The organism is Pseudomonas sp. LjRoot277, from assembly GCF_964253845.1.
In the GTDB taxonomy this organism is placed as follows: domain Bacteria; phylum Pseudomonadota; class Gammaproteobacteria; order Pseudomonadales; family Pseudomonadaceae; genus Aquipseudomonas.
The window spans coordinates 1,115,365-1,171,727 of the sequence record NZ_CAXURI020000001.1 but is presented as its reverse complement, the minus strand read 5'-3'; the positions used below and the strand labels follow the sequence as shown (position 1 = coordinate 1,171,727).

Annotated in this window: 50 protein-coding genes, 3 tRNA genes, 3 rRNA genes and 3 pseudogenes (2 of these 59 only partly in view); 25 read left to right on the top strand and 34 right to left on the bottom strand. The window is 58.2% G+C overall.

What is annotated here, in order from left to right; all coding sequences use genetic code 11:
* The 3 genes from ACSQ87_RS05575 to ACSQ87_RS05565 all read left to right on the top strand — a co-directional run.
* Window positions 1-913 carry the end of a methyl-accepting chemotaxis protein gene (locus ACSQ87_RS05575; RefSeq protein ID WP_223429632.1) on the top strand. The gene continues 1,145 nt to the left of window position 1, outside the view, so only the last 913 of its 2,058 coding nucleotides appear in the window; its start codon lies off the left edge, out of view; its stop codon occupies window positions 911-913.
* A 116-nt stretch (window positions 914-1,029) separates the two neighbouring features.
* Window positions 1,030-1,106 (top strand) — tRNA-Met (locus tag ACSQ87_RS05570).
* 142 nt (window positions 1,107-1,248) lie between these two features.
* A complete protein-coding gene (locus tag ACSQ87_RS05565; protein WP_223429631.1) occupies window positions 1,249-2,157 on the top strand; it encodes a hypothetical protein in 909 nt (302 codons plus the stop codon).
* On the opposite strand, the gene ACSQ87_RS05560 is transcribed toward ACSQ87_RS05565, so the two are convergent.
* Window positions 2,061-3,170, bottom strand: a complete 1,110-nt coding sequence (locus ACSQ87_RS05560; RefSeq protein WP_436273506.1) for a DUF2817 domain-containing protein — start codon at window positions 3,168-3,170, stop codon at window positions 2,061-2,063. The genes ACSQ87_RS05565 and ACSQ87_RS05560 overlap by 97 nt on opposite strands.
* A gap of 165 nt (window positions 3,171-3,335) precedes the next feature.
* Here ACSQ87_RS05560 and ggt point away from each other — a divergent pair, with 165 nt between their 5' ends.
* From ggt to ACSQ87_RS05545, 3 genes are all read left to right on the top strand, one after another.
* Entirely contained in the window at window positions 3,336-5,168 is a 1,833-nt protein-coding gene (gene ggt / locus ACSQ87_RS05555) for a gamma-glutamyltransferase (protein ID WP_436273505.1), read from the top strand.
* Window positions 5,169-5,444: 276 nt separating this feature from the next.
* A complete protein-coding gene (locus tag ACSQ87_RS05550) occupies window positions 5,445-5,747 on the top strand; it encodes a type II toxin-antitoxin system HigB family toxin (protein WP_436273504.1) in 303 nt (100 codons plus the stop codon).
* Window positions 5,748-5,750: 3 nt separating this feature from the next.
* Window positions 5,751-6,122: a helix-turn-helix domain-containing protein gene (locus ACSQ87_RS05545; protein WP_436273503.1), complete on the top strand. Its 372-nt coding sequence runs from the start codon at window positions 5,751-5,753 to the stop codon at window positions 6,120-6,122.
* A gap of 24 nt (window positions 6,123-6,146) precedes the next feature.
* Here ACSQ87_RS05545 and ACSQ87_RS05540 read toward each other — a convergent pair whose 3' ends face one another.
* From ACSQ87_RS05540 to ACSQ87_RS05530, 3 genes are read right to left on the bottom strand one after another with little or no spacing between them, the layout of a single operon-like run.
* On the bottom strand, window positions 6,147-6,575 hold the full coding sequence (locus ACSQ87_RS05540) for a TOBE domain-containing protein (RefSeq protein ID WP_436273502.1): 429 nt from the start codon (window positions 6,573-6,575) through the stop codon (window positions 6,147-6,149).
* A gap of 36 nt (window positions 6,576-6,611) precedes the next feature.
* A complete protein-coding gene (gene ddlA, locus ACSQ87_RS05535) occupies window positions 6,612-7,706 on the bottom strand; it encodes a D-alanine--D-alanine ligase (RefSeq protein WP_436273501.1) in 1,095 nt (364 codons plus the stop codon).
* A gap of 10 nt (window positions 7,707-7,716) precedes the next feature.
* Window positions 7,717-8,358, bottom strand: coding sequence for a LysE family translocator (locus tag ACSQ87_RS05530; RefSeq protein ID WP_436273500.1), 642 nt, complete (start codon window positions 8,356-8,358; stop codon window positions 7,717-7,719).
* Window positions 8,359-8,508: 150 nt separating this feature from the next.
* Between ACSQ87_RS05530 and ACSQ87_RS05525 the strand changes: the two genes are divergently transcribed.
* Window positions 8,509-9,318 carry an AraC family transcriptional regulator gene (locus ACSQ87_RS05525; protein WP_223429626.1) on the top strand — a complete coding sequence of 270 codons (810 nt, stop codon included), beginning with the start codon at window positions 8,509-8,511 and terminating at the stop codon, window positions 9,316-9,318.
* 76 nt (window positions 9,319-9,394) lie between these two features.
* Entirely contained in the window at window positions 9,395-9,763 is a 369-nt protein-coding gene (locus ACSQ87_RS05520) for a cupin domain-containing protein (RefSeq protein WP_046048322.1), read from the top strand.
* 12 nt (window positions 9,764-9,775) lie between these two features.
* Here ACSQ87_RS05520 and ACSQ87_RS05515 read toward each other — a convergent pair whose 3' ends face one another.
* From ACSQ87_RS05515 to ACSQ87_RS05505, 3 genes and pseudogenes are all read right to left on the bottom strand, one after another.
* Window positions 9,776-10,375: a flavin reductase family protein gene (locus tag ACSQ87_RS05515; RefSeq protein ID WP_223429625.1), complete on the bottom strand. Its 600-nt coding sequence runs from the start codon at window positions 10,373-10,375 to the stop codon at window positions 9,776-9,778.
* A gap of 57 nt (window positions 10,376-10,432) precedes the next feature.
* Window positions 10,433-10,870 (bottom strand): annotated as a pseudogene (locus ACSQ87_RS05510) (methyl-accepting chemotaxis protein); the annotation flags it as partial.
* A gap of 150 nt (window positions 10,871-11,020) precedes the next feature.
* Window positions 11,021-11,659 (bottom strand): annotated as a pseudogene (locus ACSQ87_RS05505) (PAS domain-containing protein); the annotation flags it as partial.
* A gap of 631 nt (window positions 11,660-12,290) precedes the next feature.
* Between ACSQ87_RS05505 and ACSQ87_RS05500 the strand changes: the two are divergent.
* Window positions 12,291-12,686, top strand: a complete 396-nt coding sequence (locus ACSQ87_RS05500; RefSeq protein ID WP_095130347.1) for a DUF6124 family protein — start codon at window positions 12,291-12,293, stop codon at window positions 12,684-12,686.
* Window positions 12,687-12,776: 90 nt separating this feature from the next.
* On the opposite strand, the gene ACSQ87_RS05495 is transcribed toward ACSQ87_RS05500, so the two are convergent.
* Window positions 12,777-14,120 carry an MFS transporter gene (locus ACSQ87_RS05495; RefSeq protein WP_436273499.1) on the bottom strand — a complete coding sequence of 448 codons (1,344 nt, stop codon included), beginning with the start codon at window positions 14,118-14,120 and terminating at the stop codon, window positions 12,777-12,779.
* A 201-nt stretch (window positions 14,121-14,321) separates the two neighbouring features.
* Here ACSQ87_RS05495 and ACSQ87_RS05490 point away from each other — a divergent pair.
* The 4 genes and pseudogenes from ACSQ87_RS05490 to ACSQ87_RS05475 all read left to right on the top strand — a co-directional run bounded on the left by ACSQ87_RS05490 (window position 14,322) and on the right by ACSQ87_RS05475 (window position 18,301).
* Window positions 14,322-15,739: pseudogene (locus ACSQ87_RS05490) on the top strand (short-chain fatty acid transporter).
* A 214-nt stretch (window positions 15,740-15,953) separates the two neighbouring features.
* Entirely contained in the window at window positions 15,954-16,274 is a 321-nt protein-coding gene (locus tag ACSQ87_RS05485; RefSeq protein WP_008153466.1) for a hypothetical protein, read from the top strand.
* A 185-nt stretch (window positions 16,275-16,459) separates the two neighbouring features.
* Window positions 16,460-17,632, top strand: a complete 1,173-nt coding sequence (locus ACSQ87_RS05480) for a hypothetical protein (RefSeq protein ID WP_436273498.1) — start codon at window positions 16,460-16,462, stop codon at window positions 17,630-17,632.
* A 144-nt stretch (window positions 17,633-17,776) separates the two neighbouring features.
* On the top strand, window positions 17,777-18,301 hold the full coding sequence (locus tag ACSQ87_RS05475) for an SET domain-containing protein-lysine N-methyltransferase (RefSeq protein WP_223429621.1): 525 nt from the start codon (window positions 17,777-17,779) through the stop codon (window positions 18,299-18,301).
* Between the two features lie 6 nt (window positions 18,302-18,307).
* Here ACSQ87_RS05475 and can read toward each other — a convergent pair whose 3' ends face one another.
* Window positions 18,308-18,952 carry a carbonate dehydratase gene (gene can, locus ACSQ87_RS05470; protein WP_008145531.1) on the bottom strand — a complete coding sequence of 215 codons (645 nt, stop codon included), beginning with the start codon at window positions 18,950-18,952 and terminating at the stop codon, window positions 18,308-18,310.
* Between the two features lie 152 nt (window positions 18,953-19,104).
* Between can and ACSQ87_RS05465 the strand changes: the two genes are divergently transcribed.
* Window positions 19,105-19,509, top strand: a complete 405-nt coding sequence (locus ACSQ87_RS05465) for a serine kinase/phosphatase (RefSeq protein ID WP_436273497.1) — start codon at window positions 19,105-19,107, stop codon at window positions 19,507-19,509.
* A gap of 107 nt (window positions 19,510-19,616) precedes the next feature.
* Here the strand turns inward: ACSQ87_RS05465 and rimI are convergent, their stop codons facing one another.
* Window positions 19,617-20,069: a ribosomal protein S18-alanine N-acetyltransferase gene (rimI, locus tag ACSQ87_RS05460; RefSeq protein WP_008145534.1), complete on the bottom strand. Its 453-nt coding sequence runs from the start codon at window positions 20,067-20,069 to the stop codon at window positions 19,617-19,619.
* Entirely contained in the window at window positions 20,062-20,802 is a 741-nt protein-coding gene (locus ACSQ87_RS05455) for an energy transducer TonB (protein ID WP_436275082.1), read from the bottom strand. The genes rimI and ACSQ87_RS05455 overlap by 8 nt, the downstream gene beginning before the upstream one ends.
* Before the next feature lie 206 nt (window positions 20,803-21,008).
* On the opposite strand from ACSQ87_RS05455, the gene mksB reads away from it, so the two are divergent.
* Genes mksB through mksF form a run of 3 tightly spaced genes read left to right on the top strand, consistent with a single transcriptional unit; the run spans window position 21,009 to window position 25,814 of the window.
* Entirely contained in the window at window positions 21,009-22,286 is a 1,278-nt protein-coding gene (mksB, locus tag ACSQ87_RS05450) for an Mks condensin complex protein MksB (protein ID WP_162556247.1), read from the top strand.
* Window positions 22,276-22,977, top strand: coding sequence for an Mks condensin complex protein MksE (mksE, locus tag ACSQ87_RS05445; RefSeq protein WP_436273496.1), 702 nt, complete (start codon window positions 22,276-22,278; stop codon window positions 22,975-22,977). The genes mksB and mksE overlap by 11 nt, the downstream gene beginning before the upstream one ends.
* Window positions 22,974-25,814 carry an Mks condensin complex protein MksF gene (mksF, locus tag ACSQ87_RS05440; protein ID WP_436273495.1) on the top strand — a complete coding sequence of 947 codons (2,841 nt, stop codon included), beginning with the start codon at window positions 22,974-22,976 and terminating at the stop codon, window positions 25,812-25,814. The genes mksE and mksF overlap by 4 nt, the downstream gene beginning before the upstream one ends.
* A 75-nt stretch (window positions 25,815-25,889) precedes the next feature.
* On the opposite strand, the gene ACSQ87_RS05435 is transcribed toward mksF, so the two are convergent.
* The 14 genes from ACSQ87_RS05435 to ACSQ87_RS05370 form a co-directional block, all read right to left on the bottom strand.
* Window positions 25,890-28,193, bottom strand: coding sequence for an intermembrane transport protein PqiB (locus ACSQ87_RS05435; protein WP_436273494.1), 2,304 nt, complete (start codon window positions 28,191-28,193; stop codon window positions 25,890-25,892).
* Window positions 28,186-28,809, bottom strand: a complete 624-nt coding sequence (locus tag ACSQ87_RS05430) for a paraquat-inducible protein A (protein ID WP_223429617.1) — start codon at window positions 28,807-28,809, stop codon at window positions 28,186-28,188. The genes ACSQ87_RS05435 and ACSQ87_RS05430 overlap by 8 nt, the downstream gene beginning before the upstream one ends.
* The gene (locus ACSQ87_RS05425) at window positions 28,796-29,455 is read right to left on the bottom strand and encodes a paraquat-inducible protein A (protein ID WP_223429616.1); all 660 of its coding nucleotides are present in this window, start codon (window positions 29,453-29,455) and stop codon (window positions 28,796-28,798) included. The genes ACSQ87_RS05430 and ACSQ87_RS05425 overlap by 14 nt, the downstream gene beginning before the upstream one ends.
* A gap of 148 nt (window positions 29,456-29,603) precedes the next feature.
* Window positions 29,604-29,719: ribosomal RNA gene (rrf, locus tag ACSQ87_RS05420) — 5S ribosomal RNA — on the bottom strand.
* 147 nt (window positions 29,720-29,866) lie between these two features.
* A 23S ribosomal RNA gene (locus ACSQ87_RS05415) occupies window positions 29,867-32,757 on the bottom strand.
* Between the two features lie 251 nt (window positions 32,758-33,008).
* A tRNA-Ala gene (locus ACSQ87_RS05410) sits at window positions 33,009-33,084 on the bottom strand.
* A gap of 27 nt (window positions 33,085-33,111) precedes the next feature.
* Window positions 33,112-33,188 (bottom strand) — tRNA-Ile (locus ACSQ87_RS05405).
* 161 nt (window positions 33,189-33,349) lie between these two features.
* Window positions 33,350-34,888, bottom strand: a 16S ribosomal RNA gene (locus ACSQ87_RS05400).
* The 16S, 23S and 5S rRNA genes sit together here with 2 tRNA genes alongside, the layout of an rRNA operon.
* Before the next feature lie 544 nt (window positions 34,889-35,432).
* Window positions 35,433-36,053 carry a protein-methionine-sulfoxide reductase heme-binding subunit MsrQ gene (msrQ, locus tag ACSQ87_RS05395; protein ID WP_436273493.1) on the bottom strand — a complete coding sequence of 207 codons (621 nt, stop codon included), beginning with the start codon at window positions 36,051-36,053 and terminating at the stop codon, window positions 35,433-35,435.
* On the bottom strand, window positions 36,053-37,066 hold the full coding sequence (msrP, locus tag ACSQ87_RS05390) for a protein-methionine-sulfoxide reductase catalytic subunit MsrP (RefSeq protein WP_436273492.1): 1,014 nt from the start codon (window positions 37,064-37,066) through the stop codon (window positions 36,053-36,055). The genes msrQ and msrP overlap by 1 nt, the downstream gene beginning before the upstream one ends.
* A gap of 58 nt (window positions 37,067-37,124) precedes the next feature.
* Window positions 37,125-37,979, bottom strand: coding sequence for a CDP-diacylglycerol--serine O-phosphatidyltransferase (gene pssA / locus ACSQ87_RS05385; RefSeq protein ID WP_008156794.1), 855 nt, complete (start codon window positions 37,977-37,979; stop codon window positions 37,125-37,127).
* A 144-nt stretch (window positions 37,980-38,123) separates the two neighbouring features.
* Window positions 38,124-39,140, bottom strand: a complete 1,017-nt coding sequence (gene ilvC / locus ACSQ87_RS05380; RefSeq protein WP_007948647.1) for a ketol-acid reductoisomerase — start codon at window positions 39,138-39,140, stop codon at window positions 38,124-38,126.
* Window positions 39,141-39,188: 48 nt separating this feature from the next.
* Complete coding sequence (gene ilvN, locus ACSQ87_RS05375; RefSeq protein ID WP_003176102.1) at window positions 39,189-39,680, bottom strand: acetolactate synthase small subunit; 492 nt, start codon at window positions 39,678-39,680, stop codon at window positions 39,189-39,191.
* A 2-nt stretch (window positions 39,681-39,682) separates the two neighbouring features.
* Window positions 39,683-41,407 (bottom strand): acetolactate synthase 3 large subunit, encoded by a 1,725-nt coding sequence (locus ACSQ87_RS05370; RefSeq protein ID WP_046049403.1) that lies wholly within the window; start codon window positions 41,405-41,407, stop codon window positions 39,683-39,685.
* Between the two features lie 400 nt (window positions 41,408-41,807).
* Between ACSQ87_RS05370 and ACSQ87_RS05365 the strand changes: the two genes are divergently transcribed.
* A complete protein-coding gene (locus tag ACSQ87_RS05365; RefSeq protein ID WP_436273491.1) occupies window positions 41,808-42,230 on the top strand; it encodes a DUF4124 domain-containing protein in 423 nt (140 codons plus the stop codon).
* Window positions 42,231-42,276: 46 nt separating this feature from the next.
* Here ACSQ87_RS05365 and ACSQ87_RS05360 read toward each other — a convergent pair whose 3' ends face one another.
* Genes ACSQ87_RS05360 through mrcB form a run of 3 tightly spaced genes read right to left on the bottom strand, consistent with a single transcriptional unit; the run spans window position 42,277 to window position 45,687 of the window.
* A complete protein-coding gene (locus tag ACSQ87_RS05360; RefSeq protein WP_033054374.1) occupies window positions 42,277-42,612 on the bottom strand; it encodes a YqcC family protein in 336 nt (111 codons plus the stop codon).
* Entirely contained in the window at window positions 42,612-43,346 is a 735-nt protein-coding gene (locus tag ACSQ87_RS05355; RefSeq protein WP_436273490.1) for a tetratricopeptide repeat protein, read from the bottom strand. The genes ACSQ87_RS05360 and ACSQ87_RS05355 overlap by 1 nt, the downstream gene beginning before the upstream one ends.
* 16 nt (window positions 43,347-43,362) lie before the next feature.
* Window positions 43,363-45,687, bottom strand: a complete 2,325-nt coding sequence (gene mrcB, locus ACSQ87_RS05350) for a penicillin-binding protein 1B (protein WP_436273489.1) — start codon at window positions 45,685-45,687, stop codon at window positions 43,363-43,365.
* 118 nt (window positions 45,688-45,805) lie between these two features.
* Between mrcB and ACSQ87_RS05345 the strand changes: the two genes are divergently transcribed.
* The 4 genes from ACSQ87_RS05345 (at window position 45,806) to ACSQ87_RS05330 (ending at window position 49,132) form a co-directional block, all read left to right on the top strand.
* Window positions 45,806-47,362 (top strand): AAA family ATPase, encoded by a 1,557-nt coding sequence (locus ACSQ87_RS05345; protein ID WP_436273488.1) that lies wholly within the window; start codon window positions 45,806-45,808, stop codon window positions 47,360-47,362.
* A 91-nt stretch (window positions 47,363-47,453) separates the two neighbouring features.
* A complete protein-coding gene (locus ACSQ87_RS05340; RefSeq protein ID WP_111451047.1) occupies window positions 47,454-47,798 on the top strand; it encodes a pentapeptide repeat-containing protein in 345 nt (114 codons plus the stop codon).
* A gap of 245 nt (window positions 47,799-48,043) precedes the next feature.
* Window positions 48,044-48,316 carry a TfoX/Sxy family protein gene (locus ACSQ87_RS05335; protein ID WP_003228231.1) on the top strand — a complete coding sequence of 91 codons (273 nt, stop codon included), beginning with the start codon at window positions 48,044-48,046 and terminating at the stop codon, window positions 48,314-48,316.
* A gap of 15 nt (window positions 48,317-48,331) precedes the next feature.
* Window positions 48,332-49,132 carry a Crp/Fnr family transcriptional regulator gene (locus ACSQ87_RS05330; RefSeq protein WP_223433338.1) on the top strand — a complete coding sequence of 267 codons (801 nt, stop codon included), beginning with the start codon at window positions 48,332-48,334 and terminating at the stop codon, window positions 49,130-49,132.
* A gap of 233 nt (window positions 49,133-49,365) precedes the next feature.
* Here the strand turns inward: ACSQ87_RS05330 and ACSQ87_RS05325 are convergent, their stop codons facing one another.
* From ACSQ87_RS05325 to ACSQ87_RS05310, 4 genes are read right to left on the bottom strand one after another with little or no spacing between them, the layout of a single operon-like run.
* Window positions 49,366-50,217: a ChaN family lipoprotein gene (locus ACSQ87_RS05325; protein ID WP_436273487.1), complete on the bottom strand. Its 852-nt coding sequence runs from the start codon at window positions 50,215-50,217 to the stop codon at window positions 49,366-49,368.
* Window positions 50,218-50,237: 20 nt separating this feature from the next.
* Entirely contained in the window at window positions 50,238-51,005 is a 768-nt protein-coding gene (locus tag ACSQ87_RS05320) for a heme ABC transporter ATP-binding protein (protein WP_436273486.1), read from the bottom strand.
* Window positions 51,005-51,988, bottom strand: coding sequence for a FecCD family ABC transporter permease (locus tag ACSQ87_RS05315; protein ID WP_223433350.1), 984 nt, complete (start codon window positions 51,986-51,988; stop codon window positions 51,005-51,007). Before ACSQ87_RS05315 ends, ACSQ87_RS05320 begins: the two co-directional genes overlap by 1 nt.
* A 50-nt stretch (window positions 51,989-52,038) precedes the next feature.
* Complete coding sequence (locus tag ACSQ87_RS05310; RefSeq protein WP_436273485.1) at window positions 52,039-52,911, bottom strand: heme/hemin ABC transporter substrate-binding protein; 873 nt, start codon at window positions 52,909-52,911, stop codon at window positions 52,039-52,041.
* A gap of 166 nt (window positions 52,912-53,077) precedes the next feature.
* On the opposite strand from ACSQ87_RS05310, the gene ACSQ87_RS05305 reads away from it, so the two are divergent.
* Window positions 53,078-53,395, top strand: a complete 318-nt coding sequence (locus ACSQ87_RS05305; RefSeq protein ID WP_436273484.1) for a Rieske (2Fe-2S) protein — start codon at window positions 53,078-53,080, stop codon at window positions 53,393-53,395.
* Here the strand turns inward: ACSQ87_RS05305 and sfsA are convergent.
* Window positions 53,392-54,105, bottom strand: coding sequence for a DNA/RNA nuclease SfsA (gene sfsA / locus ACSQ87_RS05300; protein ID WP_436273483.1), 714 nt, complete (start codon window positions 54,103-54,105; stop codon window positions 53,392-53,394). The genes ACSQ87_RS05305 and sfsA overlap by 4 nt on opposite strands.
* Window positions 54,105-55,277, bottom strand: a complete 1,173-nt coding sequence (locus tag ACSQ87_RS05295; protein ID WP_223433343.1) for a pyridoxal phosphate-dependent aminotransferase — start codon at window positions 55,275-55,277, stop codon at window positions 54,105-54,107. The genes sfsA and ACSQ87_RS05295 overlap by 1 nt, the downstream gene beginning before the upstream one ends.
* A gap of 332 nt (window positions 55,278-55,609) precedes the next feature.
* Between ACSQ87_RS05295 and dksA the strand changes: the two genes are divergently transcribed.
* Window positions 55,610-56,053 (top strand): RNA polymerase-binding protein DksA, encoded by a 444-nt coding sequence (gene dksA / locus ACSQ87_RS05290; protein ID WP_008153293.1) that lies wholly within the window; start codon window positions 55,610-55,612, stop codon window positions 56,051-56,053.
* Between the two features lie 202 nt (window positions 56,054-56,255).
* On the top strand, window positions 56,256-56,363 hold the 5' portion of the coding sequence (gene gluQRS / locus ACSQ87_RS05285) for a tRNA glutamyl-Q(34) synthetase GluQRS (RefSeq protein WP_436273482.1). 789 nt of this gene lie beyond the right edge of the window; only the first 108 of its 897 coding nucleotides appear in the window; the start codon lies at window positions 56,256-56,258; its stop codon lies off the right edge, out of view.

Below are 56,363 nucleotides of genomic sequence, written 5' to 3'. Positions count from 1 at the left end.
GGAAGGCCGCGACGAACTGGCCGCCATCAGCACCGCCCTCAACGTCGCGGTGGTGCAACTGCGCAACAGCCTGTTGGGGGTCGATCATGAAACCTTGCAGCTGAGCAACGCGGTGCGCACCCTCAACCATCACTCCAGCGGCGCCCTTGGGGAAGTCGAAGCTCAGCAGTTGCAGATCAGCCAAATCGCCGCAGCGGCCACGCAATTGGCCGCCACCTCGCAAGGGGTCGCCCAGAGTTGCGAACAGGCCTCCGGCAGCGCTCAGCACACCCAGCGCATCGCCGCCGACAGCAGCCGTGACAGCCAGCGCACGACGGCGAGCATTCAGCAACTCAATCAGCGCTTGAACGACACCGCTGCGGCACTGGGCCGGGTCAGTGAGCAAGGGCAGCAGATTCAATTGGTGGTGGACACCATTCGCGGGGTGGCCGAGCAGACGAACCTGTTGGCACTTAACGCCGCCATCGAGGCCGCTCGCGCGGGTGAGCAAGGTCGCGGCTTTGCGGTGGTGGCCGATGAAGTGCGCAGCCTGTCGCAACGCACCCAGTCCTCCACCGCGCAGATTGCCGGCACTGTCGACAGCCTGCGCAGCACCGTGAACGAAGCGGTGAGCCTGATGGAAGCCGCTTGCGGCCAGGCTCAGTCCGACGCCCAAGCCGTCACTGGCCTCGGCGAACGCCTGGGGGAAATTGCCAGTGCCGTGCAAAGTGTCACCGACACCCTGGCGCAGATCGCCACAGCGGTCGACGAGCAAGCGACCACCGCCGACGAGGTCAGCGGCAACATCCAGCAAGTCGATCAGGCGGCGGTACGCTTGCTCGAAGGCGCGCGGGCGGTGAATCTGGCGGCGGACACTTTGAGCCAGGGCAGCAAGGCCTTGAGTGCCAATACCGGGAGATTTCAGCTCAGTTGACGCCCTCCCCTGACCCGTTTTTTCGGGTCAGGCGGATAAGCGGTTGAAAGCGTAGAGAAATATTTTAGATTTACGCTTGACACTTCTCTGTTACGAGCCAATAATGCGCGCCACTTGGCTACATAGCTCAGTTGGTTAGAGCATAGCATTCATAATGCTGGGGTCCGGGGTTCAAGTCCCTGTGTAGCCACCAAGTACTAAAAACGGCTTACCGAAAGGTAGGCCGTTTTTTTATGCCTCGAGAAAAGTGCTCCCGGCCCAAGGGGGTTAATGCCCGCTCTTCGCGGTTCTCTCCTACAGTTAATGCCAAAGCTTGAACACAGAGAGACCACCCTATGCACTGGGGCCTGGACGAGATCATTGTGTTTTTCATCGTGGTCGCCATCTTCTGCGTGGTGCTGGAACTCGCTTTTCGTCTCGGCCGTCATCACCGAACTCACATCAGTGATTCGAACCGATCCCACCTCACCGTTTTGCAAACCGCCCTCCTCGGTCTGCTCGCGTTGTTGCTGGGTTTCAACTTCGCCATGGCCACCTCACGTTTCGAAGCGCGCAAAACACTGATTCAAGATGAAGTCACGGTGATCGGCTCGACCTATTTACGAGCGAAGTTGCTGCCGTCTGATCTGCGCGGGAAGGTGACAGCGCTGCTCAAGGATTATGTCTCGGCGCGAATTGAGTTCATGCGCGCCGGCACGGACGAGAAACTGCTGAAGGCGGCTAGCGAATCGTCCCGGACGATCGAGGACCAGCTATGGAATCTGGCTGCCGCCGCCGAGGCCCAGGGCGAAGCGACAGCCGCCATGAACCTGGTGATCCAGTCGTTGACCGACGTCTACAACGTCAATGAAAAGCGCCGCGCCGAGCAGGACGATCATGTCCCGGCAACCGTCATCAATCTGCTGTTCGTCGTGGCCATCGGTGCGTTGGGTTTCATCGCCTACAGCTATGGCTTGGGCCACCGTCGACGGCACGGCTCGACGGCCATCTTCGCGATCTTGATTGCCATGGTCTTCACCATCATCCTCGACCTGGATCAGCCCCGCAGCGGCTTCATCCGCGTCGGCGAAGAAAGCATGCTGCGGTTGCAGGAAGATTTGAACCGCATGAGTTCGGGCAACGAGAGGCCACGTCCCCGTAAACCACGTCAGGAACGAATTGCCGGCAATGCTGACAACGCCCGCTCCCAAATCTGCCAGGTACGCAGCCAGACCATCGCCTGCCAGTCGCTGTCGGCGGGATAGAACTGCTCAAGCAGATTCAGTTTGATCCCGCGCCCCACTGCATCACTCGGATTGCCGTGCAGATGCAGCCAGTGATCATCGCGCAGATGACGATGAACCTCGGCGCCGGGATACGTCCCGCACTCGATCACAAACGGCATCAACCGCACGTGCGGCAACGCATTGATCAACGCTTGCGAGGTGTAGCCGGTGGCGGTGGCGGAAACGCCGGTTTCGCTCAGCGTGTCGGTGCCCGTGTGCAAGGTATAAAGCCAGGGACCATAAATGGCCTGCGCATCCGCAAGCGCTGGATACTCCGCCTCGGTAATGGTCAGCAACATCGGATGCCCGTACTCCCCGGCGCCGGTGTGCAAGTCGAAACACATGGCCACTTCGGCATGGGAAACATGTTTTTGAATGATCTGATGCAACGTGCGGTTCGACCAGCTCGGTGCCAATCCGCCGTAAAACAAACCCTCGGGATGACGGTGCTGGCCGCCCTCGACAATCGACATCACCGCTGGCCAGCCGTGTTCAGCGATTTGCTCATCGAGCAAGGCATCGGCGCGATCACGCTCCGGACCCTGCAACTGCGTGCAGGCATAAATTTCATGCAGCGCTGCGTAGGCCCGATTATCTGGCAATGCGTGGTCGAAGTTCAGGTGATTGCGGTTCAAGTCGATGTTGTCTTCGTTGACCCGACGCAGCCACGCAGTGCCCCACGGATTGATCAGGTGGATCATCACCACCGCGACATCAGCCGGCAGCGAACGCTTGCCCAACTCCTGCAACCACTTGATCTGACATCCCGAACCATAGAAGCCTTCGACCCCATGGGTACCGCTGAGCGCAATCATCAGCCGCTTCGCGCCCGGATCACCCAGCACAGCCACATCGGTGCTCAACGGCTCACCGAACGGCCCTTTGAGTGGATGCGGGTACTCGGTCAGCGTCGCGCCGGCCGCGGTCGCGACGGCCAGGAATTGATCACGCTGGGTACGGTAACTTGGCTGGGTGGGGAACTCGGTCTGCATGTCTGCCTCTTGTTGATCTTCTGGCCAGTCTGTTGCCCTCGACCCTACAGAAAATCCATGGAGTGATGAAGGGCAAAAGCATCTTTACTGTAGGCCTTGGTTTGCGTCACCTCCTTTCGGCCGATAAAGTCCCCTGATCTTTCCCACGGACGGAGTGCCCCCCACGTGTTCTCAGCCTTCCACTTGAGCCACTATCGCCTGTCAGCCCTTTCGCTGATCGCCACTGCTTTAACCCTCGCAGCCTGTAGCGCCCCGACCTCTTCGACGTTACCTGTTGCGCCGGAAGTCGCGTCGGGTTATCGCACTGACCTGCAAACCCAACACGCCTCAAAACACATGGCGGCCGCGGCCAATCCGCTGGCGGCCGAGGCCGGGCGGGAGATGTTGCGCCAGGGCGGTTCGGCAATCGATGCCGCGATTGCGATGCAGGCCGTGCTGACCCTGGTCGAGCCACAATCCTCGGGCATTGGCGGTGGCGCGTTGATCGTGCTGTGGGATGGCAAGGCTGTGCGCACTTATGACGGTCGCGAAACCGCTCCGGCCGGCGCCACCGAGAAGCTTTTCCTGCAAGCCGACGGCAAACCGATGCCGTTCACCCAGGCGCAGATTGGCGGTCGTTCAGTCGGGACACCGGGCGTGTTGCGGGCGCTTGAGTTGGCCCATCAGAAACACGGTCATCTGCCGTGGGCGCGGCTGTTCGAACCGGCGATCAAACTCGCGGAGCAAGGCTTCGCCATCTCGCCGCGCCTTCACCAGTTGATAGCCTCGGACTCGTCCATTCGACGCTCGCCGGACATGGCGGCCTACTTCCTGAATGCCGATGGCAGCCCGAAAGCCGCAGGCACGCAACTGAAAAACCCGGCACTGGCCGCGGTGTTCAAACGCATCGCCAAGGAAGGACCGGATGCGTTGTACAAAGGCCCCGTCGCACAGGAGATCGTCGCCAAGGTTCAGGGCCACGCCAACCCCGGCAGCCTGTCGCTGAACGACCTCAACGGCTACAGCGCCAAGGAGCGCGCGCCGCTGTGCACCGACTACAAACGCTGGCAGGTCTGCGGCATGCCGCCACCGTCGTCAGGCGGGATCGCCGTGGCGCAGATCCTCGGCACCTTGCAGGCTCTGGAAACCCGGGATCCGCGTTTTGCCCTGGCGCCGCTCAAACCGGTCAAAACCACCCAACCTGCGGGCGTTGAGCCGGCGCCTGAAGCCGTGCACCTGATCTCCGAAGCCGAACGCCTGGCCTACGCCGACCGCGCGCTGTACGTGGCCGACGCAGATTTCGTGCCCGTCCCCGTCAAAGGTCTGGTGGACCCTGCCTATCTGGCCGACCGCGCGGCCCTGATCGGCGATCGCAGCATGGGCACGGCCAAACCTGGCACCCCGCCGGGCATTCAGGTCGCCTACGCACCGGACCGCTCGCCGCTGCGCATCTCCACCTCGCAAGTGGTGGCGGTGGATGACAAAGGCGGCGCCGTGTCCATGACCACCACCGTGGAATCCGCGTTTGGCTCGCACCTGATGGTTCAGGGTTTTCTGCTGAACAACCAGATGACCGACTTCTCGTTCATCCCCGAAGAGAATGGCCAGAAGGTTGCCAACCGCGTCGAACCCGGCAAACGCCCACGCTCGTCCATGGCACCGACCCTGATCTTCGACCGCCAGAGCGGCGAATTCCTCGCCACCATCGGCTCCCCCGGCGGCTCGCAGATCATCGAATACGTCGCCAAATCCACCATCGGCCTGCTCGACTGGAACCTCGACCCACAAGCCGCCATCAGCCTGCCCAACTTCGGCAGCCGCAACGGCCCGACGGAGCTGGAACAAGGGCAGTTCAGCCCGACACTGATTCAGGCGCTGAAGGACAAGGGGCACAGCGTGAACGAGATCGACATGACCAGCGGGACCCAGGCGATTGTCCGGGTGAAGGATGCGCAGGGGAAACCGTCGTTGGCGGGTGGGGCCGATCCGCGGCGTGAGGGGGCGGCGTTGGGGGATTGAGTCGTACGTGGGAATGAGCAAGGGCTTACCGGGAGGTAGGCCTTTTTTTATGCCTGATAAATCCTGATCGGCCACTTCACGCAGCCTTTTCCTACCCGCAAATGACTGCTTCTTGGATAGAGTTCGAAGATCAGTTTTTCCCAATTCCGCGTCAGCCTCAGTTCATCAAATTAGCCGTCGGCAGTGCTTGATTACAGAAGTCGAACTTAACCCTCCGCACATCGGATGCGCCTCCACAGACTTGCACAAGTCCCACCGCGGGACTAGGATCACTCCATGAGAATCATCGCTATCAGTCAGCTGAAAAGGTTTTGGGAGAAATACCCAGACTCAGAACAATCCTTTCTGGCCTGGATTGATGAGGCCAAAAATGCTGAGTGGAAAGCGCCAATGGACATAAAGGCGCATTTTGCTACCGCCAGTATTCTCAAAAGCCGCAGAGTCGTGTTCAACATCAAGGGCAATGACTTTCGGTTGGTAGTCGCTGTGGCCTATCGCTTCGGCGCCGTCTACATAAAATTTGTCGGCACTCACAAACAGTACGACGCAATCGACGCTGATACCGTCGAGATGGAGTAACCCATGAACATTCGCCCAATTCACACCGACGAGGACTATCGTGCAGCCCTCAAGAACGTGTCAGCGCTGTTCGACAACGAACCAGAGCCTGGCACTCCCGAGGGTGATTACTTCGACATTATGATCACGCTGATCGAAGCCTATGAATCGAAGCAGTTTCCGGTGGACTTGCCCAATCCGATCGATGCAATCAAGTTTCGTATGGAGCAGTCCGGTCTGTCTGCTGCTGACCTCGCACCCGCCATTGGCCGCACAAACCGAGTGTATGAAGTGCTCAATGGCAAACGTGCGTTGACGCTTCCGATGATCTGGAAACTTCACGATTTGTTCGGGATACCCGCGCAAAGCCTGATCAAGCCGACAAAGCAGGCTTGATCAGGTGTCAGTCGACTCCTGAAATCAGGCCGGCACACCCAAAATGATATGCGACGCCTTGATCACCGCCGTCGCGCTCACGCCCGGCGCCAGGCCCAGTTCTGCCACAGCCTGGCGTGTCACGATCGAATAGACTTCGGTGCCGCCGTCGAGCTGGATGACCACTTCGGAGTTCACGGCGCCTTCGATGACACTGGTGACCTTGCCTTCCAGGCAGTTGCGCGCCGACAGGCGAATGTCGCTGGATTCGGTCATCAACATCACCCACGGCGCCTTCACCAGCGCGACCGCTTCCTTGCCGACCGCCAGGCCGAGGTTCTTCACGCTCTCCATGGTCACCACGGCCACCAGTTCATTGCCGCCCGACAGTTTCAGTGAGACTTCGGCGTTGACCGCGCCGGGCTGCAATTGACTGATGGTGCCTTTGAATACGTTACGTGCGCTGACTTTCATGACGTGTCCCCTCGAATAATTATTGTTGGATTAAGCCTAGCGAGAGATCTTCAGCGCCTGTCTCGCCTGATGCTTCTCCAGCGCCAGCTCGATCAAACGGCTGACCAGCTCGCTGTAAGTCATACCGGCGGCCTGCCATAACTTGGGGTACATGCTGATGCGGGTGAAGCCGGGCAACGAGTTGATCTCATTGATCAGCACTTCGCCGCAGTCGGTCAGGAACACGTCGACCCGCGCCAGCCCGGAACAGCCCAACACCTGAAACGCCTCGACGGCCAGGGCACGGATGCGCTCACTGGCCTCGAGGCTGATGTTAGCCGGGACGACCACTTCAGCCGCTTGAGCGTCGATGTATTTGCTGTCGTAGGAATAGAACCCGCTGCTCACCACGATCTCGCCACAACCGCTGGCGATGGCGTCTTCGTTGCCGAGCACTGCGCATTCAATCTCGCGACCACTGACGGCGGACTCGACCAGGATTTTCTCATCGAAACCCAAGGCCAGCTCTACTGCTGCCGCGTACTCGGCTTCGTCATTCACCTTGCTGACGCCCACGGAGGATCCCTGGTTCGCCGGTTTGACGAACAACGGCAGACCGAGTTTGCCTTGCACCTCAGCGAACCCGGTACGCGCTGCGGTGGCGCGGGTCAGGGTGACGAACGGCGTGACCGCCAACCCGGCGTCACGCAGCAGGCGCTTGCTGATGTCCTTGTCCATGCAGACGGCGGAACCGAGCACGTCGGAGCCGACAAACGGCAGATCGGCCATGCGCAGCAGCCCTTGCAGGCAACCGTCTTCACCCAGGGTGCCGTGGACGATCGGGAAGATCACGTCGACGTGCCCCAGCATTTCCTGACTGGAGGTTTCCACCAATTGCTGACTGACCTTGCCCGGCACGACAGCCAGTTCACGGTTGGATTGGTTAAGGGCAATCAGCGCCGGGTTTTCCTGATTGAGCAGGAAGTTTGAAGGGTCATTAAGGTGCCAGTGACCTTGCCTATCGATGCCGATCAGCACCGGCTCGAAGCGCGAACGATCCAGCGCATCGACGATGTTTTTCGCCGATTGCAGCGACACTTCGTGTTCAGCCGAACGGCCGCCAAAAATAATGCCTACCCGCAGCTTGCTCATTCAGAACTCCTCAACGATTGGCCACCAGATGCGCGCCGAACAGCAGATAACAACTGCCGGCGAAGCGATCCAGCCATTTACGCGAACGATCGTAGGCACCCGCGACCCTCCGGCTGGCGAACAGCAGTGCCACGCTGCAATACCAACTGAATGACAAGGTCGCCATGGTCAACACGGCCAGCGCCAACAACATCGGTGGCGGCGAGGCTGGCATGGCCGTGGCGAAAATCGTTGCAACGAATAGCGCGGCCTTGGGATTGGTCATGTTGCCGACAAAGCCCCGGCCATACGCCGATAGCAGCGTGCGACCTGCGCCATTCAGCGAGTGGCTATCGCCCGGCACACTCGGTGGTTTGCGCTTGAACTGCTTCAATCCCAGATAGATCAGGTAACAACCACCAGCAATCTTGAAGCTCAGATAGAGCGTCGGCGCAGCGTTGAACAGCGACTTGATGCCCAGGCCACCCGCCAATCCCCAAAGCACCGTGCCCGTAGCCACGCCCAGTGCGGCGACGACACCGTGGCGCCGGGAGCAACTGGCAGCCAATTGCGCGGTATTGAAGAAGTTCGGCCCCGGCGTCACCACCGCAACCGTCCACAACAGCGCCAACGACAACAACGGAGCGGCGTAACTCAGGTGGGATATTTCCATGATGTGGGGCGCCTTCGTGGCTTAAAAAATATTCAACACCTTGCAACATTAGTCGGGGATTTTCTACCAGCCGGGTGATTCGAACGGCAGCAGACAGGCGGCTGTTCAGTGGGGTAACGTGTTCAGCATCGAGTTCAAGGCAACATCACCATGGCCAAGCACACGCCCCCCATCGACTGGTTCCACCGCGCGCCCGACGTCGGCGGGCTTCAGCGTTTCGAGGCATTTTTTGCAGGCCACGGCTACGACCTTCACCGCCACGACACCTACGCCATCGGCCACACGCTGGCCGGTGTGCAGAGTTTTCAGTACCGCGGTGGCTGGCGCCATAGTCTGCCGGGCGGGACCATGGTGCTGCACCCGGACGAAGTTCACGATGGCGAAGCCGGCACCGAGACCGGGTTCCAGTACCGAATGATGTACATCGAGCCGGCGCTGATCCAGCAGATGCTCGGCGGCCAGCCGTTGCCGTTTATCAAGACCGGCCTGTCGAACGATCCACGTTTGTTCGCCGCGACCGCCGTGCTGCTGCGAAGCCTCGATTGCCCCCTCGAGCCTCTGGAAGAGCAGGATGCGCTGTTCGATCTGGCGCAAGCCTTGAACAGCGTTTGCGGAGTGCCTGCCACCCGCCAGAGCTTCGACTACGTGGCCGCCGAACGCGCGCGGGAATTCATCCACAGCGCCCTGGATCGCACCGTGACGCTGGAAGAACTGGCGCAACACAGCGGTCGAGATCGCTGGAGCCTGTCACGGGATTTTCGCCTGTTGTTCGGCACCAGCCCTTATCGATACCTGACCATGCGCCGCCTCGACCTGGTCCGCTCGCTGCTGATTCAGGGCCAGACATTGGTCAGCGCCGCGCTGATCGCCGGCTTCACCGATCAGAGCCACATGACCCGGCAGTTCAGCAAAACCTACGGCCTGTCGCCAGCCCGCTGGATGAAAATGCACCGCCGCTGAGCCACGCACAATCGTTCAAGAAGTACGCCGATGCGCCGGCTATCGTGGATTTACGATCAACCACGAGAGCTGCTTCATGAAAGCTTACGAAAGCCTGAACTTCGCTGAAAAAATCGCCAGGATCGACCCGTACTGGACGCCTAGGGTCATCGCCGAAATGAACGACTACCAGTTCAAGGTAGTGAAACTGCTGGGGGATTTCATCTGGCACGATCACCTTGATACCGACGAAACCTTCATCGTCCTCGAAGGGCAACTGCGCATCGACTTTCGCGATGGCCACGTGCTGGTGAACGCCGGCGAAATGTATGTGGTGTCAAAAGGTGTCGAGCACAAACCGTTCGCCGAGCAGGAGGTGAAACTCCTGCTGATCGAGCCCAAGGGTGTGCTGAACACGGGTAACGAAGGTGGCGAGCGCACGGCGCAGAATGACGTCTGGGTGTGAAAGGCCGGCTGCTTATGGCTGCAAGGTTTTGCCGTCCACTGGATCGCCGATTTTCAGGAAATGCCCGCCAGCCACATGGTGCAAGGTGCGCAACGCGTCTTGCCCTTCGAAGTGCCAGCGACCGTCACTGAACACGCGCTCGTCTGCCTGAGCGGCAATCACTTCAGCCAGGAACAGATCGTACTGCTGGTGATTGCCCGGCTCCGGCAGCAATCGGCATTCCAGCCAGGCGACGCAGCCTTCGAGCATCGGCGCCTCGATCAATTCAGCGCTGAAGGTCGGCAAGCCATAGACCTGGAACTTGTCCCGGCCTTGGTCCCGGGTCAACTCCAGGCCGGACGTCGAACCTACGGTCTGGACAATGTCGGCCTGGGCGGCGCAGGGAACGTTCAGCACAAACGTGCCCGAAGCCTCCAGCAATTGCCGTGTCCAGGTGGACTTGTCCAGCACCACGGCAATTTTCGGCGGCTCGAAATCCAGCGGCATGGCCCAGGCCGCCGCCATGATGTTGCGCTGGCCGTCATGGGCCGCGCTGACCAGCACGGTCGGGCCGTGATTGAGCAGACGATAAGCCTTGGCCAAGGGAACCGGACGGCGGTGAGAAACGCTCATGATGGCTGCTCCTGGGGAAAACGCCGATTGTAGCGATTTACGCCGCGATGGCAGGCATCAAGTCGCCAACTGATTGGCAAACTGCCCGACCGCGTTCACCACTTTCTGTGCGCCGTCCTGAATCTCGACAATCACCGTCCCCGCCTCTGCCGCCAGCGCCAGCCCCTGCTCAGCCTGGAGTTTGCCCTCGGTCATCAGCGCCACGGCGTTGCGCGCCATGTCCTGGTTCTGACGCACTACGCCGACAATCTCATCGGTTGCCTGGCTGGTGCGCGAAGCTAATTGCCGGACCTCATCCGCCACCACCGCGAAACCACGCCCCTGTTCCCCGGCCCGAGCCGCTTCGATGGCCGCGTTGAGCGCCAGCAGGTTGGTCTGTTCGGCAATCCCGCTGATGGTTTTGACGATGGTACCGATCACCAGCGACTGCTCGTTCAGCGCTTCGATGCCTTCGCCGGCGGTCTGCATGTGCTTGGCAAGGTCACGCATTACGTTGACCGCCTGAGTCACCACGGCGTTACCGCGCTGCGCGCTGCTGTCAGTTTGCTGCGAGGTGCTGTAGGCAATATTGGCCGCTTCGGCGACAGCTTGCTCCTGATTGACCTGATCGGTAATCACCGTGGCGAACTTCACCACTTTGTAGAGCTTGTTGTTGGCATCGACCACCGGGTTGTAGGAAGCCTCCAGCCAGACCACGCGACCGTGGCTGTCGATGCGTTTGAAACGGGCGGCGATGAACTCGCCTGCATTCAAGCGGCGCCAGAAGTCCTGGTACTGGGTGCTGTTGTATTCCTCCGGTTCGCAGAAGGTGCGGTGATGTTTACCCTTGATCTGCGCCAGGCTGTAACCCATGCCGCTGAGGAACCGGTCGTTGGCCGCCAGCACGTTGCCATTGAGGTCGAACTCAATCACTGCCGTGGAGCGCACGAGGGCGCCAATCAGGTTCTCATGTTCACGAGACGCCTCGATGGTGCGGGTCAGGTCGCTGGAATAAATCGAGAAGTTCTTGATCTGGCCGCGCGCGGACCGGACCGGCTGCACGATCGAACGCAGCCAGGCTTCCTGTCCATTGCCGCGCAACAAACGCACCGTGCCGGCAAAGTGCTCGCCACGGGTCAACGCGACCTTGAAGCGCTGGTGGAATTCGTCCGACTTCACATGGGCCGGGACGATGTCTTCGATGTGTCGCCCTATCAGGTCGCTGCTTTTGTAGAGCATCTCGCCGATGAAGTTCTGGTTGACCGATTGAATCCGCCCATCGGCATCGAGGGTCAGGACCAGCATCTCGCTTTCCAGACTTTCCTTCACTTGCTGGAGGCTGGAGAGTTCTTCGCGAAGAGCCGACAGCTCCTGCTTCAAGCGTTTGTTGAACATGGGGATACACCGATGGACAGGGATAGAAAGCGGCATGCAGCCTAACCATCGGCCTCAGGGATATTTTCTGAAGAGTGTTTCAAGTTTGTCCTACAAAAATAGTTAGGCATCTTGATGCGCGTCTTGTCGCCAGAAGCCGAATGGTTCTCGAAACATCGTTTCTTCCCAACATTTCCGGAAATTAAACACCGCTCGACAGCACGTGTTGAAAACGGCTCAAGGTTACTTCCTGCAAGCTACAACACCTTGCGTCGTTGCCTACAGCTACGCCAGAATCTGCCGGCTTGTGCGCCTTGGGGGCGGTCGGTAACTTGGTTCCTGTCACTGCCCATCAGTGATCGGGTTTAGTAGCCCGTCGATGTCAAGACGCACAACGTCTCTATGTAGCAGGCAGCCCATGCCCGCACTTGATGGCGGTTGTGTGCAGGGCGCTTCGGCGCGCCGATTTCTTGGCTCATCGGTCTACTAACCTGTGCACAGCTGCCACCCTTACGTTTAGTAGCGAACGGGTTGCAGCCTCACTCATATGAGGATTGAGCCAATGTTCAAGGTCACACCAAATCCGCCGGAAACCGATCCGGCATCGCCCTACGAATCACTCGACTCCAACAAGCTCCACGAAGCCGCCGAGCGCGCCCTCGACCATCACTTTCCGCCAGCCGACCCCAAACCACCAAAACGCAACGGTCAGCTCTTCAGCGTCTGCCCGGGTATCAACCCTGAAACCCTTCTCGCCAATGCCTCCGAAGATTTGCTGTCCATCAGCGCCATCGCCGCCAACCTCGCCGACGATGTGGACGGTTCCCGCCGCTCCGTAGCCTTGGCGCTCAGCCGCATGGCTGACGGCGTGCATTTGTTGGTGGAGCGAATGCTGGATCATCTGGATGAACCCGAGATAGCGGCGATTTTCGCCAAGCAACAAAGCCGCGTCATCTAATCCGCCACCCCCATAAAAAAATGGGCACCCAACCTGGTTGGCGTGCCCATTCTTTTTTCCGCTCCGCGCCACGCGGGACATAGATGCCTGTTACGGATTAACGCAGTCTTTCAACGATTTGCCCTGGCTTGAAGCCACGCTGCGGCTCCCGACATTAGGCATCCGCGCTCCAAAATACGCGGCACAACTCACCCCCACAGCCCCCATCACCGCGCAGAAGATCACGCAGATCCATGGGCTCCACGGCATCAGACCGATCAGCAGCAACGGTGTGATACTCGCCCAGATGGCGTAGGCAATGTTGTAGGTAAAGGAAATCCCCGAGACACGAATCCGCGCCGGGAACAGGCTGACCATCACCGACGGCACCGCGCCGACCACCCCGCAACCAAGGCCGGCCACCGCATATGCCAGACCGATCCAGCTGCCACCGATGATCAGGCAGGTATAGAGCACGCCAATGCCCAATGGCAGCAGCAGGCTATAGAGCATCACCGTACGCCAGGCGCCAATGCGGTCGACCAGCAGCCCGGCGAGTACACAACCGATATTCAGAAAAACAATGCCCAAGGCACTCAAGGCGAAGGTGTGGCTGGCGGTCATACCGAAGGTTTTCTGCATCATGGTCGGTGTGATCACCACGAACACCACCACCGCCGAGGTCAGTACGCAGGTGAGGATCATCGCCGGCAGCATGGCCAGGCGATGCTCACGCAAGACCGTGCGCAGCGGCAGTTCGACGGCTGCATCACGTTGCGCCTGCATGGCCATGAACACCGGGGTTTCGCTGAGCCAGCGGCGTAGCCAGACGCCGATTACGCCGAACACGCCGCCCAGCAGGAACGGGTAACGCCAGGCGTAATCAAGGATTTCTGCCGGGGTGAACGCCTGCGCCAGAAACGTCGCCGTCAGTGCACCGATCAGGTAACCAAACGTCAGCCCGGCCTGCAGGAAACCGAGGGCATAACCGCGATGCCCAACGGGTGCATGCTCGGCGACGAACACCCAGGCGCTCGGCACTTCGCCGCCTACCGCCGCGCCCTGGAGGATTCGCAGGGCCAACAGCAACAGCGGTGCGAAATAACCGATCTGCGCATAGGTCGGCATGATGCCGATCAGCAGACAGGGCAGCGCCATCATCAGGATGCTCAGGCTGAAGACCTTCTTGCGGCCCAGTCGGTCGGCGAAATGCGCCATCAGAATCCCGCCTAGTGGCCGCGCCAGATAACCGGTAGCGAAGATCCCGAAGCTTTGCAGCAAACGCAGCCACTCCGGCATTTCCGGCGGGAAAAACAGCTGGCTGAGGGTCAGGGCGAAAAATACGAAAATGATGAAATCGTAGATTTCCAGCGCGCCGCCAAGGGCCGCAAGGCCGAGGGTCTTGTAATCCGAGCGGTTGAACGGCGCCGGGCGCGAATCGGTATTGGCGGTCATGAAAAGAACTCTGGCATAGGCAAAAAACCAAGGCGCCCATGGTCTACGCAAACGCGCCAACGGACAACCCGTTAGACCAAAGTCCTAGACGCGTAAAACTTCGTCACAAAATAGAACCGATTGTTTTACTGTTGGCACCTGTCTAGACGGGCCTTTGCGGCCCCAAAGACCACAACAAACATAAAAATTCGAGGTACACCCGTGGCCGCTGATATCGAAGATACCCGCTCTGCCCGCTTTGCCCTGCGCTGCTCAAGTTTTGCCGAACGCTGGTTCCCCGACTCCTGGGTGTTTGCCGCACTGGCGGTGATTATCGTCGCCGTGGCCACCCTGTTCATGGGCGCCAAACCCACCGACGCCGCCATGGCCTTCGGTGACGGCTTCTGGAGCCTGATCCCGTTCACCATGCAGATGGCTTTCGTGGTGATCGGCGGTTATGTGGTTGCCAGCTCGCCACCGGCGGTGAAACTGATCGACCGGCTGGCGCGGATCCCGAAAAACGGCCGCTCGGCCGTGGCCTGGGTTGCGTTGATCTCCATGTCGCTTCGCTGCTGAACTGGGGGTTGTCGCTGGTGTTTGGCGGTTTGCTAGTGCGTGCCCTCGCCCGCCGTACCGATCTGAAAATGGACTACCGCGCCGCCGGTGCTGCCGCCTATCTGGGTCTCGGCGCGGTGTGGGCCTTGGGCTTGTCCTCGTCCGCCGCGCAATTGCAGGCCAACCCGGCCAGCCTGCCGCCATCGATTCTGTCGATCACTGGGGTGATTCCTTTCACGCAAACGATCTTTCTCTGGCAGTCCGGTGTGATGTTGCTGGCGCTGATCGTGATCTCGCTGATCATTGCCTACGCCACCGCCCCCGGCCCGAACTCGGCCCGTGATGCCAAGGCTTGCGGCATCGATCCAAGCTTCAACCTGCCGCCGCTGCAACCGCGCACCCGCCCCGGCGAATGGCTGGAGCACAGCCCGGTGCTGACGATTTTGCTGGTGCTGCTGGCGGCCGGATGGCTGTTCCACGAATTCTCGACCAAACCGGCGATCAGTGCGATTTCCGGGCTGAACACCTACAACTTCCTGTTCATCATGCTCGGAGCCCTGCTGCACTGGCGCCCGCGCAGCTTCCTTGACGCGGTGAGCCGTGCGGTGCCGACCACCACGGGCGTACTGATTCAGTTCCCGTTGTACGGCTCGATCGCCGCGCTGATGACCACCGTCAAAGGGACTGACGCTCAGACACTGGCTCACCACATCTCGACCTTTTTCGTACAAATCGCGTCCCACGACACCTACGCGCTGCTGATGGGCGTGTACTCGGCGATCCTCGGTTTCTTCATCCCGTCCGGCGGGGGCAAGTGGATCATCGAAGCGCCGTACGTCATGCAAGTGGCCACCGACCTGAACTACCACCTGGGCTGGGCCGTGCAGATCTACAACGCCGCCGAAGCCCTGCCGAACCTGATCAACCCGTTCTACATGCTGCCGCTGCTGGGCGTGCTCGGGTTGAAGGCGCGGGACTTGATCGGGTTTTCGTTCGTGCAACTGCTGGTGCACACGCCGCTGGTGCTGTTTCTGCTGTGGGCGTTGGGGACGACGCTGACGTATACGGCGCCGGTGATGCCATAACACGTAAGTGGTTGCACCTGCTGCGGGCAGGTGCAATCAGTTCACCCTGCTTGAGCATGAAACAAACGCCTGGATTTATCCTACAAACAGGCTCGATTGCGCCTGACATGAAACCCGGAGAGTTCTTATCTCCAACCTATAAATCACTGCGTAAACTCCGACAGCTCACAAACTTTTTAAAGCAAGACAGCACTGACCAAGGATGAACAAACACATGTCTTTAATTTCGAAAACGCTGGAAGAGATGATTAACGAGATTTACCAGGACGGTAGGGTTTCAGTCGTTGAATATAAAAAGCTGCGTGATGATGCAGATCGCCGTATGGACGCTGTCGTCCGCGAGTTCGGCCAGCACAACAATTTGACGGCCCTTCAAAAAGCAATGGATGTAGTCATGCAATTAACGCAAACGTCCATCATTGATGCCAAAAAAGCCAAACTGACCGATACAGGAGAGGCCATCGTCAAGGATGCTGTATTTGCACAGGTCGAGTACTTGCGCGCCGGTACTCATTTGGCACTAAAGCTGTTGTAACGCTTCAACCTCCGTCCGGCCCATAGACATCAAGCCCGGGCCGGACTCCATAACCCAGAGTTCCTGGCATACACACCGCAGGCTCTACGCAAAAAAACTACACGCAGACACTGTTCTGTGTAACGCCGCTGATCCAGTATGGCGCGTAGCCCAATCAACGGGACCACGCTGAAAAGGATCTGAGCATGTTCAAATTCGCAGGATTCACCCTCGCGGCCCTCACCCTGAGTGCCGCCGCCCATGCCGATGTCGACCTGAAGCTGGGCAGTACCGAACGCGTCACCCGCCTGTTCGCCTATCCCAACAACTGCAACGTGATCTGCTTTCGCAACTGGACGCTGGAGCAAACGGTCGAGCATTACCTGACCCAAAGCGTGCAGCGCGATGGTTACAGCGCGGCGAAAGTGCTGGTCAAAACCGATAACAATCAGCTCTACGCCGAAATCAGCGGCGTACCCCGTGGCTATGAAAAACCGCTGGCGGCGTTGCTCGATGCCGGTGATCTGGCCTACACCGGCGCCAGCAAGCTGAATGCCGACGGCAAGTGGGCTTACAGCTGGTATCTGTTCCTGCCACTGGGCATGGCCCTGGAAAACCGCAAAAGCGTTGAACTGTTGCACTTCCCACCCGACTATTCGTTGACCCAGGCTCAGGATTACCTGCGATCCGCCACCACCGATCGCTGGGCCACACTGCTGACTGTCAACGGAATCCCGACCGACCAGACGCCGGGCTACCAGACCATCATCGACATCGCACCGATTGCCGCACCGTCCAACGCCGGCAAGGATCTGGAAGGCGTCTACGACTACTTCAAGGACTACCAGACCACCATGGTCAAGCAACTCAGCCAGAACGCCAGTGGTGCGGCGTTGCCGATGGTCGCCTTCGGCGCGCCAGTGCGTAACTGGATCAAGCAGCAATACGGGCCGACCGTGAACGTGCTGGGTCTGGTCAGCATCAGTCCGAGCGACGGGGTGAAAGTGCCAGTGCTGGGTTCCAACCACCCAAGCTACATTTGGTACGCCGCCGACCCGGAAAGCTATACCGGCAGCGATGCCCAGGCCAAGGCCGATGCCGCTGGCCTTAAAGTCATGGGCCAGGATTTGAGTGCCGCGTGCTGGCAGGCCGCCATGGGCCGCCAACCGGACAGTAATCCCGACATTGAACTGAGAAGCTGCACCCAAACCTGGCAAGTGGCCCAAGCAGATAAAACCTGCGAGCTGTTCTATACCTCGATCCGCAACCTGACGCCCGAAAAAGCCGCGGCCAAGTGCGCGACGGCACCGATCAAATCTCAGCTCAAACAGCTGAAAGCTCCGGTACCCGCGACGGCGATCCCTGTCCCGGCGCTGTAAAACGATGAACGGCGGGTCTACTGTCATAACTGACAGTAGACCCGCCGTTTCATTTGCGAGAGGCTTGAGTCGTACCCATGTGTTGCAGAGCTGACAGGATCGTCAGCTGATGGAGGTCGCAGCACCCAGCCGACAAGGATCGTTATGAAAACCCAGACCCTGCACGGGACGCTTGCGCAACCACCCGATGGGATTTATCCATTTAAGGAGTTGCCCGTTCGCCTTGGATTCCCCTCCAGGGCCGACTTCGAGATTATCGACAACACCAACGGATCGGCGGCAGCCGTCGCAGTACTTCGGGACTTTCCACGCATCAGCCGAATTTGTCGGGCTTCGGGGCATCTGCTGCCTTATCGGTGTCGGCATACCCGGCAACTGGCCCGTGGCATCCATGTCTACGACCCGCGCTTCTGCGGGCTGCTGCGACACTCCTGCGACCCAAACGTATTTCTCGACATGAGCGAGCTGTGGTTGTGGGCGCTGAAGGACATCAAAAAAGGCGACCGACTGACGATGGACTACGCTTCCACCGAAGACAAACTCCTGCGTCAGTTCGCCTGCCAGTGTGGCTCGTTCGACTGCCGTGGCTGGATCACCGGCTACGATGAATCGCCGAACGCCGACGGCCAGTTGTTTCTGCAGCACTGGCGCCGGCGAAGTCTCTGCTGAAGGGCGTTACAACGCCTCGACCGGACGCAGACGGTACTGCGGCGGCAATTGCTCGAAACCACTGATGGTGGCGTTCAGGCTTTTCCAGCGACCGTCCTTGATGCCATAGATGCAGCCGTGAACAGACAGGCTCTGCCCGCGGTGCCAGGCGTTTTGCACAATGCTGGTGTGCCCGACATTGGCCACTTGCTGGATCACGTTGTATTCGCAGAGGCGGTCGACCCGCTCTTCTTCAGTGGGCAATTTGGCGAGTTCTTCGCGTTTTTCATAATAGAGATCGCGAATCGAGCGCAGCCAGCCGTCGATCAGGCCCAGCTGACGGTCCTGCATCGAGGCGCGCACGCCGCCGCAGCCATAGTGGCCGGTAACGAGGATGTGTTTGACCTTCAGCACGTCGACCGCGTACTGAATCACCGACAGGCAGTTGAGGTCGGTGTGCAGCACCACGTTGGCCACGTTGCGGTGTACAAACAAATCACCGGGCAGCATGCCGACGATCTCGTTCGCCGGCACCCGGGCGTCGGAGCAACCGATCCACAGGTATTCCGGGGTTTGCTGACGGGCCAGCTTGGCGAAGAAATCAGGATCTTCTTTGGTGATCGCGTCAGCCCAGCGCTCGTTGTTATCAATCAGATCTTGTAATTCGTTCATGCAATGAAGCCTCGAGAATGATGCGCTTCTATGACAGACAACCATCTGTCGGGGTCACGCGCCAGATGCAGATACCCGGTTTTCCATGCCGGAGGAATTCTCAGCAGCCCAGGGGGTCCACCGTAGTAAGGCCTACAGTATGAGGAATTGCCATGACTGAATCACGACGTCCGTACGATGCGGTGCAACCCGAGCCCATCGATGACAACGAAGACCGCATGGGTTCGATGCATGAGCTGGACTTCGACGAGGAAGAACCCAGCGCCAAAATCGGCGACGAGCTGCCGCAAACGGAGCGTGAACGCCTGATGCCTCGGGAACGCGTACGTGAAGCCGGCATGACAGGGGCCTCGACCGATGACCATGAGTCCACCGACGACGACATGAGCCCGGAAACCCTGATCCGTGAAGACGGCGCACGGGACGCCCACGAAGCGGGTGAAGGTGGTCAGGCCGATTGGGAATTGAGCATTGTCGATGAAGACGACATCGGCGGGGGCAATGGGCTGGATGAAGAGGAGCTGGCGCGGCAGGATCCGATGGACGGTAATCATTGATCTGTGGCGAGGGAGCTTGCTCCCGCTCGGCTGCGAAGCAGTCGTAAAATCTCAGGACCGCTTCGCGGCCGAGCGGGAGCAAGCTCCCTCGCCACAATAGCTGTAACTCAATCGACGAGGGTGCAAGCCATGACGACAGCATCTTCACGCCCACCTACCGCTGGGTAGTAATCGCGCCGCCGACCGATCTCGTTAAACCCATAACGCTCATACAACTTAAACGCGCCACGGTTGCTGTCGCGCACTTCCAGAAAACACTCCCGCGCCTTGGCGTCATACGCCCGGGACATCAAATGCTCCAGCAACGTCAAACCCAGGCCACGGCCCTGGTTCTCCGGTTTGACGGTGATGTTCAGCAGATGCGCTTCATCAAGGATGATCTGCACCACCCCGTGGCCAACCTGCTGCTGGCCTTCAAACATCAGCCATATCTGATATTTACCCAGCCCATCGAGAAAAATCCCGCGAGTCCAGGGATGGCTGTAAGCCGCATATTCGATTTTCAGTACAGCGTCCAGGTCCGCCTCGGTCATCGGGCGGAACGATACAGCGTCACTCATTCGATTCTTTCCAGCGCGCCATCAGCCGACGCATGGCTTGCCAGACATCAGCCTTACGCTGTGGCTCTTCCATTAATAATTCCAGACCCGGCAGGGCCCAGACCGAGCCCAGGCCTTCGACCTGGAGTTCACGGTTGAAGGATTCGGCGCTCGCCTCACCGGCGAAACGCACCGCCGGCAGGCCGATCAGCCACACGCAGACACACGGTGCGTCTTCCAGCCGGGCCGAGAGAAAACCTTGCACGAAGTCGCGAGCCGCTTCCGGGCCTTGATCCATGGTGCCACGAGACAACAGCGGCCAACGCACCGGCTCGCCAACGATCTGCGGGCTGTCCGGCAGGCCGGCGGCGCGCAGCATGTCTTTGAGTAACAGATAGGCGGGGTCGCGGGTCTGGAAGGATTCGCCTGTGGGTAACTCCACCAGCAGCAGGCAACGCCCGGCCCGCAGCAATTGCAGGGCGAAACGCGGTGGCGGCACGACTGGCGCCTTGGCCACAACCGGAGCGGCCTCTTCTTCAACCTTGGCATTCGTGCGCGTGCTGGCCAGCGATGGCCGTGGCACCTCGATTTTCACCCGTTCGGCCGGTTTGACCAGCGGTTCCACGGGCGAATCAGCCACAGGCGCGGGCGCAACCGGCGCGACGACCAACGGCTCGGGCATCTCCAGCAACTCAGGGCGCGAGGGCGCAGCAAAGGGCAATTCGGTGCGCGGCAGCCAGTTGACCACCTGCATGGCGGTCAAATAAGCGCGGCGACGGGACTCGATAAGCAAAGGTCGGCCACTTGTGGATAACTAAAGTGCGGTGATTCTACCGCCCTTCGCTCAAGATCGCCCACGCTTGATCGATAGAAAGCCAACTGTCCGTCCCGAGAGTGAATCGCAACGGGCGTGATGCAGTACAATCGCGACTTTTAATCGCCAACCAGCCGGCCATTCCGATGATCGAACCCAAGCGCGTCTTGCGCGCCCTCGCTGAACACTGGGCACTTCTGGAGCCGCTGTGCGAGCACTTCGACCAAGGCACCTTGAGCCTCAACGAATTGCGTTCACAGTTGGCCGCCCAGCAACTGGACAGTACGCCGCAGGACATCACCAGCCTGCTGGATGTGTGGATCCGCCTCGACATTCTGGTTCCCGTGGCGAAAAGCCCGAACCGTTTCGAGCTCAATGCGCAGATCCACGACTTCCTCGCTTACCTGCGCCGTGAGCACCGTCTGGGCCTGTGCCTGGAGATCGAAGCCTATTTGCGTCACCTCGAGCGTCTGGCCGGTTATATCCAGGACGCTTTCGACATCCGCGACGGCCACGACCTGGCGCGCCAGTTGCGCCTGCTCGACATGCGCGTACGGGACGTATTGAAGAAACTCGCCAACGACGAACAGGCCCTGGTGGCCGTCGCCGAGAGGGCCAAGACCAGCGACCGGCAGATTCCCCTGCGTCAGCGTTACGCTGAAGTGCTGGCGACCTGGGACGAATACGTCGAGCCGATGATTCAGTTGGTGAACGCCGACGGCGCCTTCGAACAAGGCGTGCGCAAGGTCGAGAACGTGCTGCTGAAGATGCTCACCGAACAGCAGCGCCTCGGCCATCTGGTCGATGACGACATGCTGCTGCGCACCCACGCGCGCATCCTCGAAATGCAGACCAGCGCCCAGCTGACGCTGCGTCACGCTCGCGAGCTATTGCTGCCACTGCGTGAAGAAGCCCGTCGGCACAACGCCGTGACCCGTGGCGCGGCGCTGGCCTTGTCGGCCATCCGTCGTAAAGGCATCGATGCGGTGCCACAAGCGGCGATGCCGATGTTCACCCGACCGCAAAGCACCTTCCTCGGCAGTGCCAGTCAGGTCGAAGCCTACGTTTACGCCCTGGCCCGTTTCGAGCCGAAACCGGCGCGCTTCCCCAAGGCCCACAAGACTCAAAAAGGCGAAGCGCCGCGCGCGCCACGCACGGTTCGGGAAATGCTCGAACGCTGCGAAGACGCCCTGCCGATGCCGGACCTGATGACCTGGCTGCTGGAGCAGGAGCCGGACGGCGCTACCGACGAATTGCTTTATTGGTTCTCGCGCCTGTCGCGGGAAAAGCGCTTCACACGCGAGCGTCTGGAACGCCGCGATTACCACACTCACGAGCACCAGGTCAGCCTGCGCTCCTTCGCCCTGCTCTCGGCCCGCGACACCGCCGCCGAGGATTCTGCGAGCACCCCACATGCATCTTGATCTAAACGAACTGTCCCAGCTGGCGCCGATTTTTCGCGAGTTGTTCAAGGGTTACCACGTCAGCCGCCGCGACCCTGAGCTGTACGCGCAACTGTCGAACTTCCAGGACCAGTACCGCACGCTGTTCAAGGCGTTGGGCTTTGAACTGGTCTGCGACACCCGGGGTTTCTACTACTTCGTGCCGGAACTCGCCGCTGCAGCAGTGAACAAGACCGCACAACGTCTGGCGCTGTTCACCTTCATTCTCGTCGAACATCTGGCCGATCAGGGCCGCGATCCGGTTGCCGTACTCGACGGTGGCAGCCTCGGCCGCGACGAGTTGCCATCGTTGCTGGAAAAGTACCGCGACTTGTTCATCCAGGCCGAAGTGCAGACCGTCGAAGAACTCGAAGAAAAAATCATGCGCCGCATGACTCAGCTCGGTTTCGCCGGCGAAGAAAACGGCATCTACCGTTTCCTGCCGCCGATGCACCGCTTCCTCGATGTTTGCCTGTCGGTCCAGCAGGATCGCGACCTGGCGGCCAGCCTGCACAGTGTGTTGCCATTGCCGGTGCCAGTGCTGATCGATGACGACAGCGACGAAAAACTATTGGAAACCGATGACCCGCTGGATTTGAGTGACTTCGAAGAAGAAAGCGAAGAAGACGCCATGGCCCGCGCCATTGCCGAAGAACAGGAGACCGACGCATGAGCAAGGAACGCTACGGCATTCGCCGCTTTGCCCTTTTGAACACCGCCGGTTACAGCCTCGGCCTGTTCCCGCTGGAAGAACCGCTGTCGGTTTACGGCGCGAACAACCTCGGTAAATCCGCGTCGATCAACGCCTTGCAGTTCCCGATCCTGGCGCGCATGTCGGACATGAGTTTCGGCAAGTACAGCCTGGAACAATCCCGGCGCTTCTACTTCGCGTCGGACACCAGCTACATCCTGGTCGAAGTCTCGCTACCTCACGGTCCACATGTGATTGGTGTGGTCGGTCGCGGCCCGGGCGGTGGTTTCGGTCACCAGTTCTTTGCCTACGCCGGCAAACTGGATCTGGCGCATTACCAGAAAAACGACACCTGCCTGCGTCAGAAAGAACTGTTCACCAACCTTGAGCGCGAAGGCCTGAAAGCCTACGAGCTCAAGCCGGATGAACTGCGTCGATTGCTGGTGGGCGGCCACACGTCGATTCCGCTGGACCTGACGCTGATCCCGCTGCGCTCCACCAGCGAGCAGAGCCTGAAGACCTTCCGCGCACTGTTCATCAACCTGCTGCACATGCGCGAAATTACCGCAGCCAAGCTCAAACAATTGTTCCTCGATGCGTTCGAACACAGCCTGCGTTCCGGCAGCGTCGATTACATCGCCGCGTGCGAAGAAGCGTTCCGCGATGTACGACGCATGGAGCAGGACTACAACTCGCTGGTCACTGCCGGCCCATTGGTCGAAGCCCTTGCGGCAGGCGTGACCCAGCGCAATATCCTGCGCGGCAAATTACACCGCATCTCGCCGCTGCTCGATTCCCTGCTCGGCACCTGGTCGGACTACGCCAGTGCGCGCAAGGAAGAGCTGACGATTCAGGCCGAACACTACCGCAACGAACAGGACGCGCTGCAAAACGATCAGCGTGGCGGTACTCAGGAGCTGATGCGCCTGGAGCGGGAAATCACCGGCATCCAGCGCTGGCTCGGCGAGCTGTCGGTGCTCAAGCATCGCTTCGCGCTGGTCGATGACGTCAAAGTGCTTGAGCAGCAACTGCTCGCCGCCAAGGACGCGCACGATGAACTGGCCGGTGCGCTGGCGCAGTCGCGGCAGTTCAGCGCCGAGGATCTGGAAGAGCGTCTGCGGGATCTGGAAAAACGCCTGAAGTCGGTGAAACAGCAACTCGATCACGCTGACAACAATAGCTACGCCCGTCTGCGTGAAGAATTCTCGCAACAGGATGTCGAGCGCCTGATGCGCCTGTTCAACAGCGCGCTGTTCAGCCTGCCGCTGGGTGAGCACGGTATTACGCTGGACGAGGACGGTCAGTGGGTCAAATCCATGGAACTGATTCTCGACGGTTTCAAGGGCGAGCGCTTCGAAGTACCGGGCCTGTCCATCGACATCTCGCACATCGAACCTCCAGCGCTGCAAGCCTTGGCTGACCGCGCGGCGTTGCGAGATCAGAAAGAGCGTCTGGACAAAGAACTCAAGCAACTGAAAACCCAGCAAGCCGTGGCCGCCGACCGCGCCGCGAGCAAGACCCAGACCGAAGCGCTGTACCAGCAAGTGCTGGATGCGCAGAAAGCGCTGGAGGATTTCCGCCGCGCGCAAACCCTGAGCGCCGAGGAAGGCGACAAGCTGGAACAGCTGGCGCAGATGGAAGCGGCGCAGGACGAGTTGAAGCGTTCCAGCGACGCTTTCACCGAACGCGTCCAGCAACTGTCGGCCAAACTGCAACTGGTCGGCCGGCAGATCGGCGACATGGAAGCCAAGCAACGCACCCTCGACGACGCCCTGCGCCGCCGTCAGCTGTTGCCCGCAGACCTGCCGTTCGGTACGCCGTTCATGGACCCGATCGACGATTCCATGGACAACCTGTTGCCGCTGCTCAATGACTATCAGGACAGCTGGCAGGGTTTGCAGCGCAGCGATGGTCAGATCGAGGCGCTGTATGCGCAGGTCCGCCTCAAGGGCGTGGCCAAGTTCGACAGCGAAGACGATATGGAACGTCGCCTGCAACTGTTGATCAACGCTTACGCGCACCGCACCGACGAAGCACTGACCCTTGGCAAGGCGCGTCGTGCCGCCGTTACCGACATCGCCCGGACCCTGCGCAACATCCGCAGCGACTACGACAGCCTTGAGCATCAACTGGCGTTGTTCAACCGCGAGATCAACAAGCGTCAGGTCTCCAACCTGCAAAGCTTCCGCATTGTGCTCGCGCCGAACAAGGAAGCGCTCAAGCACATCGACCAGATCATCCACAGCGCTGGCCAATACGAAGAAGGCGAAACCTTATCCGTGTTCGACCTGAGCCAAAGCGCAGATCAGGACAACAAGAACGAAGAAGCCAAGGAGTATCTGGCGCGGTTGGTGGCGGCGAACCACAACCAGCTCGGCCTCAAGGATTTGTTCGAGTTGGCGTTCGAGATCACCAAGGTCAACGGTCAGCCGGTTATCCACACTGACATCGATGGTGCCGCTTCCAACGGTACGACCATGACCATCAAGGCGCTGACCAACATGTACTTGTTGCTGCACTTGATGGACCGTGACCAGGCCGGTCGCGTGCGCCTGCCGTACTACCTCGACGAGGCAGCGGACATCGACGAGAAGAACCAGGCAGCGCTGCTGGAAACCAGTCTGCAACTGGGCTTCGTACCGATCCTGGCGAGTGTGAAACCGCAGGTCTGCGCCAGTGTCGCCATCGACCTGGAAGGCGGCAGCGGGCCGAACGGGATCTACATCGACGAGGCTGACTGGAAGTACATTCGTCGTCACGATGAGGTGAAGGCTGCCGCTACCGTTAAAGCGGATGAACCGGAGCTGGATGCGGTCTGACTTGCATTAATTGACAGCCATAAAAAAGGCCGCGATCCAATGGATCGCGGCCTTTTTCATGCCTGTGTTTTGGGCTTACTTGCCGATTGAAATCTTCGGTGCCCAGGTCAGCCATTCGTCTTCGAACTTATCGAACAGCGGGAACGTTTGCTCAGCTCGCGCCGGACTGCCCATGCGTTCGCCGTCCGGCGTGGCGAAAGCGATGCCGCCCTGAATCAGCGTCTCCAGTGATTCAGTACGCATCGTCGCACCTTTGAACAAGCCATAATCAAAGCCAAAACCACTGGAGTTCCAGAAGCGCGTGCCGCTGCGCACCAACGGCGCGTACTTCGGTTCGATCAGGATGTGCACCAACACACGATCCGCCGTCTCGCCGAGTTCATAGCCTGTCACCTTGCCCACGGTGATTTCGCGATAAGTGACCGGCACACCCGTTTTCAGCGAACCACGACGGGCAGCGCTCAACACCAGACTCAAACCGGCTTCTTGTTTGGCGGTTTCCGGCGGATTGGTCAGGGCCACAAAGTTTTTTTGCGGGCCGAGGTTTTTTGCGGCCGGTTGCACTTCGATGTATTGGCCGGTGACCAGCGTTTCGAGGTTGGATGTCTTGATCAGACCCAGTTCAGGCTTGACGACCCAGAACTGACTACCGACCCGAGCGATACGCTCCGGCACTTCGGTGATTCGCGCGGTCAGCAACACCGATTGCAGGTCATCACTCAGATCGACGTCTTCAATTTTGCCGACATCCAGGCCTTTGAATCGAATCGGCGTGCCGCTGCGCAAACCATCGGCGCGATCAACCCTGATTGTTACCACGGCGCCTTTTTGCGTCGCCTCATCATGACCGGCGAACAAACGGAAACGCGGAATCCGCTTCTGCAATGGAGCCTTGGCTTCCGGGGTTTCGAAGGCAATGCCGCCAGCCATCAGGCTTTGCAGCGACTCACTTTTGACCTGGATTCCACCGGTCAACCCGCCGGTCAGCGTGATGCCGCTGGCATTCCAGAACCGTGTCGAGGCATTGACCAGCCCTTCGTATTCCTTCTCGATGTGTACACCAATCACCAACTGCTTTTTGGTGCGAGAGAACTGATAGCTCTGGACCGAACCGACCTTGACCTGTTTGTAGAGAATCGGGCTGCCGACTTCCAGCGAACCCAGGTTCTCTGTGAACAACACCAGGTGCAATCCTGGCGCACGCAAGTCGAGCGGCGGTGCCTTCGGCCGTGCCACAAACTCGCGCTGCGGTGCGGCGCCTTTGTCTCCTGGACGCACGGCGATGTAGTTACCTTTGACCAACGCTTCGAGACCGGTGATACCGGCAAGCGAGATCGACGGTTTGACCACCCAGAACTGGGTGCCTTCGACCAGGTAATCCTCAGCCAGAGGATCGAGGGTCAATTCGGCGGTGGCACTGGATAGATCAGGATCGATCTTGAGCGCTTTCAGATTGCCGACCTGGATGCCTTTGTACATAACCGGTGTGCGACCAGCCTGCATTCCTTCGAAGTCGCTGAGTTTGACCTTGACCCGAATCCCGGCGGCGGCCGCATCGAAATCTTCGTAGAGACGGAATGGCAGACTCGGATCGGTTGGCGGACTGTCCTTGCGGTTTTCCGGCGTGGCGAACGCGATACCGCCGGCGACGATGCTCGCCAGGGACTCGCTACGCACTTTCACACCCGACAGATTGGCGTCGATGCTGATGCCGCTGGCGTTCCAGAAACGCGTGTGTTTGCGCACCAGTTTGGCGTAGGTGGGCTCGATGAAGACTTTGAGTTCAACGGTGCTTTGGTCCTCGGAGAGCAAGTAGCTTTTTATCTGGCCAACCTTGATCTGCTTGTAGAACACCGGACTGCCGCGATTCAGTGAGCCAAGGCGATCAGCCTTGATGGTCAGGTGCAAACCGGGCTGGGCGTCCGACAGCGGCGGCTCTTCGGCCAGGGCTTTGAACTTGCGCGTCGGCTCACCCTCGCCCGGGCTTATCGCGACGTAGTTACCCGAGACCAGTGTCTCCAGGCCTGTGATGCCGGCCAGCGTCACACTCGGCTTGATCAGCCAGAAACGGGTGCTGGTCCGCAGGTATGGCTCCACGTCCTTGTTCATTTCGACGGTGGCGATCACGCCTTTGGAGTTGCCTTCGTCATCAAGTTTGAGGGTCTTTACCTTACCCACCGACATGCCTTTGTAGACGACTTCGGTCTTGTTGGCCTGAATGCCTTCACCACTTTCGAAACGCACCTGAATCTCGATGCCGGTCTCGTTGTAGGCACGCCAGCCGAGCCAGCCGCCGATGATCAGGGCGATCAGGGGCAACACCCAAATGGCTGACCAGTTCGAGGCCGGCCGGGTTTTTGCTGTAGGCAAATCAGTCATGGTCGTCGTCCGACTCCGTGTTATCCCAAATCAGTCGGGGATCGAAAGTTACTGCGGCAAGCATCGTCAGAATCACCACACTGGAGAAAGCGATGGCGCCAAGATTGGCTTCGACGCTGGCAAGCCGTCCGAAATTCACAACCGCCACCAGGATGGCGATCACAAAAATATCGAGCATCGACCAGCGGCCAATGAACTCAATAAAGCGGTACATCCAGATGCGTTGGCGCGCCGACAGTGGCTGGCGACGTTGCACGGAAAACAGCAGCAGTGCGATGCCCACCAATTTGAACGTTGGTACCAGGATACTGGCGATAAAAACCACGGCGGCGATTGGAATCATGCCGTGTTGAACCAGTTGGATCACACCGGACATGATGGTGCTGGGATCGCCCTGCCCCAGTGAACTGACGGTCATGATCGGCAACACGTTGGCCGGGATGTAGAGAACCGCGGCGGTCACCAGCAACGCCCAGGTACGCATCACACTGTTCGGACGACGGGCGTGAACCAGCGCACCGCAACGGGTGCAGACCTGCTCGTCGGTATCCGCTTCCTGCTTGTTCAATTCATGGCATTCGGCGCAAATCAGAATGCCTGCATCAATCGCCCGCATGGACATCCTCTCCTGATAAAGCCTGCCAGATCTGATGGGGCGACATCACAACCTCCAACCAGACCTGGACCAACAACAAACCGATAAAGCACGCCAGACCAAGACCGACGGTAATTGCTGCCATATCTGCCAGTTTGACGATCGCCACCAGTACGCCCATGAGGTAGACCTCGAGCATCCCCCAATCGCGTAAATGGTGATAAATGCGGTAGAGCAACAGGCCGTAACTGCGTCCGATATCAAAACGAATACTCAGCAGTACAACCAATTGGCAAAGCAACTTGAGCAGCGGGATTCCCATGCTGCAGAGAAACACCACGACTGCAACGCCCTGCATTCCGGTATCGAACAGGCCAACAACACCGCTCCAGACGGTGTCGTGCGATGACTGCCCGAGTAGATGGAGCTGCATGATGGGTAAAAAGTTCGCCGGGATATACAACAACAGAGCGGCGAGAACCAACGCGAGACTGCGCTGTACGACGTTATGCCGATGGGCATAGAGCTCGTAGCCGCAGCGCGGACAGAGCGCTTTCTCGCCATGGGCGAGTTCGGGCTTGCGCATCAGCAAGTCGCACTCATGACACGCAACCAAGTCGTCCAGCGGTAATTCTGACAGCCCAGGGGCGTCAACCGGATCTGGCATAAAGGCTCTGGCTCCGAAAAAGTTGGACCTATTCTAGTGTCATGGATCGAAAATAACTGTTCAAATTTGTGCTTTAACTGAAAGCCACTTTCTTGCGGACAAAACAAAACCCCTACCTGCATACGCAGATAGGGGTTTCGGAATTTAATCTTGACGATGACCTACTCTCACATGGGGAAACCCCACACTACCATCGGCGATGCATCGTTTCACTGCTGAGTTCGGGATGGGATCAGGTGGTTCCAATGCTCTATGGTCGTCAAGAAATTCGGGTACTGAACCGTCTTTCGACGTTTCAGCAAATTGGGTATGCAATAGATTTGTGTGTTGCGTTGCGAATTTTCGACTTGTGTCGTCTTCACACACCGCAATCTGGTGCCTCTTCAGGTCAGCAAATTGCTTGGGTGTTATATGGTCAAGCCTCACGGGCAATTAGTATTGGTTAGCTCAACGCCTCACAGCGCTTACACACCCAACCTATCAACGTCGTAGTCTTCGACGGCCCTTCAGGGGACTCAAGGTCCCAGTGAGATCTCATCTTGAGGCTAGTTTCCCGCTTAGATGCTTTCAGCGGTTATCTATTCCGAACATAGCTACCCGGCAATGCCACTGGCGTGACAACCGGAACACCAGAGGTTCGTCCACTCCGGTCCTCTCGTACTAGGAGCAGCCCCTCTCAAATCTCAAACGTCCACGGCAGATAGGGACCGAACTGTCTCACGACGTTCTAAACCCAGCTCGCGTACCACTTTAAATGGCGAACAGCCATACCCTTGGGACCGGCTTCAGCCCCAGGATGTGATGAGCCGACATCGAGGTGCCAAACACCGCCGTCGATATGAACTCTTGGGCGGTATCAGCCTGTTATCCCCGGAGTACCTTTTATCCGTTGAGCGATGGCCCTTCCATACAGAACCACCGGATCACTAAGACCTACTTTCGTACCTGCTCGACGTGTCTGTCTCGCAGTCAAGCGCGCTTTTGCCTTTATACTCTACGACCGATTTCCGACCGGTCTGAGCGCACCTTCGTACTCCTCCGTTACTCTTTAGGAGGAGACCGCCCCAGTCAAACTACCCACCATACACTGTCCTCGATCCGGATAACGGACCTGAGTTAGAACCTCAAAGTTGCCAGGGTGGTATTTCAAGGTTGGCTCCACGCGAACTGGCGTCCACGCTTCAAAGCCTCCCACCTATCCTACACAAGCAAATTCAAAGTCCAGTGCAAAGCTATAGTAAAGGTTCACGGGGTCTTTCCGTCTAGCCGCGGATACACTGCATCTTCACAGCGATTTCAATTTCACTGAGTCTCGGGTGGAGACAGCGCCGCCATCGTTACGCCATTCGTGCAGGTCGGAACTTACCCGACAAGGAATTTCGCTACCTTAGGACCGTTATAGTTACGGCCGCCGTTTACCGGGGCTTCGATCAAGAGCTTCGCGTTAGCTAACCCCATCAATTAACCTTCCGGCACCGGGCAGGCGTCACACCCTATACGTCCACTTTCGTGTTTGCAGAGTGCTGTGTTTTTAATAAACAGTCGCAGCGGCCTGGTATCTTCGACCGGCATGGGCTTACGCAGTAAATGCTTCACCCTCACCGGCGCACCTTCTCCCGAAGTTACGGTGCCATTTTGCCTAGTTCCTTCACCCGAGTTCTCTCAAGCGCCTTGGTATTCTCTACCCAACCACCTGTGTCGGTTTGGGGTACGGTTCCTGGTTACCTGAAGCTTAGAAGCTTTTCTTGGAAGCATGGCATCAACCACTTCGTCACCCAAAGGGTAACTCGTCATCAGCTCTCGGCCTTAGAATCCCGGATTTACCTAAGATTCCAGCCTACCACCTTAAACTTGGACAACCAACGCCAAGCTGGCCTAGCCTTCTCCGTCCCTCCATCGCAATAACCAGAAGTACAGGAATATTAACCTGTTTTCCATCGACTACGCTTTTCAGCCTCGCCTTAGGGACCGACTAACCCTGCGTCGATTAACGTTGCGCAGGAAACCTTGGTCTTTCGGCGTGGGTGTTTTTCACACCCATTGTCGTTACTCATGTCAGCATTCGCACTTCTGATACCTCCAGCAAGCTTCTCAACTCACCTTCACAGGCTTACAGAACGCTCCTCTACCGCATCACCTAAGTGATACCCGTAGCTTCGGTGTATGGTTTGAGCCCCGTTACATCTTCCGCGCAGGCCGACTCGACTAGTGAGCTATTACGCTTTCTTTAAAGGGTGGCTGCTTCTAAGCCAACCTCCTAGCTGTCTAAGCCTTCCCACATCGTTTCCCACTTAACCATAACTTTGGGACCTTAGCTGACGGTCTGGGTTGTTTCCCTTTTCACGACGGACGTTAGCACCCGCCGTGTGTCTCCCATGCTCGGCACTTGTAGGTATTCGGAGTTTGCATCGGTTTGGTAAGTCGGGATGACCCCCTAGCCGAAACAGTGCTCTACCCCCTACAGTGATACATGAGGCGCTACCTAAATAGCTTTCGAGGAGAACCAGCTATCTCCGAGCTTGATTAGCCTTTCACTCCGATCCACAGGTCATCCGCTAACTTTTCAACGGTAGTCGGTTCGGTCCTCCAGTTAGTGTTACCCAACCTTCAACCTGCCCATGGATAGATCGCCCGGTTTCGGGTCTATTCCCAGCGACTAGACGCCCTATTAAGACTCGCTTTCGCTACGCCTCCCCTATTCGGTTAAGCTCGCCACTGAAAATAAGTCGCTGACCCATTATACAAAAGGTACGCAGTCACCCAACAAGTGGGCTCCCACTGCTTGTACGCATACGGTTTCAGGATCTATTTCACTCCCCTCTCCGGGGTTCTTTTCGCCTTTCCCTCACGGTACTAGTTCACTATCGGTCAGTCAGTAGTATTTAGCCTTGGAGGATGGTCCCCCCATATTCAGACAAAGTTTCTCGTGCTCCGTCCTACTCGATTTCATGACCAAGAGATTTTCGCGTACAGGGCTATCACCCACTATGGCCGCACTTTCCAGAGCGTTCCGCTAATCTCAAAGCCACTTAAGGGCTAGTCCCCGTTCGCTCGCCACTACTAAGGGAATCTCGGTTGATTTCTTTTCCTCAGGGTACTTAGATGTTTCAGTTCCCCTGGTTCGCCTCTTAAGCCTATGTATTCAGCTTAAGATAACCATCTTATGATGGCTGGGTTCCCCCATTCAGACATCTCCGGATCAAAGTCTGTTTGCCGACTCCCCGAAGCTTTTCGCAGGCTACCACGTCTTTCATCGCCTCTGACTGCCAAGGCATCCACCGTATGCGCTTCTTCACTTGACCATATAACCCCAAGCAATCTGGTTATACTGTGAAGACGACATTCGCCGAAAATTCGCATGCTCTCTTAATCAAGAGCAACTCACAAATTTTACCTTAGCCTGATCCGTTACCAGTGAAAGTAACGTCCAGTCTATCTTTCTATCACATACCCAAATTTTTAAAGAACGATCTAGCCAAAGACTAGAAATCAACATTCACCATCATCACGATGGAATGCTCATTTCTAAGCTTTCAACAAACAGAAGCAGTAGTGGTGGAGCCAAACGGGATCGAACCGTTGACCTCCTGCGTGCAAGGCAGGCGCTCTCCCAGCTGAGCTATGGCCCCGTATTTCTACAGGTTCCCACACAAAATTGGTGGGTCTGGGCAGATTCGAACTGCCGACCTCACCCTTATCAGGGGTGCGCTCTAACCAACTGAGCTACAGACCCAATTTCGAGCTTTAAGGCCGACCTCACCCTGCTCTTTACCACAGAGCATGGGGTGCGTTCCAACCAACTAAGCTACAACCTGTTAGGGCTGCTTCTTATCGTCTTCTTCAATGAATCAAGCAATTCGTGTGGGAACTTATGGAGCAGCTGATGTCGTCGATTAAGGAGGTGATCCAGCCGCAGGTTCCCCTACGGCTACCTTGTTACGACTTCACCCCAGTCATGAATCACACCGTGGTAACCGTCCTCCCGAAGGTTAGACTAGCTACTTCTGGTGCAACCCACTCCCATGGTGTGACGGGCGGTGTGTACAAGGCCCGGGAACGTATTCACCGCGACATTCTGATTCGCGATTACTAGCGATTCCGACTTCACGCAGTCGAGTTGCAGACTGCGATCCGGACTACGATCGGTTTTCTGGGATTAGCTCCACCTCGCGGCTTGGCAACCCTCTGTACCGACCATTGTAGCACGTGTGTAGCCCAGGCCGTAAGGGCCATGATGACTTGACGTCATCCCCACCTTCCTCCGGTTTGTCACCGGCAGTCTCCTTAGAGTGCCCACCATTACGTGCTGGTAACTAAGGACAAGGGTTGCGCTCGTTACGGGACTTAACCCAACATCTCACGACACGAGCTGACGACAGCCATGCAGCACCTGTCTCAATGTTCCCGAAGGCACTCCGCTATCTCTAGCAGATTCATTGGATGTCAAGGCCTGGTAAGGTTCTTCGCGTTGCTTCGAATTAAACCACATGCTCCACCGCTTGTGCGGGCCCCCGTCAATTCATTTGAGTTTTAACCTTGCGGCCGTACTCCCCAGGCGGTCAACTTAATGCGTTAGCTGCGCCACTAAGAGCTCAAGGCTCCCAACGGCTAGTTGACATCGTTTACGGCGTGGACTACCAGGGTATCTAATCCTGTTTGCTCCCCACGCTTTCGCACCTCAGTGTCAGTATCAGTCCAGGTGGTCGCCTTCGCCACTGGTGTTCCTTCCTATATCTACGCATTTCACCGCTACACAGGAAATTCCACCACCCTCTACCATACTCTAGCTTGTCAGTTTTGAATGCAGTTCCCAGGTTGAGCCCGGGGATTTCACATCCAACTTAACAAACCACCTACGCGCGCTTTACGCCCAGTAATTCCGATTAACGCTTGCACCCTCTGTATTACCGCGGCTGCTGGCACAGAGTTAGCCGGTGCTTATTCTGTCGGTAACGTCAAAACACTAACGTATTAGGTTAATGCCCTTCCTCCCAACTTAAAGTGCTTTACAATCCGAAGACCTTCTTCACACACGCGGCATGGCTGGATCAGGCTTTCGCCCATTGTCCAATATTCCCCACTGCTGCCTCCCGTAGGAGTCTGGACCGTGTCTCAGTTCCAGTGTGACTGATCATCCTCTCAGACCAGTTACGGATCGTCGCCTTGGTGAGCCATTACCTCACCAACTAGCTAATCCGACCTAGGCTCATCTGATAGCGCAAGGCCCGAAGGTCCCCTGCTTTCTCCCGTAGGACGTATGCGGTATTAGCGTCCGTTTCCGAGCGTTATCCCCCACTACCAGGCAGATTCCTAGGCATTACTCACCCGTCCGCCGCTCGCCACCAGGTACAAGTACCCGTGCTGCCGCTCGACTTGCATGTGTTAGGCCTGCCGCCAGCGTTCAATCTGAGCCATGATCAAACTCTTCAGTTCAAACATCTTTGGGTTTTTAAGAAACCCTAAACTTGGCTCAGCAATCGTTGGTTACATCTTTGATTTCTCGCGGAGTAACTTGTGATGCTGATAATCTTGTTGACTATCAGTCTGACTCCACAAGCACCCACACGAATTGCTTGATTCAGTTGTTAAAGAGCGGTTGGTTAAGATCTTTCGTCTCAACCGAGGCGCGCATTCTACAGCAGCCTCTGTTGCTGTCAAGCGGTTATTTTAAGAAGTTTTCAAAGTTTCCTTTGCAACTTCAACCACTTGCGCTTGCGATCTCTCGTTAGCGGGAGGCGAATTCTACAGCGTTACTCGCTGCTGTCAACACCTCTTTTTCTCCGCTTTCGACCGAAAAGATCGAATCGTTAAAAGAGTCAAACAACCTCACTCTTTCAACTCCTTCTGGGCTTCGATGACCTGAAGCAACTCGCTGTCGAAAACTGCGTAACTCGTTGTTTACCAAGGAGTTTTCTGTTTCGACTGCGCCGGAAGTGGGGCGAATTATAGACTTCCTGAATCTGCCGTCAACCCTTAATTACGCTTTTCGTGCAGAAGGTGTCTTGTTGGCTATTAATCGTGGGATTCGGCGGGTTACCGGGGGCAGTCGCAACACTAATAGCAATGCACCTATAGAGGCGTAAACCACCCACTCCTTAAGATCAGCGCGCACGATCCACAACATATGCAGCAATCCAAGCCCGAGAACCACATAGGCAAGACGATGTAATTTCTTCCAGCTAGAACCCAAACGCCGCTGACTATAGCGATTTGAGGTCACCGCCAAGGCCAACAAACACAGAAACCCAAGCGTCCCGACAATAATGTACGGCCGTTTACGCAACTCGACACCCAACTGCGACCAATCAAAGCCGAGGATGAACGCCGCATACCCACTCAAATGCAAAACCACATAAGCGAAGCACCACAACCCCAGTTGCCGCCGGACAGCAATCCACCCTGCCCAACCGGTAAGCTTCTGCACAGGTGTCATGCTTAACGTAATGAGCAGCAGGACAAGCGTCCCCAGCCCCAACCGGTCAACCAGCACCTTGCCCGGATCAGGCCCCAGCACATCCTCCCAGGCCTGATACAACCAAAGCAGCGGCCAGACCGCAGCAGCGATAAAGACGCCAATTCGCCAAAGCGGAAATCGCATCAGTAGTTCTTCCGCAAATCGAGCCCTGTATATAGAGAGGCGACTTCATCCGAGTAGCCATTGAACATTTGCGTGTCCCGCACATTGGGCTTGAACAATCCACTCGGTAAACGCCTCTCACGTGCCTGAGTCCAACGCGGATGGTCGACCGCAGGATTTACGTTCGCATAAAAACCATACTCATCCGAGGCAATGCTCTGCCAGGTGGTTTTCGGCTGCTCACTCACCAGACTGATCCGCACGATGGATTTGATGCTCTTGAAGCCGTATTTCCACGGCACCACCAAACGCAGAGGCGCGCCGTTCTGATTCGGCAACTCCCGCCCGTACATACCCACGGCAAGAATCGCCAATGGGTTCATCGCCTCATCCAGGCGGAGCCCTTCCACATAAGGCCAGTCAATCAAGGCAAAACCGGAGCGTTGCCCGGGCATGCTCTTGGGATCTTCCAGGGTTTCGAAGCGAATGAATTTGGCTTTGGACGTCGGCTCGACTTCCTTGAGCAGGGCCGAGATGGGAAATCCGATCCATGGAATCACCATCGACCAAGCCTCTACACAGCGAAGACGGTAGATGCGCTCCTCCAACTGATAAGGCTTCATGAAGTCTTCCAGTGCGTACCTTCCCGGCTTACCCACCTCCCCGTCCACCACCACACTCCAAGGTTCGGTTTTCAACCCGCCGGCGTTGGCGGCAGGATCACCTTTATCGGTGCCGAACTCGTAGAAGTTGTTGTAATGGGTCGCATCCTTGAATGGAGTGATTGCCTCATCCTTGACGTTGACCGCCCCCCACTTGGTAGAAGGAAGTTTTTCGGCAAACCAGGAAGGCGCCTTGCCAGGCTGAACATCCGCATAACGCGCAGCGTCATCCGCAGCCGCCCAACGCGGCAGGCTGCTCACGGCCAAGCCGGCGACGGCGGCACCGAGAACATTGCGACGAGATAGATAGAAGGACTCAGGCGTGACGTCCGACTCATGGCAGTCAGACGCTTTGGAGACTTTGATCAGCATGGCAACTCCGCAGCATTGGAGAACAGATGCACCAATAGACTGCGGAGTATGAGGGAAGCTAAGCGTTTTTGTGCCGACGAAGACGTAACAGATATTGAACCGGGCCAGAAGCCGCATAAGCGAGGAAAACCAGCAGCAGGATGCGCGGCGGATCACTGAACACTACGGCAAACACCAACACCACCGCGAGGATGGCCACGAAAGGTACACGCCCTTTCAGATCCAGCTCCTTGAAGCTGTTGTACTTGATGTTGCTGACCATCAGCATGCCGGCGGCAGCGACCATCAGCGCAACCAGGAATGACATCTTCGAACCCTGAATGCCGTAATCACTGAACGCCCAGACAATGCCTGCGACCACACCAGCAGCAGCCGGACTGGCCAGACCGATGAAGTAGCGCTTGTCTGCAGTGCCGACCTGGGTATTGAAACGTGCCAGACGCAACGCCGCGCCTGCTACATAAATGAAGGCAACCATCCAGCCGACCTTACCCATGTCGCCCAAGGCCCAACCGAATGCCAACAATGCCGGAGCAACACCAAAGGCGACCATGTCGGACAGCGAGTCGTACTCGGCACCAAAGGCGCTCTGGGTATTGGTCATACGGGCAACGCGACCATCGAGGCCGTCGAGCACCATCGCGACAAAAATCGCGATCGCTGCAAAAGCAAAATACTTGCTCGCACCAATCGAATCACCGGCACTCAAGGCGCTCTGGGCGCTCATCGAGTTGATGATGGAATAAAACCCTGCGAACAGATTCGCAGTGGTAAACAGATTCGGCAGAAGATAGATACCACGATGCCGGACTTTACGACCTTCAGCGTCATGCCCTTCCTCGATGTGTTCATCGATGGGCAGCAGGCTTTCGGCGTCAGAAGCCTGGTTTGGCTCTTCGGGACGTTCGCTCATGGACATTACCTTGCAACGGGGTGGAAAGTTTGGACAGGTGTCTGGGACGACGGTTCGGCCGCAAACGATGCAGCTTTATACCAGAACCAGCCACCCAAACGAAAAAACGCGGCCTAGGCCGCGTTTTTCGTACAAGTGCGCGACTTAGTTTTTAGCTTTGTCGACGATCTTGTTGGCACCGATCCAGGGCATCATGGAGCGCAGTTGCTCGCCGATGATTTCGATACCGTGAGCGGCGTTGTTACGACGCTTGGCGGTCATCGAAGGATAGCCGGTAGCGCCTTCGCTGATGAACATCTTGGCGTATTCGCCGTCCTGAATACGTTTCAGGGCGTTGCGCATGGCCTGACGGGATTCGGCGTTGATCACTTCCGGACCGGTCACGTACTCGCCGTATTCAGCATTGTTGGAGATCGAGTAGTTCATGTTGGCGATACCGCCTTCGTACATGAGGTCAACGATCAGTTTCAGTTCGTGCAGGCATTCGAAGTAGGCCATTTCCGGCGCGTAGCCAGCTTCAACCAGGGTTTCGAAACCGGCTTTAACCAGTTCAACGGTACCGCCGCACAGAACGGCTTGTTCGCCGAACAGGTCGGTTTCAGTCTCGTCCTTGAAGGTGGTTTCGATGATGCCGGTACGACCGCCACCAACGCCAGCGGCGTAGGACAGTGCAACGTTTTTGGCGTTGCCGGAAGCATCCTGGTAGATAGCGATCAGATCAGGAATACCGCCGCCTTTGACGAACTCGGAACGCACGGTGTGGCCCGGAGCTTTCGGCGCGATCATGATCACGTCGAGGTCAGCGCGCGGAACAACCTGGTTGTAGTGGATCGCGAAGCCGTGGGAGAAGGCCAGGGTGGCGCCTTTCTTGATGTTCGGCTCGATTTCGTTCTTGTACAGAGCGGACTGGAACTCGTCCGGGGTCAGGATCATGACCAGGTCGGCAGCCGCAACAGCGGAAGCAACGTCGGTCACTTTCAGGCCGTGAGCTTCGGCTTTGGCAACAGTGGCCGAACCTTTACGCAGACCAACAGTCACGTCAACGCCGGAGTCTTTCAGGTTGCACGCTTGAGCGTGGCCCTGGGAACCGTAACCGATGATGGCAACTTTCTTGCCCTGGATGATCGACAGGTCGCAGTCTTTTTCGTAATAAACTTTCATGAAATTCCCCTATATATCCAGGCCGTTCAGGCCATTCGCTAATTTGGTTTAGATGCTGAGTACTTTGTCGCCGCGGGCAATACCGGTTACGCCGCTGCGGACGGTTTCCAGAATCGAGGCGGTGCCAATGGACTGAATGAAGCTGTCGAGCTTGTCGCTGGTACCGGTCAATTGAACGGTATACACGCTAGCGCTGACGTCAACGATCTGCCCACGATAAATATCGGTAGTGCGTTTGATCTCGGCGCGCTGGGCACCGGTGGCCTTGACCTTGACCAGCATCAGTTCGCGCTCGATGTGAGCACTCTCCGACAGGTCGACCAGTTTGACCACTTCGATCAGCTTGTTCAGGTTCTTGGTGATCTGCTCGATGACTTCATCGTGGCCAACCGTGGTCAGCGTCAGACGCGACAGGGTCGGGTCTTCGGTAGGTGCCACAGTCAGGCTTTCGATGTTGTAGTTGCGCTGCGAGAACAGGCCGACTACACGAGACAGAGCGCCCGGTTCGTTTTCCAGAAGCAAGGAAATAATGTGCCGCATGATTATGTACGCTCCGTCTTGCTCAGCCACATATCGCGCATGGAGCCGTCTTTGATCTGCATCGGGTAGACGTGCTCGCTGGTGTCGACCGAAATGTCGAGCACCACCAAGCGATCCTTCATGGCGAACGCTTCCTCCATCTTCGACTTCAAATCTTTCGAGTCGGTGATGCGCACGCCAACGTGACCATAGGCCTCTGCCAGCTTGACGAAGTCAGGCAGCGATTCCATGTAGGAGTGCGAGTGACGGCTTCCGTAACTCATGTCTTGCCACTGGCGAACCATACCCAAAACGCCGTTGTTCAGGATGACGATTTTCACCGGCAAGCCATATTGCAGACAGGTGGACAGTTCCTGAATGTTCATCTGGATACTGCCTTCGCCCGTCACGCAGACGACGTCGTCATCCGGGAAGCTCAGCTTGATGCCCATGGCCGCCGGAAAACCGAAGCCCATGGTGCCCAGGCCACCGGAGTTGATCCAGCGGTTCGGCTTGTTGAACGTGTAGTACTGCGCCGCAAACATTTGGTGCTGGCCCACGTCGGAGGCAACAAAGGCATCGCCCTTGGTGACTTCGCACAGGGTTTCGATCACGGTCTGCGGTTTGATGACGCTGCCGTCACCCTTGTCGTAAGGGAACAGACCGCGGTCACCGCGCCACTCATCAACTTGCTTCCACCAGCTGGCAACGGACTCCTTGTTCGGGGTCTCGCCGATTTCCTTGAGGATCGCGACCATCTCGGTCAGGACACTTTCGACCGGACCGACGATAGGCACGTCTGCCTTGATGGTCTTGGAAATCGAAGCCGGGTCGATGTCGATGTGAATGATCTTGGCATTCGGGCAGAACTTGGCCGGGCCGTTGATCACGCGGTCATCGAAACGAGCGCCGACTGCAAGGATCACATCGGCATGGTGCATCGCCAGGTTAGCGGTGTAGCTGCCGTGCATGCCGAGCATGCCGATGAACTGACGGTCGGTGCCAGGGTAGGCACCCAGCCCCATCAGGGTATTGGTCACTGGCAGGTTGAGCATCTTCGCCAATTCGGTCAGCGGCGCGGAGCCACCACCGAGAATCACGCCGCCGCCTGCGTACATCACAGGACGCTTGGCCGCCAGGAGCATTTCTGCCGCCTTGCGGATCTGCCCGGAGTGACCGCGAACGGCCGGGCTGTAGGAACGCAGCTTGGCTTTTTTCGGGAAGATGTATTCGAACTTCTCGGCAGGGTTGGTCATGTCTTTCGGGATATCGACAACGACCGGGCCCGGACGACCGGATTGCGCCAGGTAGAACGCTTTCTTCATGACTTCAGGGATTTCCGACGCGTGCTTGATCATGAAGCTGTGCTTCACGATCGGCCGGGAGATACCGATCATGTCGGTTTCCTGGAACGCATCGGTGCCCACCATGTTGCTAGGCACCTGGCCGGAAATGACCACCATCGGAATGGAGTCCATGTAGGCGGTGGCGATACCAGTGATGGCATTGGTTGCGCCAGGACCGGAAGTCACCAGTACCACGCCGGCTTTACCGGTGGCACGGGCATAGCCGTCAGCCATATGGGTAGCCGCTTGTTCGTGACGAACCAGGATGTGGGTCACTTCCGGTTCTTTGAACAGGGCATCGTAAACATGAAGAAGAGCACCACCCGGGTACCCGTAGATATATTTGACGCCTTCGTCACGCAAAAAGCGGACGAGCATCTCACCGCCAGATAAAAGCTCCACGTTGTTCACCTCTAAAACGCCAGAATACCGCCCACATAAAAGAGGACGGGTCTTAATAGGTTTACTTCTCAGCAGAGCATGAGCGACGGTGGTCGCCGACTACGTCAGCACTGACTGAGCAAGTATTGGGATCGTCCCAAGTGTTGCGGGCCTTTCCCACCCAGCGCGAGGTAACGCGTTGCGGGTGTAACAGGTCGGCGCGGATGTGCGCCTCATGATCTGCTGAGCGGGCCTGCTTCTGGCAGTCCCTCTACAGCGGACTTTGGATTCTTCTGTTTCGTCCTCTCCAAGTCAAGTCGTCTATGTGCTTTATTGAACTAAGCACATGAGAAAGCAAGAAAAAACCGCTAAACAGCAACTGTGTTAGCTTCAATTGCGCAACCCAATACAAGGAAATGGCATGCGAACGTTTTTCCTGACCGCCAGCCTGCTGATTGGCATCAGCCCTTTGTGCATGGCCGCTCAGATCTACAAATGGGTCGACGCCCAGGGCGTTACCCACTTCGACGCCCAGCCGCCCCAAGACCAGGAAGCCACCACCGTGGTCACGCCCTCCCCGCCTGCCGGCAACCAGCCCCCGCCGCCACGCAGCGGTGCCATTGGCGATCAACGGGCCATCGACAATAAAGTGAAAAAGCAGGTCGCCGAGCAGCAAGCCCAGCTAAGGGTGTTCTGCGAGCAGGCGCGGACGAACCTGGCTCAACTGCAGAACAATCCGCGAATACGGGAGGATGTCGAAGGCGAGATGCGCCGCCTGACCGACCAGCAACGTCAGGAGCGCATTAGCGAAGCACAGAAACAGATTGCAGAAAACTGCCAGTAGACACCTGTAGGAGCCGAGCAAGCTCGGCTCCTACAACGGATCGGCGTTAGCGGGAGGCGGTGATCAGCAGATCAAACTCTTTGAGCAGCACCTGCAACTGCCGGTCCTTGCCCTGAACATTACGGGCGGCGAAGACCATTTCGGCCATCTCCTGAATTCCCGAAGCGTTTGGCAAGGGCAGATCCTGCTCGAGGATCACCTTCATCCGCGGAAGGAAGATCCATTGCAGCCACTGCTCGAAATCCAGCGTATCGACCGAGAAGGGTTCGACACTGGAAAGCGCTTCGGCGGAGGGCGAGACCTCGTCCCACCACCCCTGAACCCGCAGCTCGCGCTCGATCAACAGCAACTGTTCGGCAATCTTCGGAAAGCGCGCATCCATCACAGCGAAACCTTTGCCTTTTGACGGGCCAATGTTGCGCCAGCGGAATCACCCTGTTTCTCACGCGCCTGAGCGATCAATTCCCACAGGCTGGCCTGAAGTGCCGGACGACCATTGGCGAAGGTCAGGCCACGACGAGCAAACTGCTCGGCTTGTGGCGCATCGCCTTGAGCCATGCGCACCTGAGCCAGACGATAAAGCACTTGCGGCTCACGCGGCGCAACACGCTGGGCGCGCTCGAGACTGGAAGAAGCACCGTTGAGATCACCGCTCGCCTGTTGCTGCTGAGCGGTAGTCAGCAAGGCCAGAACCGGACCGTCCAATTGCTCGTCGGCAGACAAGCCGCCGGAGTTCGCCGAAGGAATCCCGCTCGGCGTCGACGGCATGCTGTAGCTGCCCTGATTGACCGGTGCCGACTGAACCGGCGAAGTATCGATCGGCCCCGGGGTGATCGGGCCTGGTGTGATCGGCGCAGTGCTGATCGGTGCCGACGTCACTGCGCCACCACCTGGCACCATCACGACGACGCCGGTATCACCTTGTGGAATCGCCTGAGTCTGGGCTTGCGCAGGACGTTTAGTCGTCGTCTGACGGAAACCGCCATTCGCCGAAATCCGTTCACTGTTCGAAACGGTGCTACCGGAATCCACAACCGGAATCGAACCGCGTTGTACGGAGGAGCAACCGCTGAGCAAAGCCACGGCGGTAACCGCTGGAATCAACCACTTGTTCACTTGAAACCCTCTTTGCTTAATTCATCCAGCCCTTGACCCAATCCATCACCGTTTCGCCGGAAACAGGGCTTTCGCCACCGCAAGCGGCACCGGGAGGCGGTTCGCTGCCGCGAATATACGGCATCTGCACCGCACCTGGGCAGTTGGCATCAGAGCCTTGCCCGGTACGCGAATCGACCCAGGCCTGAACAATGTTGTCTGGCTGCGGCATGTCCAGCGGTAACGGATCGGCCTTGCGCATGAAACTGGTCCAGACCTGCAGCGCACCGGTGGCACCGGTGAACGGCGTCTTGCCATTATCATCGCGCCCCAGCCAGACCACTGCCAGCAGGTCCTGACTGAAACCGGCGAACCAGCTGTCCCGCGAATCGTTACTGGTACCGGTCTTGCCGGCCAGGGTCAGGGTTTTCGGCAATACGTTGTAAACAGAACTGCCGGTACCTTCACGCATCACCCGCTGCATGGCGCTCTGGATCAGGTAAATGGAGGCCGGATCGAAACGTTGCTGAATCTGGAACGGATAACGCTTGAGCGGTTCGCCTTCAGCGGTCAATACGCTACGGATCCCGCGCATCGGCGTATTGAAGCCACCATTGGCCAGGGTCTGGTACATGGTCGCCACTTCGATCGGGGTCAGACCGCCAGCGCCCAGCAACATCGACGGGAACGCCGGGAATTCACGATTCACGCCGAGACGCGCCAGGGTCTTCAGGACATTCGGCACGCCCACCGCCAACCCGAGACGCGCGGTCGACAGGTTGTAGGAATGCGCCAGGCCCTGATACAGGAACACGGTGCCATGGGAACGGCGATCGTAGTTCTGCGGTTTCCAGACTTGACCGTCCGCACCTTTGACCGAGAAGGAATCGTCCGACAGCCAACTGGTCAATGTGTACTGGCTTGGTTTCTCAAGGGCTGTCAGATAAACCGCCGGTTTGATCAAAGAGCCGATTGGTCGTACAGCATCCAGCGCACGGTTGAAGCCGGCAAAACTGGCCTGACGACTGCCGATCATAGCCTGGACTTCACCTGTTTCCGGGTTGGTCACGACCATGGCCGCTTCAACCTCATCGGAACCCTTGCGCCCGGAGAGTCTCTTGAAGGTGTCGTTGACCGACGCCTCGGCTTTCATCTGCAGGATCGGGTCGAAACTGGTGAAGATCCGCAGACCTTCTTCGGTCAAGTCTTCGTCGCGATAGTCTTCGCGCAGCTGACGCTTGACCAGATCGAGGAAGCCAGGGAACGAGCTGTCCGCCAGCTTGCCGCGAGTCGTCACACCCAGTGGCATTTTCTTCGCAGCAGCGACCTGATCGGCGGTGGCAACGCCTTGTTGCTCAAGTACATCGAGCACGAGATTGCGCCGTTCAAGCGCCCGCTCAGGGTTGCGACGAGGGTTGTAATAGGACGGCCCCTTGACCATGCCCACCAGCATCGCGACTTGATGCAGCTTCAGTTCAGACAACGGCTGCCCGAAGAAAAACTGGCTTGCCAAGCCGAAACCGTGCACCGCGCGCTGTCCATCCTGACCGACGAACACTTCATTGAGGTAAGCCTCAAGAATTTCTGGTTTGTCGTAATGCAGCTCAAGCAACATCGCCATCATGGCTTCGGTGAGTTTACGGGTCAGGCTGCGTTCGCTGGTCAGGTAGAAGTTCTTGACCAATTGTTGCGTCAGCGTACTGCCACCCTGGGTCATCTTGCCGCCAGAGGTGTTGACATAGATGGCTCGGGCAATCGACTTGGGCGACACGCCCCAGTGGCTGTAGAAATCCCGGTCTTCCACAGCGACCAGAGTTTCCAGCAAATACGGCGGAACCTGATCAATTTTGATCAAAATGCGATCTTCGAGATTTTTCGGGTAAATCCCGCCAATCAGTAGCGGTTCCAACCGCACCACAGAGAGTTTCGAACCGTTGGTCGCCGAAAGTTCGGCCACGTAGTCGCCAGAGAAACGCACCCGTACTGGTTGCGCTTGCTCCATGCCTTCATAGAACTGGAAGCCACGGGTATTCAAGTCGACGGTATTGCCGCTGACCGCCGCCGCGCCGGGTCCATTGCTCACGCTTTCGCGTCGATAGCCCAAGGCATCGAGTTCGGTCAGAAAGTCGTCCTTGCTGAGCTTTTGTCCGACGAACAGCTCCAGCGGGCGCGCGTACACCTTGGCCGGAATGGTCCAGCGCTTGCCGGAGAACTTCTCCTGGACGATCGCGTCGAGGTAAACCGCGAACCCGGCCAGCACCACAAGGCCGACCAGACTGAGTTTAAGAGCCCAGCCCAGCCAGGGGCGCAGGCCCTTGGAAGGTGGTTTTTTGGGGGTGCGGGGGGATCGAGTACGAGTCATGGCGGCGGATTATACGCACTTTACTCATACTCAACAGGAGCCCTCCGAGGTTTGCGTCAGACGGACTTGCAGCCATAATGACGGCCGTGAATTTTCCCCAGACTCTGAAGGATCGCCTGTGAGCCAGTCCCTGATCGCTGCCCTGCAAAACCCGGCCCTCTACCCGCATCCCGTAGACGGGTTCCAGGTCATCGAAACCCATATTTCCTGGGTAATCCTCACTGGCCCCTTTGCTTATAAAGTGAAGAAGCCCGTGAATTTCGGCTTCCTGGATTTCACCAACCTCGATGCCCGCAAGCATTTTTGCGGAGAAGAGCTGCGTCTTAACCAGCGCCTGACCAACGATTTGTATCTCGAAGTGTTGCCAATCACCGGCAGCGCCGAGGCCCCACAACTGGGTGGCGAGGGTCCGGTCGTCGATTACGCACTGAAAATGCGTCAATTCCCACAGAGCGGGTTACTCAGCACCCTACAAGCCAATGGTGAATTGACCACTGCGCACATCGACGAGATGGCCGCGCAGATCGCCCAATTCCACCTCAGCGCACCGAAAGTGCCTGCCGAACACGAAGCCGGCACGCCGGACAGCGTGATGGCGCCGGTACGCCAGAATTTCGAACAGATCCTCCCGTTCCTCAGCGACAAGGCCGACCTGCTGCAACTGGATGCGCTGCAAGCCTGGGCCGAAAGCAGCTTCGAACGCCTCAAGCCACTGTTCGCCCAGCGCAAGGCTGAAGGGTTCATCCGCGAATGCCACGGGGACATCCACCTGGGCAACGCCACCGTGATCGACGGCAAGGTCGTGATCTTCGACTGCATCGAGTTCAACGAACCGTTCCGTTTCACCGACGTTTATGCCGACACTGGCTTCCTCGCGATGGACCTGGAGGACCGCGGCCTGAAGAGCCTGGCGCGCCGCTTCATCAGCCAATACCTGGAACTGACCGGCGATTACCAGGGCCTTGAGTTGCTGAACTTCTATAAAGCCTATCGCGCACTGGTTCGCGCCAAGGTCAGCCTGTTCAGCATGCCGGCCGAGGCCGACCCGGTGCAGCGAGCCACCACCCTGCGCCAGTACCGCAATTACGCCAACCTGGCGGAAAGCTACAGCACCATTCCTTCGCGCTTCATGGCCATCACCCACGGTGTTTCTGCCGTCGGCAAGAGCCACGTGGCCATGCGTCTGGTGGAAGCGTTGGGCGCCATTCGCCTGCGTTCCGATGTAGAGCGCAAACGTCTGTTCGGCGAGCAAACCGTGCCAAACGACCCTCAGGCCGGCATCTATAGCGCCGACGCCAGCGCCGCCACTTACACCCGCCTGCATGAAGTTGCCGCGGTGATCCTGCGTGCTGGTTTCCCGGTGGTGATCGATGCGACTTACCTCAAGCGCGACCAGCGTGACGGCGCAGCGAAAATCGCCGAAGCCACCGGCGCGCCATTCCTGATCCTCGATTGCAATGCGCCGCAAGCAGTGATCGAGAGCTGGCTGGCCCTGCGTCAGGCAGACAAAAAGGACCCGTCCGACGCCAACCTGGCCGTAATCGAAGCCCAGCAAGCCACTCGCGAGGCCCTGACGCCCGAAGAGATTCTCTGCAGCAAACGCGTTCAGACCAATGAAAGCGGAACCCTCGACACAGTCGTTGCACAGATTCGCCAGCGCCTGCCGGGTCTGTAAGAAACTATTTCAGCCGTGAAGCCTTCGTCGGCTTCACGGCTGTCAAATAGTGGCACTATACTGGCGTCATAAAACCAACAGGTGATGTGACATGAGCCAGCCGAAACTTCTCGACACCCCGCTTTATGCGTTATTGCACAAAGACGACATCACAGGTTTCAACAACGAGCGCCCCAAAGACGGACCTATCGACATGGTCGGTGGCGATTTCCGGGGGCTGGACCTGCGTGAACTGAACGCCGACGGCATCGACTTTACCGATGCCTACTTCCGCTCCGCCGACTTGCGCGGCATCGACTTTCGCAACGCCTCCCTGGAAGGTGCAAGCCTTGCTCACGCACAGATCTCCGGCGCCTACTTCCCGCCAGAGCTGAGTGCTGACGAGATTCTGATGTCGATGAATTTCGGTACACGCCTGCGTTATCGCACCCGCTAAATGCGACCTTTAGCTGACCCGTTCGGCGCCCCCGCTTTGCGCTGAACGCTGGGCATGGTTTGCCCGGAAACCTGATTCCACCGCCCTCTCTTCCTACCGCACTCGCAGACTTTCACCCAGCTTCGGGACTTCGCTTCTTAGAAGCTTTTGCGTCGAAACCGACCAAACAATCACGCTTTTCCTACTGATGGCTACACTCCTGAGAAGCTCGCCCACGCACCGTTCGGCCGTCGCAAGGAGGCTTGATGAATGATGAACTGCAGCACCTGAAGAATCTTGGCAAGACGTCGGCGCAATGGCTGCATGCCGTGGGCATCCACAGCGCCTCGGACTTGCGTCGCCTGGGAGCGGTGGATGCTTATCGGGCCGTGCGCACGCGCGGGTTTCGGGCGTCCAAGGTGTTGTTGTATGCCATCGAAGGTGCCCTGATGGATGTGCACTGGAACGACATTCCCGCCGAGCGCAAGGACGCCTTGAACAAACAGCTGGAAGCTATCTCGTCACGTCACAAGAACTGAACGGACGCTGCAGCCATGTACCTACTTGGGGAACAACCGGCTTACGCCGACGCGCTGATCAACCAACTGCAACATATTCCCGTCCGGCTGCTGGAAGGTTTGATGCCCTGCGGACCGAGCCTGGAATTTTCAGCCGTCGATGATCTGGCCGTCCTGTTACCCGGCGATCAACTGTTTGTGCTGGACAATGGCCTGCTGCATGGATGCATCGACGAGCGGGCATTGTTCTATCTGCACGAGGGAGATCTGATCGGCTTGCGCCAGGGCACGGAGCTGCCACGCTGCCGCTTTCGCAGCGACAGCCCGCTGGCATTGACGCCTTACCTGCGATCCGAGGTGTTTCAGCATATCTATGCCGACCCGGAGCGTTCAGAGCTGTTCCTTCAATACATGGCCGGTCAGTCCGCCCTGCTGTCCGACGCACTCGCCCGCCTGAAACAACCTGAGTTTCGAAGCACCAATGGTTTTCAGCGCGTGGCCAGTGGCAAAGTGTTGATCCGTCAGGGCGATGAACCGGATCAGGTTTTCGTCATCATTGATGGCCACGCCGAAGCCTTTGTCGACGGGCATAAAGTCGGCGATATACCCAAGGACGAGATTTTCGGCGCCATGGCGGTGTTCACTGGCGAGAAGCGTAACGCCAGCGTGATCACCAGCGAACCCAGCACTGTCATGCTGATCCCCAAGGACCAGTTTCTCAGCCTGACCCAAAGCAATCCGAAGATCGCCCATAGCCTGATTGCGAGCATGGCCCGACATATCGACCTGCTGAATAAGCAGATCATTCTGATGAACTCGCGCAACCGCACAGGCTGAAACCCAATGATTACGGGCGCTTCCAGTGAACGGACAGCGCATTTCAAGTAATTGAGAAATCAGCGGTTGACTTGGTAATGAGAATCGCTATGATTATCACAACTGGTCGCGAGACTGGTCGATATTTGAAAAGCCCTTGGTTCGGACTCTCAGATATCTCCTCATCAGGCTAATCACGGTTATTTGACCCGGCTCTTGCCGGGTCTTTTTTTGCCTGGAGAAAAGTCGTTCGATCACTTGCCAAATTGTTTACGCATTTGCGCGCAGTAATCCTGGGGCGGTGTGGCAGGTGTGTACCAGACGTAATCAGCCATGGCCGGTGTGACCTCGCTACCCTGCTCCGCCAGCATCAACACCATAGGCGCCTGGGGTTCTCCCAGATCAAGCACATGAATCGGCACGCCGACATCCTTGCGCGCATGGTAAGCGCCGGCAAACAGCAGCGAAGGCGCAGGTGCAGCCAGCAAGCGTTCGGCCATCCGTCGGTCACGTTGCTGCTGGACCGCCAGCATCGCCGGCATCTGCGACTTTGGCAGCAGGCCACAGTGGGAGTCGCTGACTTGCTTCAGCAACTCGTCCTTGACTGAAGCAGCGTTGGAGCGCGATCCACTCAATGTCGGGGGATTGGCGTAAACGGCACGGACTTCAAGCGTGTCCAGATTGGCTGCCAGCAGCGGGTATTGCTGGGTCAGGGCAAAACGAACGATCGGCCCGTACAGATTCCAGTCCCAACCCGACTGCCAGGCTAATGCACCGGGCAAATCCGCCGGTGGTGTCGAGGCGTGACGAACATCATCGACACGCGGCTGTTGATCCGGCGTGAGCATTTCCAGCAGCAGACTGCCTTGAGCTCGCCGTTCGCCCAGCGACTGCAATAACCACAACTGCAGTTCATGGTGATCGCGATTGTCATGTTGCTCACCCACGATCAGCCGTGAAGGCGTCTCCAACCGCGCAACCAGTTCCTCTGCCGTGAGGGTCTGACCGCTGCGCAAGTCCCGAATCTCGCCGACAACCGGCGGCGGAGTCGAAACATGCTGACAGGCACTCAGCAACAGCAAGACCAGTATCAAAACCCCACGCATGTTTTCACTCCATAAAAAACTCAGCGGGCGATGATCAGCGGATGCCCACGCTCCGGGTGCCGCTGCACCAGCACTTCCAGCCCGAACACAGCCTTGAGTGGTTCCGGGCGCAACACCTGCTCCGGCGTATCGAGTGCCACAGGGCGCCCGCCTTCGAGCAGCAACAGGCGATCGCAATAGCGCGCTGCCAGGTTCAGATCATGCAGGATCACCAGCACCGCCGCGCCGCGATTGGCGAACTCGCGTACGGCTTGCAACGTGGTGTGCTGATGAAGCGGGTCGAGCATCGACGTTGGTTCATCGAGCAACAACGTTTGCCCCGCTTCGCCCGGCCAGAGCTGCGCCAGAACCCGCGCCAGATGCACCCGCTGACGTTCGCCACCGGACAAGGCCAGATAGCTGCGGCCACTCAAATGCCCGGCATCGGCAGCGTGCAATGCGGCGGCAACAATCTCGTCATCGCGAACCCGGCCGCTTTGATGCGGCAAGCGGCCCATGCCGACCACTTCTTCGACACGAAAGGCGAAGTCCAGGGTCGAGACCTGCGGCAATACTGCCAAGCGCTGCGCTCTCAGCGTCCCGGCCCATTGATTCAATTCACGGTCGTCAAGCCAGACACTGCCGTGATCGGCATGCAACTCACCGCACAAGGCGGCGAGCAAGGTGCTTTTACCGGCCCCGTTAGGTCCCAGCACACCAAGGACTTCGCCCGATTTGAGCTCAAGCGTGATGTCCGTCAGGACAATCTTTCGGCCTCGACGGATTTGCAAATTTTGCGTTCGCAACATCAGGCACGCCCTCTGAGCAATAAATACAGGAAGAACGGCGCACCGATGAAAGCCGTGACGATCCCGATCGGCAATTCAGCCGGCGCCAGGGCCAGTCGCGCCACCAGATCGGCAAACAACAAAAGACTGGCCCCCGCCAATACTGACGCTGGCAACAGCACACGATGATCGGGGCCCGCCAGCAATCGCACCAGATGCGGCACCACCAGCCCCACAAACCCGATCATCCCCGCCGCAGCCACCGCAGCACCTACACCCAACGCCGTGCAAAACACCAATTCGCGCTTGAGCCCTTCGACGTCGATGCCCAGGTGTCCGGCCTCCGACTCCCCCAGCAACAACGCATTCAAGGCCTTGGCCCGCCGCGGCAGCCACAACGCCACGCCGGCACTGATCAGCAGCAACGGCCAAAGTCGCGAATAGCTGGCGCCATTGAGGCTGCCCAGGTTCCAGAACGTCAGGGTGCGCAGCGTTGCGTCATCCGCCAGATAGGTGAACAGCCCCACGGCGGAACCGGCCAGCGCAGTCAACGCAATACCGGCCAGCAGCATGGTCGCGACATTGGTCTGCCCGTTGCGCCGGCCCAGTCGATACACCAACGCGGTCACGCCCAACCCGCCGAGAAACGCGCACAGCGATAACAGATAAGGCCCGAAGGATTCAGGCAGTCCGCCGAATACCGAACCTCCGACAATCGCGATCGCCGCGCCCAATGCCGCACCGCTGGAGACGCCGACCAACCCCGGATCGGCCAGGGGATTTCGAAACAACCCCTGCATCGCCACACCGGACAGTGCCAATACACCCCCCACGGCCAAACCCAACAAGGTTCGCGGCAAGCGAATCTGCCCGAGGATCAGCTCGGCCTGCTCCAGTCCGTCGGACGCGATCGGCACACCCACCAGCCGCAGGGCTGCACGCAATGTGTCGAACAACGGCAAGCTTACCGGCCCAAGCGCCAACGACAGCCAGATGGCCAGCAAACACAGCAGGATCAGACCAATGAATAACGCGCGTGGTTTAACCAGGATGGTCATTGGCCGGCCGAACCGGGGTAGAAAGCGTCAGACAGTTTTTTCATCGCCTCGGGTAGCCGCGGCCCCAAGCCGCCGACCAATAAAGTCGGATCAAGCTCCATGACTCGCCCGTCCTTGGCTGCGCGGGTCGAGGACAGGATCGGGTTCTCCTTGAACAACGCCGCACGGGCCGCATCGCCGCTCAGTGCACGATCGGCAAACACCAGCACCTCGGGATCCAGGCTGACCAGGGATTCGACAGAAAAGGGTTTGTAGCCGGTATGCGTGGCCAGATTGTGCCCGCCGGCCTGTTGCAGCAACCAATCGGCGGCGGTGTCCTTGCCGGCGATGAGCGGTTTGCCGCCTGCGTGGCCAAGCAACAACAGCACGCCCGGCGATTTTTTCTTCAACTGTGCCCGAGTGACCCGGATCTTTTGTTGATCGAGTTGCTGTTGATAAATCTGAAACACCCGCGAAGCCTGATCTTCAGCGCCGAGCAACTTGCCTAGACGCTGCAAATTGCCCTGCAACGTCGGCAGATCCGGCTGAGCCGAGAACAGCTCAACCTGTACGCCCGCACTGCGAACCTGCGAAAGCACCGGTGGCGGTCCCATTTCCTCGGTGCCGACCAGTATCTGCGGGCGTAAGCTCAAAATACCCTCCGCCGACAATTGCCGCTGATACCCGATGCTCGGCAATGCCTTGAGCGATTCCGGGTGCTGGCTGGTGGTGTCGACACCCACCAGCTTCGATTCACCGCCCAGCGTGCTGATCCATTCCGACAAAGCTCCACCGGCACTGACCCAACGTTGTGGCAACTCTGCCGCTGCGGCGTGGTGACTGACGAGAAGTCCGACACAGAGCGCAGCAACGCGGGTACTCAGGCGCATAAACAGCTTCCTTTAAGGGTTTTCCCGGGCATCGAGATGACAGGCCAAGTATCCTCGGCATCTGGCACCTGAACCCGACAGGCAAGGCGGCCATTTGATAATTGTTTGCATTTGAACGTCAAGCTCGGACATATCCAGTCACGAGCCGCAGGACTTGAGGATAGACATGAAGTTTCTTTGTGCAGGCGTTGAGCTGGCCGATGCCAGCAGCCGCGGTTTCGACATCGACGGCCAGAAGCTCTTTGCCGTGCGCCGTGACGGTCAGGTTTACGTCTACATCAATCGCTGCCCGCACCGTGGTGTCGGACTGGAATGGAAGCCCGACCAGTTTCTCGACCCCAGCAACAGCCTGATCCAGTGCGCGACCCACGGCGCACTGTTTCTGATCGAAGATGGGGAATGCGTCGCCGGCCCCTGTGCCGGGCAGTCCCTGACTAACATCGCCTGCCGCGAAGACGAGCAAGGGATCTGGGTCAGTCTTTAACCGTTGAGCAACACGTCCAGACGCCGATCGACCAGCATTTCTTCGTGGGTCAAGTGCACGCCATAGGCCACCACCTCGACCCCGCACGACACCGCCTCACGCAAGGCTGCGGCGTAGGCCGAATCGATTTCTTCTGCGGGACGCACCGCGTCGATGCCGGTGAGATTGACGCAATACAACTGCACCGCACGAATTCCGTCCCGGGCCAAATGCGCCAATTCGCGCAAATGCTTGGCCCCGCGCTGGGTCACTGCATCAGGAAACGCCGCCACCGAAGAACCATCGAAGCCCAGGGTGACACTTTTGACTTCCACATAAGCCGGCCCGCTCGGGTAATCGAGGCGGAAATCGATGCGACTACTCTCCTGACCGTAGGCCACTTCGCGTTTCAGCTCGGTAAAGCCATTCAACTCGGTGATGACACCGGCTCGCAGTGCCTCTTCGATCAAGCCATTGGCCCGCCCGGTGTTCACGCAAAACAAGCGCCCTTGCGGGGTTTCACCGACTTCCCAAGTACCGGGCAACTTGCGCTTGGGGTCGTTGGAACGGCTGAACCAGACCTGCCCGCCTTCGACCTGGCAATTGAGCATCGAACCGGTGTTCGGGCAGTGAATGGTCAGCAACTCGCCGCTAACGGTTTCGATATCGGCGAGAAAACGCTTGTAACGACGAATCAAACGGCCCTCTTCGAGGGGAGGATGAAAACGCATCAGCCTTGCCAGCTCTTCAAGCCGCGCGCAATCCGCTCGACCGCTTCCTGTAGGCGCGGAAGACTTTGGGTGTAGGCAAACCGCACATGGTGGCCAGCCTGAAAACGACCGAAGTCCAGACCCGGGGTAATCGCCACGTGTTCGGTTTCGAGGAAATGTCGGCAGAACGCGAAGGCATCGCCGCCGAACTTGCTGATATCGGCATACAAGTAGAACGCGCCTTCAGGCTCAACGGCGATACCAAAGCCCAACTCTCGCAGGGCTGGCAGCAGGAAATCCCGACGACGGCCAAATTCGGCGCGCCGTTCTTCCAGAATGCTGATCGTGGCTGGTTCGAAGCAGGCCAGAGCGGCGTGCTGAGCCATGCTCGGGGCACTGATGTAGAGGTTCTGCGCGAGTTTTTCCAGCTCACCGACCGCCGCTTCAGGCGCCACCAGCCAACCGAGGCGCCAACCGGTCATCCCGAAATACTTGGAAAAACTATTCAGTACAAAGGCACTGTCATCGACTTCCAGCACGCTGGCCGCATCAGTGCCATAGGTCAGACCGTGATAGATCTCGTCCACCACCAGATGACCGTGGCGCTCCTTGATCGCGGCAGACAGGCCCGCCAGCTCATCGCGGGTCAGGATCGTCCCGGTCGGGTTGGCTGGCGACGCCACCAGGGCGCCGACGCTGTCTTGGTCCCAATGGCGCGCAATGAGGTCCGGCGTCAATTGATAGCGCACGTCCGGACCTACAGGAACAAGCTGCGCCGCACCTTCCACCAACCGCAGGAAATGCCGGTTGCAGGGATAGCCTGGATCCGCCAGCAGCCAGTGCTTGCCCGGGTCCACCAACAAGGCGCTGGCCAGCAGCAGCGCACCGGAACCGCCAGGCGTGATGAGGATTCGCTGCGGGTCGATGTTCAAACTGTAACGCTGCTGATAAAAGCCGGAAATGGCCTCACGCAACTCGGGAATGCCACGCGCCGCGGTGTAACGGGTCTTCCCCGCCGTCAATGCGGCCTGGCCGGCCTGAATGATCGGCTCGGCGGTGGTGAAGTCGGGTTCGCCGATTTCCAGGTGGATCACGTCGTGGCCAGCGGCTTGCAGTTCATTGGCCCGCGCCAGCAGCGCCATGACATGGAAAGGTTCGATCGCGCGACTGCGGGCACTGTAGGACTGAGCCATTAGCCTTCCTTCAACGGGAAAAAAAACTGATTCTACCCAAGCACAGGAACGAGCGAGAACCTAAAGCGGTCAGACCGTTATAACGCTGGTCTCAAACGACTCAAGCGAGTGTCTCAGGTTTGACTAAAATCAATAATTGATCAGGTCTCCAGCACCGCCAGACAAGGCTTTGCAATCATTTGCAAGCACAGCGGGCCACTACCTCGACATCCGGGAGTAGCGCGGTCCGATTTGATCTGGTAAGTTCGCCCGCTTGCAGCCGCAGGGCCGGCAGGTGTCGGTGATGGAGCAATCCTGCGCAATGGATTACAAGAGTAGAGGCGGTCTATTTCATGTCCACCCAAGCAAAGCAACAACAGAACCAGTCGATCAGCGGCTTCGAACCCTACAAAGAAGTGAAGGGCGAGGAGTACATGGGCAAGCCCATGCGCGCTCACTTCACCAAGATCCTGAATAAGTGGAAACAGGACTTGATGCAGGAAGTCGACCGTACTGTTGATCACATGAAAGACGAAGCGGCCAACTTCCCGGACCCGGCAGACCGTGCCAGCCAGGAAGAAGAATTCAGCCTCGAGCTGCGCGCCCGTGACCGCGAGCGCAAGTTGATCAAGAAGATCGACAAGACGCTGCAGCTGATCGAAGACGAAGAATATGGCTGGTGCGAGTCCTGCGGCGTCGAAATCGGCGTCAAGCGACTGGAAGCCCGCCCTACCGCCGACATGTGCGTTGACTGCAAGACCCTGGCGGAAATCAAGGAAAAGCAAGTCGGCAAGTAATCTCGACTTGAACGAAAAACGGAGCGTGCGAACGCTCCGTTTTTGTTTCTGATATTTGCCTCGGCAGAGGCCCTGTGGGAGCGGGCTTGCTCGCGAAAGCGGTGGATCAGCCAACATTGATGTTGCGGCTGATGGCCTCTTCGCGAGCAAGCCCGCTCCCACAGGGTGGTTAGCGCAAGCCCGGAAAAGTAACATTGCCCTTATGACTGCCATCGCTTCCTCCACCTACATCGGGCGCTTCGCCCCCACACCGAGTGGACATCTGCATTTCGGTTCGCTGGTCGCAGCGCTGGCCTCGTACCTCGACGCG

What these genes read in the sequence shown, in the direction of transcription:
- ddlA (WP_436273501.1), bottom strand. Translation starts at nt 7,706, where the DNA reads ATGAGCAAGCTGCGGGTAGGCATTATTTTTGGCGGCCGTTCGGCTGAA.
- ACSQ87_RS05540 (WP_436273502.1), bottom strand. Translation starts at nt 6,575, where the DNA reads ATGAAAGTCAGCGCACGTAACGTATTCAAAGGCACCATCAGTCAATTG.
- pssA (WP_008156794.1), bottom strand. Translation starts at nt 37,979, where the DNA reads ATGAGCGAACGTCCCGAAGAGCCAAACCAGGCTTCTGACGCCGAAAGC.
- ACSQ87_RS05480 (WP_436273498.1), top strand. Translation starts at nt 16,460, where the DNA reads ATGTTCAAATTCGCAGGATTCACCCTCGCGGCCCTCACCCTGAGTGCC.
- ACSQ87_RS05330 (WP_223433338.1), top strand. Translation starts at nt 48,332, where the DNA reads ATGTACCTACTTGGGGAACAACCGGCTTACGCCGACGCGCTGATCAAC.
- mksE (WP_436273496.1), top strand. Translation starts at nt 22,276, where the DNA reads ATGCATCTTGATCTAAACGAACTGTCCCAGCTGGCGCCGATTTTTCGC.
- mksF (WP_436273495.1), top strand. Translation starts at nt 22,974, where the DNA reads ATGAGCAAGGAACGCTACGGCATTCGCCGCTTTGCCCTTTTGAACACC.
- ACSQ87_RS05465 (WP_436273497.1), top strand. Translation starts at nt 19,105, where the DNA reads ATGACTGAATCACGACGTCCGTACGATGCGGTGCAACCCGAGCCCATC.
- ACSQ87_RS05565 (WP_223429631.1), top strand. Translation starts at nt 1,249, where the DNA reads ATGCACTGGGGCCTGGACGAGATCATTGTGTTTTTCATCGTGGTCGCC.
- ACSQ87_RS05520 (WP_046048322.1), top strand. Translation starts at nt 9,395, where the DNA reads ATGAAAGCTTACGAAAGCCTGAACTTCGCTGAAAAAATCGCCAGGATC.
- mksB (WP_162556247.1), top strand. Translation starts at nt 21,009, where the DNA reads ATGATCGAACCCAAGCGCGTCTTGCGCGCCCTCGCTGAACACTGGGCA.
- ACSQ87_RS05360 (WP_033054374.1), bottom strand. Translation starts at nt 42,612, where the DNA reads ATGGATGCGCGCTTTCCGAAGATTGCCGAACAGTTGCTGTTGATCGAG.
- ACSQ87_RS05525 (WP_223429626.1), top strand. Translation starts at nt 8,509, where the DNA reads ATGGCCAAGCACACGCCCCCCATCGACTGGTTCCACCGCGCGCCCGAC.
- sfsA (WP_436273483.1), bottom strand. Translation starts at nt 54,105, where the DNA reads ATGCGTTTTCATCCTCCCCTCGAAGAGGGCCGTTTGATTCGTCGTTAC.
- ACSQ87_RS05530 (WP_436273500.1), bottom strand. Translation starts at nt 8,358, where the DNA reads ATGGAAATATCCCACCTGAGTTACGCCGCTCCGTTGTTGTCGTTGGCG.
- ACSQ87_RS05550 (WP_436273504.1), top strand. Translation starts at nt 5,445, where the DNA reads ATGAGAATCATCGCTATCAGTCAGCTGAAAAGGTTTTGGGAGAAATAC.
- ACSQ87_RS05475 (WP_223429621.1), top strand. Translation starts at nt 17,777, where the DNA reads ATGAAAACCCAGACCCTGCACGGGACGCTTGCGCAACCACCCGATGGG.
- ACSQ87_RS05545 (WP_436273503.1), top strand. Translation starts at nt 5,751, where the DNA reads ATGAACATTCGCCCAATTCACACCGACGAGGACTATCGTGCAGCCCTC.
- ACSQ87_RS05435 (WP_436273494.1), bottom strand. Translation starts at nt 28,193, where the DNA reads ATGACTGATTTGCCTACAGCAAAAACCCGGCCGGCCTCGAACTGGTCA.
- rimI (WP_008145534.1), bottom strand. Translation starts at nt 20,069, where the DNA reads ATGAGTGACGCTGTATCGTTCCGCCCGATGACCGAGGCGGACCTGGAC.
- ACSQ87_RS05425 (WP_223429616.1), bottom strand. Translation starts at nt 29,455, where the DNA reads ATGCCAGATCCGGTTGACGCCCCTGGGCTGTCAGAATTACCGCTGGAC.
- ACSQ87_RS05495 (WP_436273499.1), bottom strand. Translation starts at nt 14,120, where the DNA reads ATGACCGCCAATACCGATTCGCGCCCGGCGCCGTTCAACCGCTCGGAT.
- dksA (WP_008153293.1), top strand. Translation starts at nt 55,610, where the DNA reads ATGTCCACCCAAGCAAAGCAACAACAGAACCAGTCGATCAGCGGCTTC.
- msrP (WP_436273492.1), bottom strand. Translation starts at nt 37,066, where the DNA reads ATGCTGATCAAAGTCTCCAAAGCGTCTGACTGCCATGAGTCGGACGTC.
- ACSQ87_RS05295 (WP_223433343.1), bottom strand. Translation starts at nt 55,277, where the DNA reads ATGGCTCAGTCCTACAGTGCCCGCAGTCGCGCGATCGAACCTTTCCAT.
- ACSQ87_RS05310 (WP_436273485.1), bottom strand. Translation starts at nt 52,911, where the DNA reads ATGCGCCTGAGTACCCGCGTTGCTGCGCTCTGTGTCGGACTTCTCGTC.
- ACSQ87_RS05485 (WP_008153466.1), top strand. Translation starts at nt 15,954, where the DNA reads ATGTCTTTAATTTCGAAAACGCTGGAAGAGATGATTAACGAGATTTAC.
- ACSQ87_RS05455 (WP_436275082.1), bottom strand. Translation starts at nt 20,802, where the DNA reads ATGCAGGTGGTCAACTGGCTGCCGCGCACCGAATTGCCCTTTGCTGCG.
- ilvN (WP_003176102.1), bottom strand. Translation starts at nt 39,680, where the DNA reads ATGCGGCACATTATTTCCTTGCTTCTGGAAAACGAACCGGGCGCTCTG.
- ACSQ87_RS05305 (WP_436273484.1), top strand. Translation starts at nt 53,078, where the DNA reads ATGAAGTTTCTTTGTGCAGGCGTTGAGCTGGCCGATGCCAGCAGCCGC.
- mrcB (WP_436273489.1), bottom strand. Translation starts at nt 45,687, where the DNA reads ATGACTCGTACTCGATCCCCCCGCACCCCCAAAAAACCACCTTCCAAG.
- msrQ (WP_436273493.1), bottom strand. Translation starts at nt 36,053, where the DNA reads ATGCGATTTCCGCTTTGGCGAATTGGCGTCTTTATCGCTGCTGCGGTC.
- ACSQ87_RS05515 (WP_223429625.1), bottom strand. Translation starts at nt 10,375, where the DNA reads ATGAGCGTTTCTCACCGCCGTCCGGTTCCCTTGGCCAAGGCTTATCGT.
- ACSQ87_RS05325 (WP_436273487.1), bottom strand. Translation starts at nt 50,217, where the DNA reads ATGCGTGGGGTTTTGATACTGGTCTTGCTGTTGCTGAGTGCCTGTCAG.
- ilvC (WP_007948647.1), bottom strand. Translation starts at nt 39,140, where the DNA reads ATGAAAGTTTATTACGAAAAAGACTGCGACCTGTCGATCATCCAGGGC.
- ACSQ87_RS05430 (WP_223429617.1), bottom strand. Translation starts at nt 28,809, where the DNA reads ATGCGGGCGATTGATGCAGGCATTCTGATTTGCGCCGAATGCCATGAA.
- ACSQ87_RS05320 (WP_436273486.1), bottom strand. Translation starts at nt 51,005, where the DNA reads ATGTTGCGAACGCAAAATTTGCAAATCCGTCGAGGCCGAAAGATTGTC.
- ACSQ87_RS05365 (WP_436273491.1), top strand. Translation starts at nt 41,808, where the DNA reads ATGCGAACGTTTTTCCTGACCGCCAGCCTGCTGATTGGCATCAGCCCT.
- ACSQ87_RS05335 (WP_003228231.1), top strand. Translation starts at nt 48,044, where the DNA reads ATGAATGATGAACTGCAGCACCTGAAGAATCTTGGCAAGACGTCGGCG.
- can (WP_008145531.1), bottom strand. Translation starts at nt 18,952, where the DNA reads ATGAACGAATTACAAGATCTGATTGATAACAACGAGCGCTGGGCTGAC.
- ACSQ87_RS05560 (WP_436273506.1), bottom strand. Translation starts at nt 3,170, where the DNA reads ATGCAGACCGAGTTCCCCACCCAGCCAAGTTACCGTACCCAGCGTGAT.
- ACSQ87_RS05500 (WP_095130347.1), top strand. Translation starts at nt 12,291, where the DNA reads ATGTTCAAGGTCACACCAAATCCGCCGGAAACCGATCCGGCATCGCCC.
- ACSQ87_RS05340 (WP_111451047.1), top strand. Translation starts at nt 47,454, where the DNA reads ATGAGCCAGCCGAAACTTCTCGACACCCCGCTTTATGCGTTATTGCAC.